Below are 54,925 nucleotides of genomic sequence, written 5' to 3' on the forward strand. Positions count from 1 at the left end.
ACGACACCAGCCTCGCCGGCTGACCCGCGAACCCGCGCCGCGCACCCGGAGTCCTACAGAAAGCACGAAGCGCGCCCGCCCTTCCACGGAGGAAGAGGGGACGCGCCCGTCTGGACCGTCGCGCGGCCGGGCACCAACCCCCCGGCGCCCCGGCCGCGCGACGCCCGGCTACCGGTAGTTCACGAACTGCAGGGCCACGTCCAGGTCCTTGCCCTTCAGCAGCGCGATGACCTCCTGCAGGTCGTCGCGCTTCTTGGACGACACCCGCAGCTCGTCGCCCTGGATCTGGGCCTTCACGCCCTTCGGGCCCTCCTCGCGGATGATCTTGCCGATCTTCTTGGCGTCCTCCTGGGAGATGCCCTCCTTCAGCGACACGGTCAGCTTGTAGACCTTGCCCGACAGGCGCGGCTCGCCCGGGTCGATCGCCTTCAGCGAGATCTGCCGCCGCACCAGCTTGTCCCTGAAGACCTCCAGCACCGCGTTCGCCCGCTCCTCGGTGTTCGCCTGGATCTCGATGGTCTCGCCCGACCACTTGATCCCCGCGTCCACGTTGCGGAAGTCGAACCGCGTGCCGACCTCCTTCACCGCCTGGTTCAGCGCGTTGTCGACCTCCTGGCGGTCGAGCTTGGAAACGATGTCGAAACTGCTGTCTGCCACCGGTACCCAGTCCTTCTGAAGCTGCTGTATGGGCGGCCGGACACGCACCAGACGGGGTCCGGAACGCCGCCACGTCGTCGGATCAGCGTAGCGAGCGCCACGACGCCACGCGTGACGCGCGTGTGCCCGCCCATATAAAGGGCATCGAAACCGCGCGTCACCACCCCTGACCCCACTACGGTCTTTTACCCCGAAGCCCGGAGGATTCATGAGACCCAGCGACGCCGAAGAACTCGCCCATCTCGGCCAGGTCGACGTGCACCCCGACGTCCACCGCGCCACCGAACCCGACGAAGACCAGATCCTGCACGAGCTGTACGGGACCGACGCGATCCAGGCCGCGGCGGCCGCCCCCGCCCTCCTGGTCGAGGCCCGCCGCAGCCTCGGCACCGCCGGCCGCCCGAACGCCATCACCCGCGACTACGCTTCCCGCCACGGCTCGGACTTCCTGCGCGCCTCCTGGTGCGACATGGCCGTCACCTACTGGGCGCGCCGCTCGGGCAACGCCGCCGCCGTCCTGCCCGCCGGCGACCGCGCCTACACCGTCTGGCACGCCCAGGACTTCCAGCGCATCGGCCGCTGGCACGCCGGCACCGCCGCCGGCGTCGACGCCTCCCGGCCGGGCGACATCGTCTTCTTCGACTGGGGCGCCACCAACTCCATCGGCGCGATCGACCACGTCGGCGTCATCGAGAAGGTCCTCGGCGGCGGCCGGGTCCAGACCATCGAGGGCAACACCTCCGACGCGGTCCGCCGCCGCGTCCGCTCGGCCTCGGTCATCGCCGGCTACGGCCGCCCCGCCTACACCCCGAACGAGAACGACTGGATGGAGACGATGATGAAGAAGCTGCCCATGCTCGGCAAGGGCGACAAGGGGGAGCACGTCGAGACCGTCCAGGGCCTCCTCCTGGCCCGCTCCCACCCCGAGGTCCGCATCACCGGCAAGTTCGACGACGCCACCGAGAAGGCCGTCCGCAAGGTCCAGTCCTGGGGCGGCGTGGAGTCCGACGGCGTCGTCGGCCCGAAGACCTGGCCGGTCCTGCTGCGCGTCAACGGCTGAACCCCGGATTTCACGTCCACTCCCGGCGTCCGCTATTCTCTGTACTGCCATCGCGCGAGCGATGCCACGGCGGGTTGCCCGAGTGGCCAATGGGAGCGGACTGTAAATCCGTCGGCTTAGCCTACGCAAGTTCGAACCTTGCACCCGCCACACCAGTGGGAACGGCCCCTGACCTGTGCAAACAGGTCAGGGGCCGTTCGCGTTCCGCTACCGGTGATCCACGGCTCCGGCCGGCTTTTTCCGGCTGTCTGTGGACGAGTAGTGGACCAGTTCGGGAGCTCGGTCGCTCCTCAGGTGATCTCGCCCCACCACCGGAAGAGCAGTGGGTTGGCGGGCAGGTGCCCTTGCGCGATCGCGTATTCGAGGAAGTTGAACAGTGCCGACCTCCGGCGGGATCGGACGTTGGGTGAGGCGGGTTCCCCGTCCAGCCGCCGGTTGAGGTGGTCAAGGATCTTGCCGAGCACCTCAGGATCGCGCAGGACGCCCGCGTCAGGGGAGTTGTCGGCCATCCAGCCGAGGACCTCCCCAAGGGCGTTCGGAGGGGCGCCGGCCCGGTCGCTGAGAGCCCACGTGGTGAGTGCCTGGCCGAGTTGGACGTGAGTGGGCCACGTCTTCCTACGATTCAAGGTCGCCACGACGATCTTCGTCAGGGTCTCGATCACGCCGCGCATGGTGTCCGGCTTGACCGTCTTGCGCTTGTCGTCGGCATAGGCGATCGCGAGCTCATAGATCGAGCACGGCGCCGGCTCAGGAGGGCGCGGCTCACCGAGCAGGATCTCGTCGAGCTCGCTCAGGTCCTCTTCGGTCTTCGCCTTGGAGCTCACCCAGCCCAGCTTCGCGAGCGCGGCCTGTTGCGAGTCGGTGAGGCAGTGAACGTAGACGCTCAGCAGCACCGCGATGCTGTTGCCGGCCCACTCCGAGACCTGCGCCGCGTCGATGCCCAGGTTCAGCCAGATCGACAGGCGGGCGTGTCGTAGGTCATACGGGCGCTCGGCCTGGACGGACTTGAGCTCGGCCGCGGTGAGTGCATCTTCTCGGGCGTGATCTCAGATGGTGTTGACCGTTGAGTCGGAGACCAGGCCGCCGTCCTCGGAGCGGAAGAGGCGTCCGTCCGGAGCGGTGCCGAAGATCTCCAAGTGCGCGCGGATGAGCCGGCAGAGCAGCGGGCTCATCGGCACGGGCCGGACGGCGTTGACCGCTCGGTGCTTGAGCTGCCTGATCTCCCGCTCGCCGCTGTCGGTCCAGGGGCCGCCGACCTCGGGCGAACTGGCGGTCAGATGCATCCAGCCGGGTTCATCATCGTTATCGGGGAGTTCGAGCTCATCGAGGGTCAAGGCGGCTGCCTCGCCCGGCCGCAGTCCCGCCAGGAACAGGCACCCGAAATATGCCCTGAGATGGAGCCCCATCGCGCCCCGACGGCTGACCGCGATGAGTAGGCGCCGCCCTTTGGCCTCGTTGACGACCCGCCGCCGGTCCACCGCGGTGTCGTTCTTCGTGGGCGTCCAGCTGATGTTTGGCAGCGGGTTGGCGTTCAGGTGCCCTTTCTCGACCATGTACTTCAGGAAGTTGTAGAACGTCGCCCGCTTCCTCGCGAAGGTCGACTCCGCGGCCGGCTTGCCGTCCAGCTTCTTCCCGAGCTGGCCGAGGACGGCACGGACGACGTCGCTATCCGCGAGAGCCGAGATCTTGAAAGAGGCATCCTCTACCAGACGGATCTGCTTCTGGATCTCCTCGGGAAGCCCGTTCCTGCGCGCTGTCACGCTGAACGCCCACGTCGCCAGGGCGGCGTGCAGATCTTCCCGCTCCCGGCGCGTCGGATGCCCCTTCTCCCAGCGCATCAGGGCGAGCATCATGCCGGCAAGTGCCTCGCCGATACCTCGACGATGGCCAGGGGAAGCCTGCGGCCACTTCACCTCGGAGTAGGCGAGGGCCATTTCATAACAGCTCGGAACGTCCGGCGCAGAAGTTGGCACCACGGGTGCTTTGGGCACCATCGACAGCGGAAGGCCGGTCTCGACGTCAAAGGGCTGGCCCTAATTGGCGGCGGTCTTGAGCTTCGACCTGAAGTTGTCCGCGAGAGCGTAGGTCTCAAAGATCTCCGAGCACGTGTGCTCCGCGACACGCCATCGGAGCTGCTGGCGGGGCTTGCCCGTCTTGCTCCTCTTGCCTACGGCGCGGGGGCGGATGCTCCAGATGCGGACATCGTAGGAGAGGCGCCGGGCGGCACCGCCCGGCGCTTGCGCGCCGTATCCACGACCCGCCTCATCGGACGACCACCTCGGCCGACCGGCCGTTGTCCCGCGCCAGTGCCTTCAGCACCAGCCCGAGGCTGGACGCATCCAGTCCACCGAGCGCTTCGCGGCGATCCACCGTGATCGCGGCGGCGATGCCCGCAGCGATCCGCAGCATCGCGGCCTCGCTCCCCATGTAGGCCAGCCGACCAGCTTTGACGGCGCCAGCCGCGACCCTCCACCGCACAAACGCGACGAGCCGGCCTCCTGCGTGGAACGAGTCGGTCTCGACCTCGACGTACCGACAGACGAAGTCTTCGCGCGCCAGCCAAGCTTCGTGGCCGATCAGCAAGTCCACGACGGTCTCAGTGGACAACAGCCCGGACGCAGGGCGGCGGAGCAGCTCAGCGAGCTCGGCACCGGTGTGAGGGGTCATGACGATTTCTCCGGTTGCTTCAGAGAGGACGGAACGGACACCGGAAGGAGAAGGACTCCCGACCGGTCTCTGTGACCGCAGGAGACCGGTTCTTCCGGACCGGTCCGCACAGTCACCGGCGCCCTGCTCTGCGGACGCATCATCCATTCGATCGTGTTACTTACTCATATAACACGTATACTTTCATAACCGTCAAGCTGGTGAGAGTGGATGGTTCCGTCCTCGCCCGGTCTAGCTCCGGCCTTCCGGACCGGGCAGCACCAGGCGCCGCCGGCCTGGCCGGGTCTCGATCAGCCCTTCGGCCTCCAGTGCCGCCAAGGCGCGCCTCACCGTGGTCCGGGACACGCCATGCTGCTCGGCAAGGTCGGCTTCCCCGGGAAGGCTGCCGCCGGCGGGGAACTCCCCGTCACTGATGGCCGCCCGGATGCGTCCCGCGACGGCATCCGTCCGGTTCGCCTCGCCTCCAAGATCTCCCACGAACCATCCCTGGCTCTGGACCGAGGTGATCAGCCCTTCGGTCTCCAGCGCCGCCAAGGCGCGGTTGGTCGTCCCGGTCGAGACGCCGAACCGGTCCGCCAGTTCGTCGACAGTGCCGAGCCGGTCACCGGGGGAACTGCCCTCCGCCGCCAGAAGCCGCCGAATCTCTTCGGTGACCCGCTCGTACTTCTTCTCCGTCCGAGCCACAGCGGGAGCGGTGCCGGCCCGAGCGAAACGTCCACGCCCCGGCACCACCTCGATGAGGCCCTCGTCCTGGAGCAGGGTTAGCGCCCGGCGAACCGTCGTCCGAGCGACCCCATGCTGCTCCATGAGCTCGGCTTCCGAGGGCAGTGCCCGCTCCGGACCGATCTCCCCCGCCTCGATGGACCTGCGCAGACCATCGGCGATATTCCGGAATCCGACCTTGGGCATGGTCCTTGAAGCTCCTGCCTAGCTGGGCGCCAAGGGCACATCGTACGCAGGTCCTACCTGCGGGAGTTCCCACGAAAGCGGTTGCGCTGTGCGGAGATGGATCGCACGCCCCTGTACTCACCCACGATGTGGCCAGTAGGCATGCGGTCCACCCTGAGCCTGTACCTGGCCTCTAGGGCGCGGTCACCGAGTAGGGGCGCCAGCAGCTCGCCGAACTGGGTGTCGACGCCGGGAGTCGAGGCTGAGGAGGAGAGTCAGCCCTGCCTGTGTGCCGGTCGCCCACGCCGTCGTCGACCTAGGTGACGATCGAGGAGGCAAGTGGACGGCCTGCCGCCAGGGCCTGTCTCGAAGTCGGGTGTGCGAGGGGGTGTCGTGATCTCTAAGAGTGTGTTCGACAGGTGGTCGCTGATGGCATTCGAGGGGTCTGGGGCGGGGTGGCCGCGGGTGATCCGGCGGGTCGTCTGGTCGACGGCGGCCCAGCCCGCCAGCCGGCAGCGGGTGAACAGGTACAGCCCCAGCAGCAGGTTGGTGGCACCGGCCCGAGCGTCGTGCATCGCGCCGGCCGTGCACGGGCCCCGGAACCGTGCACGGCCGGGCCAGGGTCAGGGCTGCTTGGTCCAGAGGGTCGCGCGCCGCACGGAGCCGGGGTAGGAGGACACACCGATGACGGCGCTCTTGTCGTTGATGTCGACGACCTGGGAGCTGGTCGCGCCCGCGGGAAGCGGGAGGGCCAGGGGGCCGGAGGTGGGGCTGGGCCAGACGACCGGTCCCGCCACCGTGTCGCTGCAGTGGTAGCTGCCGATGATCTCGCCGGCGGTGTTGATCGCCGTGGGCCGGACGAATCGGCCGCGGTTTTCGCCGGGCAGGGCGCGCATGCCGGTCGCGGCGTCCCAGACAAAGGCGTCTTCGAGGACGCCGGCGGCGTCTACCGCCGAGGTGCCGACCACGACGCCCTTCTCGTTGATGCCGACCGGAAGCGTCCACTTGCCGCCCAGGGTGCCGAGGTCGACGGTGGTGTTCTGGCCGATCCGCGCGTAGCCGCGCTCGGCCCGGTTGAACGCTCCGTCGTCGCCGGTGGTCGAGGAGGACAGGTTCGTGCTGCCGACCCAGTCGCCCTTCTCGTTCATGTCCACGATCTGCGAGCCGGCCCCACCGGACGGCAGGCCGTATGTGCCACCCGACCACAGGGCCGACAGGCGCTTGCGCAGGAGGTCGCCCTCGATCTTCTTGTCCTCGATGTAGCCGCCGACGACGCCGTTGCCGATGGTGTTGCCCTGCGAGTGGACACCCCACTGGCCGAGATCCTGCAGCCGGCCGTCGCGGTAGACGAAGGCGTGGCGCTCCCCGTCCAGGGCGGTGCCGTAGCCGGAGATCCGGCCCTGCTCGTCCACCCCGGTGGCGACGCTGTTCGGGCCGCGCAGGAAAGCGAACGGCAGGTAGCCGAGCTCCTTCAGCGTCCCGGCCTTCCACGACACCGCGACGTTCCGCTGCGGGACCTGGCCTGGATTGGCGACCTTGGATCCCACGACGAGACCCTGGTCGTTGATGCTCGTCGGCGTGAAATCGGTGCCGAGGTCGACCGCCTTCCACTGCGTGGCCGCCGGCTTGCAGAACACGGGCTCCGCGTGCGCGGGCGTCGTGACGGCCAGCCCCGCCAGAGGCAGGGCCGCGACGAGTATGGAACGTGCCAGTGAACGCATGTGCCGTCCTTCACCTTCGATGATCGAATTCGTGATCACCGTAGATCGCGGACGGCCTGACCAGGGCTTTTCAAACCTTACGGACCTCTTACCGCCACCTTGGGCTTCCCTCTGCTTGACGGCCGGACACGGTGAGCGGGCGCTGGACGATCTGCATGTCGATGCCCGACGTGGCGGCGTGTTCGACCAGGTGGGCGCGGTAGCCGCCGTCGACCCAGGTGGTGGTGACGGGGGGGATGCCCGGCCGCGACGCAGTCGATCAGCACCTGTCCGGCAGTGGCGTCCTGGACGCCGGTGGCGGTGACCAGGAGGACGGGCGCAGGCTGAGGGCATGGCCGGCAGGTCCGGTCGGGAAGGACCGGTGAAATGGTCGACGCCGTCTGGGGCGGCGGCTGGGCGGTGAGCGGCGTCGGCGGATCTGTCCGGGGGTGCGGTGAGCCGCTGTCGGCGCGGGCGCGCAGGGACGCGGTGTTACAACGAACGCCGCCCCGGCCCAGCGAATACCAGGATCACCCGTCAAACACGTTGTCCCGTAGAACAGGCCGTGGCGGATCGGTTCGGCCGCCTTGTCCAGGTGCAGCCGTCTGACAGCAGTGTGTCCGGCTCCGGAGAGGAGCGCATGAGTTGCCCTAGGATGCCCACCCAGTTGATCTTCGCTGAACGACGGAAAAGGGCTTCTCTGTGAACTCTGCACAGCTTCCTGAGGATCCGCGCTGGCATACCACCGGCGCCGCCTCAGCAGCTCAGAATCCACCCGAGCCGCCGCCCTGGACCACCGCGAAGCGCCCTGCTCGATGGTGGCAACGGCCGCCGATCCTGGCCGCGTGCAGCGTCGCCGCGGTGGTCGCGATCGGACTGGCGGTCGCGATCGGACTGGTGGTCGTACGAGCGACCGAGCCACCGGGTAAGAGCTCCACGCAGCCGGCGGGCCCTGACGCCTCGCTCGCCCCGAGCGCGAACCCGAGCGCGAGCGCGAGCGCGAGCGCGAGCGGTGCGCCGAAGTCGCATGGGGCTGGTCCGGTCCTGTCCATCACAGGCGATTTCCCCTACACCCTGCAAGGCATCGCGGCAGGAAAGGTCACGACGGCCGCAGGAACGCCGGCGCCCGCCGGCTACAAGTTCCTCTACCTGGCGATCGAGATCAGGGGCAAGCTCACCGATCGTTCGATGCCCGCCCCCACGCCGGGCCTGAGCGTGTCCTGGCCGCAGTGCGAGAACGCCAAGTCCACCCAGCGCCCCGTCGGATGCGCCGTCCAGAGCCCCATGAAGCGGCTGTGGAAATACATGCCCATAGAGATCTTCGACCGGGATCACCTGACGCCCCCCGAAAGCTCGGAGATGCTGCCGCCCGGCCCCTACTACTACACCTACATGTCGGCCCGGATCCCCGACAGCGTCGACCCCAAGCAGTCCAAGGTCTGCACCATCGTCCCGGTCGGCCAGACACCCCAGTGCATCCCGCTCGCCACCCTGCCGATCTCCTCGGACTGATGACGATTCGCGCCGCAAGGACCGACGGAGCGGTGGCGGGTGAACAGCGTCAACGGGCCGCTCGCCGAGCACCGCATCGTCATGCAGCGCGCGGCCGAGCGCATTCCCGGCGACGATGACGCGGGCCCGCTCACGCCGCCGGCTTGCCGGGCAGCCGCCTTCCAAGAGCCCACCCAAGAGGCGGACCCGGGTGGTCCGGGGGCTCCCACCTGCGCCTGCTGGCGGATGCCGTCGATGAGCGATGAGCTGCCGTTTCGTCCTTTTCGGGGGTCGGCCCGGACGTCTGGACACGGCAGCAGCGGTTCCAGCCGCGCCCCTTGCTCAACGGTCAGGTCGAACCGCCTCGTCACCGCCAGGGTGGCCACGAGGTCTCCGGTAGTTCAGGTTTTTCTTGGTCGATGAACCCTCTACCGGAGACCTCGCTGCGTCCGGCGCATGACACGCCGCCGCTCATCTCACTTCGAAACAAGCCCTAGTGCTGGGGCGAGCCTGTCTGTCGTTGGGGTAGGAGGAGGCGTCGAAGTTGGGATTGGCCCACGTGGCGGATGAACAGTTTCCGCGGCACCGTAGCGAACACCCGCTCACACTCGTGGCGGGTGATGTACCTCGGTCTGCCAGGAAGCAGTCGAGGTCGTGCACGCCCTCGTCGGTGACCAGACCAGAGCTCTCGTTCGTCGTACTCTCCCCTGCCGCTCGCCATCGCTGCTCGGAGTACTTCTTTCTTCCGGCAAGCTGCAGCTCTCGTCAGTCGACAGCACGTCCGTAACCCGCACCCTAAAGATCTCTAGACGGCAGTGATGTGGAGCGGCGGCGGTGTGGCATCGACAAAGAGGTGGAGTTCGCTCATTCTGTGAGTGCGTATAGTTTTGAGATCGAGAGGGGAAAGCATGTCAGAGTCTTCCGACGCCCTGTTCAAGGTCTGGGAGGAGCAGCAGTCCGAGATCCGTCATATGCAGACGCAGCGAGCTATGCTCACCAACGCAATCATTGTGGTCGCAGTAGCGGGGATCGGGTTTGTTGTTCAGCGAGGGCTAACGGCAAGCATGCTCGGGGTAACCCTGCCACTCGCAGGGCTTGGGCTCTATGGAGCACTTGCAAGCGCTAAATATTATGAGATGATCAGAAATTGCGAGAGGCGAGCAAAGATCTTGATTGATCGAATTGATGAGAGTATAGCAGGGCTCGATCTGGACAGTGTTTTCGTGGAGGCTAGCCGGCAAAGGCGGCTGGAAACGTCTCGCTTCATCTACTTCTCTCAAATGCACCGCTTGTGGATAGGCCTTCACCTGTCGGTGGCGCTGACCGGTGGCGTGCTCTCTGCAGTAGCAATCGCCTAGAAATCCTTAGCGGTTGAGGTTGCGAGGTGGACGGAATCACAACACATCGATTCCGCCTCCACGGTGATGCGCCCATGTGCGGGCTGCGTCGGTCATCGCGCCTAGCCAGGTCTCGTTTGGACGGCGGCTGACGGCTGCGGCATACAGACGTAGAGTCGCGATCACGAAGACATCTACAACACGCGGATCAGCGGACTGCCAGGCCGTACATCGTGATGCCCACGCTTCTGCAGCCTCGGGGGTATGGCCGGCGGCGATGAGCTGGTGGACCAGGCAGGCGGGGTCGATGAAGCCCGCGCCACGTGTCGGCCAGGCCCAGTCCACTGCCCAGGTCGTGTCGGGACCGATGAGGAAGTTGTCCGGCTGGATGTCGGTGTAGAGGAGAGCGTTGCCGCGCAGCAGCGCAGCATCTTCCTCAGACAGGTAGCGATCCCATCGCGTCTCCCACCAACCCTGCGCGACGCCGGGCAAGGCCAGAGCGGCGATGCGGTTCAGCGTCTCGGTCACGGCGCGCAGGTCGTTTGAGTTGGGGGTGAAGTCAGCAGTGTGGCCGGTCACCTGCTCGAATCCCAGTACCACCCACGACGGCCCTTCGGCCGTCCAGAGCAGCTTCGGCGAGATCGGAGTGATGTACGGGTTGATCGCGCCTTCCCGGACCAGTGAGTCGAGCCGACCCCCTGGCCGTTTCTTCATCCCTTTGACGAAGAACCGGCCGCTGGTTCCCTCGACCAGGGCAGTGACGTCGGAGCCATGACCGTGTGCTGTGCGTTCGGCGGTGAGCAACTCGCCGACGTGCGGACGAATCAGGGCCTCGAACTCGGGTCCGGGAAGAGCGTCCATGGCTCCTTCTATCAGTTCCGCGGGTTGCAGCCCGAGCCCGGCGAACCGGGGCTGCACTCGGCGTCAGGGTCGCAGGCGCCCGACCTGGGGGCGTTCTGGATGGCGGCGTTGGCGCGGGTCATCGCCTCGCTGTTGAGGAGGGTGGCGAGGTCCATGCTGCGCACGCTGCCCACCGTCAGCCAGTCGGCGAACACCCACGGGGTGACGGCGCCGTCCGGCCTGATGGCGGCCTTGCCGTCACCGCACTTGCCGCACAGGTTCGCCTCGGACGGGGCCTGCCCGGCGGCGGCGCGCCCGAAGGGGCGGCCGGAGTCGATCGTGATGCCGGTGACGCCGATCTCCTCCAGCTCGCGCCGGGCCTCCTGGACACGCTGCGCCTCGAAGAGGCGGACGATGCCGACCCGGAGCCGCACGCCCAGGTCGATGGCCTTGACGATGTTGGCGCGGGTCCGGACGTGGCTGGGCCGGCCGGTGATGGCGTTGCGCTCGTCGGGGTCGTCGGAGTAGTACGACGTGGCGAGCCGGACGGAGCCGTGCCGGAGCAGGTTCCACCAGGCGTCGCCGAGGGGGTGAGCGAGGTTGCTGAAGACCTCGGCGCGCAGGCCGGCGGCGAGGGCGTAGGCGACCAGCTCGGCGGCGTGGGGGTGCAAGGTGGGCTCTCCGCCGATGAACTGCACCTCGGGGACACCCAGGTCCGAGATCTGGTCGATGACGCGCAGCCAGTCGTTGCGGGCCATCTCGCCGTGCGAGCCGTGCGCGCCGGAGTCGTTGTAGCAGTGCCCGCAGTTGAGCTGGCACTTGCGGGTCAGGTCGAGCCACACCAGCCGGGGCACCTGGCGGGCGGAGGCGGGGGATTCAAGGGCGATGGTCATGGGCTCCTCCTGGGAACCTCCCTGCGCGGCTGATCCGCGCACTGGGAACCTCCAGACGAGGGGAGTCGTCACCTTCGCCGGAGGGACTGGCCCTCCGAGCAGGTCGCCGGCATCTCAGACCACACGGGAACGTGGCTGCCGGCCCCATCTCTGCTCGGAGGAGTCTCTACTCGCAGACGTGGCCCGCTGTTATTTCCTTTGCTGCGGGCCCCTGCCCGGCCACGAAAGTGTCGTGAAAGGCTCGCCGGCCGGGTGGCGGCGCACTTCGACCAGGGGGCGCCAGGCTCTTGTGGTCCCGCTGGTTCCCTTTCAGCCCTCGGGCCTCAACGGGTCCCTTGCCGGGCCACATGGGAACTTCAGTGGCTGGCCTCTCTACCACCCGGAGGAGTCTTCGCCGTGACTCGGTGATCGCGTCCTTGATGGCGGTTCCGCAGAGCTGCCAGAAGATGACGCCGGCAAGGAACCACACGGCGCCAGGGAGCACGATCAAGGTCAGAAGCTCGCGCGTGCCAGGGATCATGCGACCCACCGGCCTGCGGATTTGAACGTTTCGGCTTGGGGTGTGGATGCCTCCTGGCGTGCCGTCGTCGGCATCTGCGCGGCCCGCAAGTCCGGCAGCGGGCTGCGCGGCATACCTCTGGCACGCCAGGAGGCGGCCTGCACGGTCGCCATCCAGGCTTCGATCCGCTCCGGGCTCTGGGAGGCGATCATGGTTTCCAGGCCCTCCGGAAGGAGGGCGGATCCGACGTACATGGCGACGAACTGGTGGCTGCTCGCTCCAAAGCTCACCGCCCACTCCGGCCACCGCGCGTCAAGGCGCGCAGCGACCTCGGCCGGCGTCATCGTTCACCGTCGCTGATGAAGCGGGCCCGGATCGTCTTGCCACCCGAACTGGACCCCTGGGTCCACCAGGCGACGGCCAGAGCGTCGACGATGTTCAGCCCTCGTCCGCTCTCAGCGGTCTCCTCCGGCGTTCGCTGCTGCGGCTTACCGGGAGCGTCGTCCCAGACAGCGATCTCGATCATCTCGGCCGTGTGCCGCTCGATGAGGAGGTGAATCCCGGCGGCCCCATTGACCAGCGCGTTCGTTACGAATTCGGACGCGCACAATGCGACGTCTTCCGAAAGAGAGTCGAGGCCCCATTCGCCCAACGTCTCGGCGACCTTGCGGCGGGCCGCTTCAGGTGCGTGGGCGTCGACCGTGAGCTTGAAGCCGCGCAAGCACTGCGGATCATTGACCGAGGGGGAAGCGGAGAGCGTCACGATTGGCCCCAGGATTCAGCGAGTGGCAGTTCCCTATTTGAAGGCGAACCTTGTGTCACCCGACACTGACGCGGAGGCAGGGACAGCGGCTAGGGCCTTGCACGACCTTGCACGAAATCCCTCGCCGCCTCGATCTCGCGTTGTGCGGCGTCCCCATACACGGCGTGGCGCCGCAGCCTGTCGAAGGCCTTCCCGAAGTAGGTCAAATCGGCGGGCTGTGATGACTGGAGAGCGCCGGACCAGAACTCTTGCCATACCTTGCGGTCGTCGAACAGGTAGAAACCCTCGCCCGGGAACAGTTCCCGAGTCGTGCCAAGAGGGATGATGCCGACCGCCACGTGTGGTCTGCGTGGGCCCGCTGCGACCAAGCTGTGGAGAAAGTCGAACTGCTCGGCCATGACGCCGGCTCCGCCGATCACGTTGTACAGCGCGGTCGCCTCAAAGACGAACGAGAAAGCAGGGCCGCCGCCTTCGGTGACGAGGGGCTGCATGGTCAGCCGGTTGCGGGCTGCGGTGTCCACGTTATGGACCGGCAGACCGTGCAAGCGAGCCCAGATCAGCCGCTGGGTGCGGGCGTACTCGAACGTCTGGAGGATGCCGGGGACGTGAAGCGACTCGTAGATGCGCGCCAGCTTCACGCCGTCGAACTCAGAGCGCCGCTGCGCCTGGATCGCCGCCTGCCCGAGCTTGAGCCGCCGCCGGTACTCCAGCCACATCGAATCGACTTCGCGGCTCGCGGCGATCAGTTCGGGGAGTTGCCCCTCGGCGCCGCAGGCGAGCGCCCACTTGCGGATATCGGCCTCTGACAGGCGCGTCTTGCCGCTCTCACTGCGGGAGACCTTCGATACCGAAAAGCCGGTCTGGGCGGCCAGGGCCGTCGCGGACAGGCCGGCGTCCAGACGTAGATCTCGAAGCCGGACGCCGAGGGCCTGCTTGGCCGCCTCGGATGGTTGCTGATCTGACACTAAGAGCTCAAGCGGGGATCGTCCGGGCGCGGTACTCGTGGTGTGCGACCGCAAGATGCCACGCTCGCTCGAAGGCGTCCTGGCAGAACTTCACTACGTCGGGTTCAGTGGAGTACTGCGCTTCCACCAGCACGCTCGCGTCCGCGTTCAGAACGTTGAAGACCACTGCGCTGCCATCGAGGATCAGGCAGTCGTTGCCGGGCATGGCCTCTGCGGACACCAGCCGGCGAGGCAGCCACCGCAGCCCCTCACCGGCGTCCACAGTGATCCCGCTGTGGGTGACGGCCATGCGCTGGTAGTCCGACAGGGGCTCGGAGACGACTCTTACCCGCTTGAAGGATCGGCCGGCCTCTACGTACGCGGTCGTGAAGTACTCCAACCAGCGGCGGTAGTGGGTGGTCACGGCGTCCAGGTTGCCGGACCGCCAGTTGTCGAACAGCGCAGCATCGGTGCCGTAGTAGTCCCGTAGTTCGATCTTGAGCACGTCACGGGCATCATCGATCAGATTCGACCATCGCTCTGTCGAGATCGACTCCATAGCGCTCCTTCACGTACTTCCGGACGAAATGGTCGACGGTCCGGGTGGACAGCTCGCAGAACGTCTCGTCGTTGCCGAGCGCGACAAGCTGTGCCGCGACCTTCGCGCCGCGCTGCTTCCCCTGGACGACCCAGGAGTCCCGATCTGTGGCGTAGAAGGTCTCGCAGGCTGGAACAATCGGTGCGCTGACCTGGGACAAGGCATCGGATCATGATGACAACCGAACTGGCCTGCACACTGGCGACAGACGTAGGAATGCACGCCCTCTGGCGGCCTGATGCCTTCACCCGGATCCACGACTACGACCTAGGAAGCAGAACTCGGCGAGGACCCCGGCATTGAACGGCACATCCTCGATGCCGACCTCGTCCCGATCAACATCGGATCCGACGGCGCATTCGCCTTCCTGATCCGAACCGCCCAAGTCTCCGGCCAGGCCCACCTCACCGCCCGGGAGGCCCGGCATCTCCTTGCCGGCTCCGAGCCCTACCTGCTCAACTCGGACGGCCATGCGCGCCTCAGCGGTTCCCCGGACGACAGCACCGCCGGCATCCCGTTGCCACCAGGTCCGCACCACGTGACGATCCACCTCATCGATTGGGCCGCTGAACCCGGTGCCGCCAATCCCGACGGCAGCCACACGGCCACGGCACTACCCGACTTCGTTGTCTTGATCGCCCCGGCCGGCCCCACTGGCGGCACCCGCGCCAACCTCATGACCTTCGACATGCCCGAGGCCGCCGAGGGCTGAACGAATACGACAGGGCACCGGTACTCACTTTGAATGTCGCTCGGAGATGAACAGGGCACTCGTGGCATAAGGGCACGGGCCTGGGGATTTGGGGCGCGGCGCGTACGCTGACGCGCATGTTCGACGAAGGATGGGAGCCTCGCCTCGGCTGGACCCACGGGCTGATTTCCGCAGTTCCGGCCGAACGGGAGACCGCCCTGCAACACCATGTGGCCACCCGGGCCGCCGTGTTCGCGGCAACGCAGCGGATGAACGGGCACTGGCACCGCACCGGTCCCGACTACAGCGATCCGGTGTTCCGTCAGTCCATCGCCGAACATCAGGCCGCGATGCGTTACGCCTTCCCCTACGGTCTCTGGCAGCAGTCCTCCGCAGAAGACGTGCCGCACCGGCCCGAACTGCCGTACGTCCTCAATTTCCTTGAGTGGGAGGCCCGGCACCCGGACGTGTGGACCGAGCACGCGAAGCATTGGGGAGCCAAGGAGAGCTGGCTGCGGACCCTCGCCGTCCCCGGGCACGGGGACATCGCCCGCGAACGGCTCACCGCCATGCTCGAACTCGTCGTAAGCCGGGCCTACCGCTGCAAGGACCGCCACTACGTCGGCATCGCGCGCGCCATCGACAGCCACGAACTCCGCAACCGGCTGACCGCGGTAGCCGAGCACCCCAGCCCGTGGGCCAGGCTGCACGCCACCTACGTGCTGGACATGCTGCAGCACCCCGACCGCCCCAACACCCGGGCCGTATGGGAAAGGTACGTGGCCGGAGTACCGCGGACCGTGTAGGTGGACCGCACCCGCACTGATTCATCGAGCCGGGCGGCCACTCGGCCGGGGTCCGCGGCCCGGCTCGCCATCGCGAAATCGGCGCGTTCGGCTCCTGTCATGCGATGGGCGCGGGGACGACGATGTCCGGGCGGCATCTGGCACTCACAGCCCCCACGGCCGGCGCGGACGGGGACCGTGGTGCCGGCAGAGCGCCCCGTGGTCTCTTATAGGTACTCGATAACCCTAAGAGAGTTAGGTTTGACGTGGAAGAACGCACTTCCACGTAACGGAGGAACTCAACGGTGGCCAAGTCCTACGCAGGCTCTCCCGACGCGGCGGACCTGTCCCGCGCTGATTCCCTGGCGCGGGAGGTCTTCTCCGACATCGCCAACAAATGGGCTCTATTGATCATCGAGACGATCGGTGAGGACACCCTGCGCTTCAGCGCCCTGCGGGACGGGGTCGAGGGCATCAGCCACAAGATGCTCACCCAGAACCTGCGCATGCTGGAACGCAACGGCCTGATCGTGCGCACTGTCCACCCTGTCGTGCCCCCGCGCGTCGAGTACACCCTCACCGAGGCGGGACGGGCCTTGCGCGTGACCATCGACGGCATGTGCACCTGGACCCGCCAGTATCTCGCCCACATCGAGTCGGCCCGCCGCCGCTTCGACTCCTGACCGGCGAGCACACCTGCGCCGTCCCGCGAATCCCTTGGTAACCATCAGGTTCCCGGGGCACTGAAAAGTGCGTTCTTCCACGTCAGGGCTCACTCTCCTACAGTTTCCAAGTAACCACGAGAGACTGAACGTGCGGAGCTTCGGGGGCGCCGGACCCGCACCTGGACAAGGAGACAGCCACCATGGCCATCACCCTGATCGACCCCGCCGGACTGCCGAAGGCCGACGCCTACCGCCAGGTGTCGATCGCCACCGGCACCAAGCTGGTCTCCGTCGCCGGGCAGGTCGCCGTGGACGCCGACGGCGCCACGGTCGGCGCCGGCGACCTGGCCGCCCAGATCGAACAGTCCTACCTCAACGTCGCCACCGCCCTGGCCGGTGCCGGCGCCTCCTTCGACGACGTGGTGAAGCTGACCGTCTACGTCGTCGACTGGACCCCCGACAAGATGTCCCTGTTCGTGAAGGGGGTCTCCCGGGCCGCCGGCAAGCTGGGAGGCACCCCGGTTCCGCCGGGCACGCTGATCGGCGTTGCGGCACTGGCCGCACCCGACTACCTGGTCGAAGTCGAAGCCACCGCCGTCCTCGACTGAGACCGGCGCTCCTGCGGGCCGGCTCCGGTCACCGCACGCCCCTGGACGGCCTCCGGCGGCGGGGGAGGACAGGCTTCCGAGGTCGCTTGGCGCCTGTCGTGGCGGCGGGCGGCGATGGCCTCGGCGATCCGCAGGACGTCGATTCCGCCGAACCCGTCGTACCCGACCGCCTTGCTCCTCCGCCGGTGTGCCTGTCACCAGGGCACCGTTCCGGCGTCGTCGAAGAATCCGCCGGTCGGCCCGTCGCCGGGCAGGGTCGCGAGGTGAATCGCGATCGCCGCGCCCTGTTGCGGTGTGCGGACGCCTTGGAAGCCGTTGAGGTCGGTAGCGGTGAAACCGGGGCAGCCGGAGTTGACCAGGATGCCGGTGCCGCTCAGTTCTTTGGCGTACTGGACGGTGACGGCGTTGAGGAAGGTCTTCGACGCCAAGTACGCCATGGGAAGCGGTCCCATGTCGGTGGTGGTCTGCAGGGCGAGCGAGCCCACGCTGCTGGACATGTTGACGATTCGTGGTGACGCCGAGCCGCGCAGCATGGGCAGCATCGCGTTGGTGACCCGGATGACGCCGATCACGTTGGTCTCCACGACGGCCCGTACGGTCGCGGGGTCGATCGTGGTGGGCGTCTGCGGCATACCGCCGACGATCGCGGCGTTGTTGACCAGGACGTCGAGCCCTCCGGCATGGTCGGCGATCAGTTCGGCTGCGGCGGCGGCACTCGCGTCGTCGTTCACGTCGAGCGGCACGCCGAACGCATCGGCCCCGGCCGCACGCAACTTCTCCACCGCGGTGTCGCGGCGCTGCCGGTCCCTCGCGCCCACACCGATCCGCCAGCCGAGGGCACCCAGGCCTGCCGCGATCTCGTATCCGATGCCTTTGTTCGCGCCGGTCACCAGCGCGACCATCTGTTCGCTCATGCCGCCGATCTTGCGGCGGGCCCGGCCGGGGCGTCCAAGACCGATGCGGTGGGCGGTGATACCGCACGGGTATCGGCCGTGGTCAGCGCCGGGATACGCTGACATGGTGGAGACGCGGGAGCTGCGGTACTTCGTTGCCGTCGCCGAGGAGTTGCACTTCGGGCGGGCGGCGCAACGGCTCGGGATGGCGCAGCCGCCGCTGTCGCGGGCGATCCAGCAGCTCGAACGGCGGCTCGGAGCCGTTTTGCTGCACCGCTCTGCTCGCGCGGTCGCTTTGACCGAGGCCGGCTCGGTACTGCTGCGGGAGGCCCGGCTCGTCCTCGAAGCGGTCGAGGCCGCCGAGCGCCGCACCCGCCGCGCCGCCGTCGACCGGCCCGCCGTGGTGCTGGCCACCAAGGCCGGGGCGTCCAGCGAACTGTTGTCGAAGCTGCTGGACGCCTACGCCGCCGAACCGGGTGCTGTCGCGGTCGAGGTGGTGCTGGGCGGGCCCGGCGAACCGGAAAGGCGGCTGCGCAACGGGAGCGCCGACGTCGCCCTGCTCCTCCGGCCTTACGACACGACGGCCGGATTCGAGACCGAGGACCTGTACACCGAACAGCAGGTCGTGGTCCTGCCCGCAGGGCACCCCCTCGCCGGCCGGCCCCACATGTCGATGTCCGAGGTCCACGCCCTGACGGAACTGCCCCTGCCGCGCTGGCCCCGGCCGGATGGGAGCTATCCGGAAGGCCCCGGCCCGCAGGTTCGCGACCATACCCAGCTGATCCAGTTGATCGCGCTCGGACGGGCCTGCGCGGTCATGCCCGAGTCGCTGCGCGCCCAGCTGCGCGACGACCACGCCATCGTGCCGGTGCCGGACGCACCGGCCGTCACGACCGTCATCGCCTGGCCACCGCACAGCAGATCCCAAGCCGTCGCCGACCTCGTCCGCACCGCGACACGCCTCTAGCCGGGCCTGGGCTCCCTGTCACGCCGGGAGTACGTGGAATCAAGATCCTTTAGTGTGCTTGTGGCGCTGGACGTGCGGCGGGCCGTCAGGCGAGACTTGCGCGGGTTCGGCGTGCGAGCGAGGAGGATCATGGAGCAGGGCGCGGTACCCCCGCAGGGCCGGCGGTCGACGGATGAGGTCCCGCCCGGGCCGGCGCTGGCGGAGCGGATGCGCATGGTCCCGGCGGGCGAGCGGTGCGCCGTCCTGGTCGAGCACTTCAGGGAGAGCGCCTCGTCCCCGTCGCTCGACTGGATCGCCGGGCTCGCCGCCTGCTCTGAGGAGTTCGGCCTCACCGTCCCTGAGATCCGGCGGGTGGCGTCCGATCTCGGCTGGGTGGCGCGGCTGGCGGAGCGGCGTTATCCCGGCGAGCTCGAGTGGGGGCTGGCGCGGGGCGTCGCCGGGTCTCGCCGGCATCGGCTCGTCCTGACCTATGTCCACGGGCAGCGCCTGCGCTACGACTTCCGGTTCCGGGAGCTGCTGGAGCGGTCGAACGCCTGGCTCGCCGAGTTCCATGACGATGCGCTGGTGCTGGGCTTCGCGGCGTTCGGCGCGCTCGGCAGCCGGGCGCTGAACGGCCTCGACCTGTACAACAGGGCCGTCGCGGCTCCCGACGCCGACGACAAGAGCCGTCAGCTGTGCCTGAACGCGATCTGGTTCGCCGACCACGTGCCCGGTTCGCCGGAGCTGCTCATCGACCTGTCCGAGGAGCTGATGGCGCGGGGCGAGATCAACGAGAACGTGCACTACCGGCGGGCCTCGGCGTTCCGCCGGCTCGGCCGGTTCGACGAGGCGCTGACCGAGATCGACCTCGCGATCGACCGGTTCGGCGTCGGCAACATCCTCGTGCACGAGCAGTACGCGCAGGAGCGCCGGACGATCCTCAACGCCCGGGACGTGCGGCGGCAGGCGGAGGAGATCACCGGCGAGCTGGGCGAGCGCATCTCCGCGCGGGTGGACGAGCGCGTCGGCGAGGCGGCCGAGGCCCTGCAGGCCCGTATCGACGAGGCGGCCGCGCAGATGGCGCAGAAGATGGCCGTCGCCCAGCAGATGGTCTCCGACGGGCTGCTCAAGATGGTCGAGGTCCTCGGGCTGTTCGTCACGCTCCTCGGCTTCCTCATCGGGTCGGGGACCGTGGTCGTCAAGGCCAAGACCTTCGACGAGCGCGCGACCGCCATGGGCCTGGTCACCGCCGGCGCGCTGGTCTTCTTCCTGCTGCTGCGGCTGACGATCGGCCTGCGGCGCAAGCACCGCGCCGCGGGGTGAGGCACCCGGCCGGCCCGGCACGCCGGGGATATGCTGACGTGGTCCGCACGGGCGATAACGCAGGGTAGGTCGTTTTGACGGAAGACGCGTCCAGCAGGATCTTCTCCCCGGAGATCATCAGCCCGAAGCGGGTCATCGGGCACCGGACCTTTGACTTCTCGCGTCAGGTGGCGGTGATGGCCATCATCAACCGCACGCCGGACTCCTTTCACGACCGCGGCCGCACCTTCGCGCTGGACAAGGCCGTCGAGGCCGTGGAGAAGGCGATCGCGGACGAGGCCGACTGGCTGGACATCGGCGGTGTGCCGTTCGCGCCCGGTCCGGCGGTCTCCGAGGAGGAGGAGATCGACCGCGTCCTCCCGGTGGTGCGGGCGGCCCGGGAGCGCACCGATGCGGTGATCTCGGTCGAGACCTACAACCCCGCGGTGGCGCGTGCGGTCCTGGCGGGCGGCGCCGATGTGATCAACAACGTCACCGGCCTGCACGACCCGGGGCTGGCCGACGCGGTCGCCGAGGCCGGCGCGGGGCTCATCATCACCCACAGCCTGGCCGCGCCCCGCACGCCGCACCCCCGGCCGGTGTACGAGGACGTCGCCGGGGAGGTGGCCGCGTTCCTGCGCGAGCGCGCCGAGCTGGCGCTCTCCCGGGGCGTCCCGGCCGAGCGGATCATCCTGGATCCCGGCCACGACCTCAACAAGAACACCTTCCATTCGCTGGAGCTGACCCGGCGCCTGTCGGAGATCGCGGAGATCGGCTATCCGCTGCTCGCCGCCGTCTCCAACAAGGACTTCATCGGCGAGTCGATCGACCGGGAGCAGCAGGAGCGCGTCGAGGGCACGATCGCGACGGTGGCCGTCTGCATTCTTCAGGGCGCCCGTATCGTCCGGGTGCACGACGTGCGGGAAGTGGTGCCGGCGGTCCGGATGGTGGAGGCCATCCTCGGCTGGCGCCCCCCGGCCTGGACCCGGCACAACATCGTCTGATCCGCCGCGTGCGGGGTAGTGCTGTGGCATGACCGACTCGGAACAGCCGGACGACCTCACCATCGAAGCCGTGGGCGGGGTGAGCGAGGCACTGGAGACCATCGAGCGTGCGCGCGGGCATCTGTACGCGTTCCACCAGCTCACCGGGAAGGCCGACTTCGCCCTCGGGGACGCCGTGGAGCTGCTGGCCAGGGCGGGGCACGAGGAACTCGCCAAGGAGCTGGACGCCGAGCTCGTCGGCCGCAACGTCCTGCACGGCCGCTGGACCTTCCAGGTCATCGAGGAGTACGAGGACACCTATTACGAGCCGTTCCGCCGGCTTGAGCACAAGGTGCGGGAGGCGCTGGTGGGCGGGCGCCGCCACCTGCACGAGGCGCGCCTGAAGGAGCAGCGCCGCACGCCCGGGCGGCCCGGCCATGCGGCCACGCCGGACGAGTGAGCACGCTCAGCCCGCCGCGCCCTCGTCCTTGAGGTAGCGCAGGAACAGGTAGTCCCCGTCGGGGATCGCGTGCTGGAACCGCATCCGCTGCAGGTCGATGACGGGGCCGTCCAGGATGCGGGCGGCGTCGCCCGCGGTGATCACCGGGCTGAGCGTGAGGCACAGCTCGTGCAGCCAGCCGGCGGCGGCGACCTCGGCGAGCAGCGTCGGGCCGCCCTCGCAGAGCAGGCGCTGGTGGCCGCGCGCGGTGAGCTCGGACAGCGCGCGGCCGATGTCCGCCGACGCCGAACCGCAGATCAGCACGTCGGCCCGGTCCTCGGCCAGCCGCAGCCGGTCCGGCGGGGCGGCCTCGCAGGTGATGACGATCGGCCGCCGGTGCGCCTTGTCGAAGATCGGCCCGTCGAAGTCCAGGTCGAGGCTGCGCGACACGATGGCGAGCGGCGGCGCGTCCGCCGGGAACGCGTCGTACTCGCGGACCGTGGTCGCGCCCATGACGACCACGTCGGCGAGCATCCGCAGCCGCTGCATAAGCTCCCAGTCGGCGGGGTAGCCGATCGCGCTGGTGTTGCCCTTGTACTGGATGCCGCCGTCCAACGTCATGATCATGTTGGCGCGGAGCCACGGCGTGCGGTCGGGGTAGGCGTAGGCCTCGATCATCGCGTCCATGTCCATCCGTGCACTGTAGGGGACCGGCAGAAGGAGAGACATGCCGCTGATCTCGATCATCACCGCCGTGCGCGAGCCGGTGCCCGGCTATCTCGGGCAGGCCGCCGCGAGCGTCGCCGCGCAGCGCCTGCCGCCGGGCTGGGAGCTGGAATGGCTCGTGCAGGAGGACGGCGACGCGCCCTCGGCGCGTGAGCTGTGCCCGGGCGCCCGGTACGAGGCGAACGGCGCGCAGCTCGGGACCGGCACGACCCGCAACTTCGCCCTGAGCCGGGCCCGCGGCGAGCTGGTCGCCGTCCTGGACTACGACGACGTCCTGCTGCCGGACGGCCTGGCCGCCCTCATCCCGGCCTTCGACGAGCACCCCGGCATCGGCTGGGCCATCGGCCAGGCGGACGACCTGATCGACGGCGAGCGGGCGCCCTACCCGCTGATGTACCCCTGCGGCCTGGTCCCCGCCGGGACGATCGGCGCCCTGTACGAGGAGACGGGCCTCTGCCAGGCGGCGTGCGCCGGCCTGGTCGCCCCCACCGGCCTGGTACGCGCGTTCGGCGGCTGGGGGGCGCTGCCCCGCGCCCAGGACGTCCTGCTGTTCATCGCCCTCAGCGAGGTCTTCGACGGCTACCAGGAGCCCGCGGTGACCTGGCTCTACCGCAAGCACCCCGGCCAGAGCACGCACCCGGACAAGACCGACACCTGGCAGCGGCACCAGGACGCCCTGATCCGCCAGCGCCTGGACGCCGTCCGGGCGGGCTTCCTGACCTCGGCGAACGGCGACCGCCGCCGCCCGCTGGCTGCGGACGGCGGCGGTCGGTAGAGCCGGTCGCCTAGTGGCGGGCGGTCAGGCGGAGCTTGACCTTCTTGGGCGCCTTCGGCAGGGCGTGCTTCTTCTTGGCCGCGGGGGCCAGCAGCCTCTGCAGCGCCGGGGACAGCGTCGTGCCCGGCTTGGCCTGCATCGACTTGACGTTGGACGGGTTGGTGCCGCCGGCCAGCGACAGCACCCCGTCCAGGGTCAGCGAGTTCTTCGCCGAGCCCGACGGCAGGCCCATCAGCTGGTCGACGACGCCGTTGAGGATGCCGCCCGGGCCGCAGCCCTTGGCGGCCGGCACGGCGACCGGGGCCTTGATCGACACCGCGGCGGTGGTCCAGCCGAGCACCTGGTCGTTGGCGAACGCGCCCGACACCGGGTCCGGTTCGAGCGCGGCGTTCACCGGGCCGATGACGCAGCTGGGACCGAGCAGGGTGTTGTTCAGCTTCAGGTTCAGCGACAGCCGCGCGCCGAGGCCGCCGCTGCTGTTGAAGTAGGCGGTCGGCGGAGCCGCGAGCGACTGCGTCACGGTGAGCCGGTTGACCGCCCACATCGCCGCGGGCGACTTGCCGAGGATCGGGCCGACCAGCGGCAGCCGGCCGACGAGGCCGCCGGGGACCTCCAGCTCCTTGGCCTCCAGCTGGGCGCCGACGACCGGCTTCACCAGCGGGATGTTCTCGATGTCGGTCAGGTCGTTGATCCCGCCGGTGACCCGGATCGCGCCGCGCGGCAGCTTCTGCACGAAGTCGCCGATCCGCATCTCGCCGCCGGTCACGATCTGCGTCTGGCAGATCATGCCGACCGTGCAGCGGGCCGAGTAGGCCGGGGCCGCCTGCGGGAAGGTGCCCGTGGTCAGCGGCGGGGTCGCGGCGTGGTACGGGCCGCTCGGCGGGGAGGCGGGGTCGAAGGACCCGATCCGGCCGCGGCCGGGCGCCGAGTACCAGATCTTGCCGCCGGGGCCGAACGCCAGCGCGCGCGGCGCGGACAGCGTCGCCGGCAGCGGGTACTCGGTGATGGTGCCGGAGGCGTCGATCACGCCGATGTTGCTGGCGGCGGACTCGGCGAACCAGATCCGCCCGTCCGGGCCGGCCAGCAGCCCGGTCGGCCTGGAGTCGGCGACCGACGGCGTGTAATCGGTCATCGCGCCGGTGGCCGGGTCGATCGAGGTGATCCGGTTGATGCCGGGCTTGGTGAACCAGATCCTGCCGTCGGCGCCGGTGACGATGTCGGCCGAGATCGGGGAGCCCGCCACCGCGTCCGGCGCCGGGAACCTCCTGACCTCGCCGGTGGCCGGGTCGAGCCGGCCGGCGCCGCCGGTCTGCTCGGCGTACCAGACCGCGCCGTCCTTGCCGAGCGTCACCGCGCTGGGGGAGCCGCCCGCCGCGTACAGGGTGACGTTGCCGGAGGCGTCGATCTTCCCGAGCACACCGGAGTCCAGGCCGGAGAACCACATCGTGCCGTTCGCGCCGGGCGCGATCGAGTTGACCATGCTGAAGGGGAAGCTCAGCGGGCCGGAGGTCGGCAGCTCGAACAGCGTGGAGGCGCCGGTGGCCGGGTCCACGCGCCCGAGGCGGGGGGCGGTCGTGGAGGTGTCGGTGTACCAGATGGAGCCGTCGGTCCCGTTGGCCATCGCGGCGGGGACGCCCTTGAGGTTCCGCGAGTTGCGGGGGACCTGGTACTCCTTCACCTTCCCCGAGGCGGTGATCTGGCCGATGCCTCCCGAGGTCTCGGTGAACCAGACGCTCCCGCCGGGCCCGCCGGCCAGGCCGGTCGGCGCGACGTCGGCGATCGGGAGGGAGTACTCGGTCGCGGTCCCGGCGTGTGCGGCGCCGGCCGTGACGGCCAGGAACGAGGTGGTGCCCAGGACCGCGGTCAGTGCCACGGCCCCCGCGCGCGTCCTTCGACGCATGCTTCGCCTCCTTGGTCGGACCCCGGTCGAACACGCGGAAGGAAAGCGGGCGGGGGCGGGGTCCGGGCGTAAAACGAATTTGTGAGGGTCATAAAAACTCGTCAGTAACCACTGATACAACAAGATCGTTTATCTGTGGCCGGATCCGGCCACCCTGCCAACCACCCCGCTGAGCTGCACGTCTGCGCGCGAGTGATCGAGGACACAGCGAAACGGCCCCGCGTCCGGTGGGACACGGGGCCGTGCGGCACGGTGAGGGGCGGTTCCTGCGGCTCAGCTCTTGCGGGTCAGCTTGTCCACGGTGCCGCCCGCCCAGGTGACCGTGAGCGCGGAACCGCGGACGACGGCCTTGCCCGAGGTCCGCGCGGTGGAGTTGTCGGCGCACGTCAGCGTGATCGCGTTGTGCGCGTCGACCGTGCCGGTGCAGAAGTTCGGCGTGCTGAGCGCCGCCGCGCCGCGGTAGAAGGACAGCTTGACCGTGCCGGACGTCCACATGCCGTCCAGCTTGGACGGCGCGGCGCGGCCGGGCGTGACGCCGTTCGTCGTGACGGGCGCGGTCGGGACGCCCGCACTCGCGGCCGGGGCGGGGGCGCCGCTCTTGCCGCCGCTGCCACCGCCGTCGTCGTTCCCGCCGCCGCAGCCGGTGGCCAGGACCAGGATCAGTGCCGTCGCGGCGATCGGTCGGAGCATGGGCGGCCTCCTCGGCAGGGGGATGGGGAGCGCACAGACTAGCGGCGCCGTTGCGGCGGCGCTCCGGGAGGGACGCGCCTCTCCCGGGCGTCAGGCCGTCCAGACGCGCAGGGCTCCGAGGGGCCGGCAGCCGGCCTGCTCGGCGGCTGCGAGGTCGGTGCCGCTCTCGTAGCCGACGATCGGCCGGCCCGGCGCGAGGCGGCCGGCCGCGTGAAGGGCGCCGGCCCACAGGCTCTCGGCCGGCAGTCCGGTGCCGAAGAGGTTGGAGATCCCGACGACGCCGTCGGCGCTGTAGGCGATGACGCCCGCGACGAGCCGGCCGTCCCTGTGACCGGCCAGGACGGCGCACCGGGCGTCGGCGAGCAGTTCGGGCCGGAACAGCGGGCCGCGGCCGCGGCCGCCCGGGGCCCACGCGCTCTCCCAGCGGTCCAGCCCGCCGGCGTCGGTCACGCGATCCCACCGCAGATCAGAGGACAGGGGAGGGAGCGCCGGGGTGGTGTGGGCGATCCACTCGGCTTCGAAGAGGACGCTCAGGCCGTACGGACCCAGGTCGAGCCGGGCGAAGCTGTCCTTGACGGCCGCCGGCCGGTGTCCCGCTGCCACCTCCGATGCCGAAACGTCCGGGGTCAGGGTGATGGCCTGGGGATACAGCTCCAGATCATGATGCGGGTTCCACCACAGCCGGGCGGTGAGAACGCCCGGGAAGCCGTGTGAACGGCAGACCGCCGCGCACCATGAGGCATTGTTCCGAATGGCCGCGCCGAGCAGATCGTGGTGGTTCACATCATGATCAAAGCGCATCGGCCGCCGGGCCGTCAGCGTGGCGCCCGCCCTGGCCGGCGGCCGGTGATCGGTTCGCTGCGCCAGGGGAATGCGACTGTTTTCGTCGGTTCGCACTCGGCCGCGATGCCCATCCGGTAAGGATGGCCGTCCGGGTGACGGCCGCCTGCACGCGCGGCGGCCCGCTGGACCCTCGGCAGCTGGTCCAGCGGGCCTCTCCACCCCGGAGCCTGTGGGTGTGAGCCACAGATGTGCGATCTTTACGGAAGAGGTCAATCTGGTCAATCTCGCAGTGGAGTTCCGGCCACATGCGGACTTCGTTCAGGAGGCGTCGAGCGGCTTTTCAGGCGCGCGGCGGGCGCGGGTCTGGCCGGCGACCAGGGCGCCGAGGGCGACGGCGAGGCCGAGCGACTGCCAGCCGGTGAGGACCTGGCCGAGGAAGACCAGCCCGCCGACGGTGGCGACCAGCGGGTTGACCAGGCCGAGCAGGGAGACCGAGGTCGGCGCGAGGCGCTGGATGCCGCGGAACCACAGGGCGTAGGTGACGGCCGTGCCGACGACGCCGAGGTAGAGGAAGCCGAGCAGGTTGCGGCCGGTCAGCGTGGCGGGCAGGCCCTCGGTGGCGAGGGTGAGCGGCGCGATCATCAGGCCGCCGAGGGTGAGCTGCCAGCCGGTGACGGCGAGCAGCGGGACGCCCTCGGGCCGGCCCCACTTCTTGGTGAGCACGACCGCCAGGCCCATCAGCGAGGTCGCGGTGAGCATGGCGGCGATGCCGAGCGGGTCCAGGCGGGCCTGCGCCGTCAGCGTCAGCAGGGCGACGCCGCCGGTGCCGACGAGCGCGGCGGCGAGCAGCCGGGCGGTGGGCTTCAGCCGCAGGATCAGCAGCGAGAACAGGGCGACGACCAGGGGCTGGACGGAGCCGATCGTGGCCGCGACGCCGCCCGGCAGCCGGTAGGCCGCGAAGAACAGCAGCGGGAAGAACGCGCCGAAGTTCAGCAGGCCGAGCACCGCCGACCGCCACCACCAGGCGCCGGCGGGCAGGCGGCGGGTGGCCGCGAGCAGGATCAGACCGGCCGGCAGGGCGCGCAGGGTGGCGGCGAGCAGGGGGCGGTCGGGCGGCAGCAGGGTGGCCGTGACGACGTAGGTGGTGCCCCAGGCGGCGGGGGCCAGGGCGGTGAGGGCCAGGTCGGGGGCGGTGCGCAGGGCGGGGACGCGGGGGGCGGCGATGACGGCCATGTCGATCTCTCTTCATTGATAATCTCAACGTTGAGATAACACCACGCCGGAAGCTTCAACGTCAAGTAGTTTAACGTTGAGACTTCCAACGTCGAGAGGAAACCGATGGCCGACGCGGTGGACCTGATCATCGAGCAGTGGCGGCGCGAGCGCCCCGGGACCGACAGCTGGCCGATGGGCGTCGTCGGGCGGATCAACCGCCTGTCCCGCCTGCTGGACCGGGAGCTGAAGGACTTCTTCGCCCGCTACGGGCTGGAGTTCTGGGAGGCCGACGTGCTCTACACGCTGCGCCGCTCCGGCCCCCCCTACGCGCTGACGGCGGGCGCCCTGAACCGGTCGTCGATGGTGACCTCCGGCGCCATCACCAACCGGATCGACCGGCTCGCCGCCAAGGGCCTGGTCGAGCGCGTCGCCGACGACAAGGACCGGCGGACGGTCCTGGTCCGGCTCACCGAGCAGGGCCACGCCAAGGTCGAGGAGACGATCGACGCGCACGTGGCGAACGAGGCGCGCATCCTCGGGGCGCTGGGCCCCGGGGCCCGGGACGAGCTGACGGGCGCGCTGCGCGTCCTGCTGGAGGCGCTCGACGACACCTCGCTCAGCTGAGCCGGGGGTACCGCCCCGGTCCGCCGCCCGGTAGACACGACGGCGTGCAGGTGACTTTCGCGAGCGAGGCGACGCCCGGGCGGGCGAACGAGGACCACGTGGTGGCCGGCCCCGGCTGGGTCGTGGTGCTGGACGGCGCGACCGCGCGGCCCGGCGTGGCGACCGGCTGCGCGCACGACCCCGGCTGGCTGGTGCGCCGCCTCGGCGGCGCCCTCGCCGCGCGCCTCGCCCTCGGCGGCGGCGAGCCCCTCGCCGACCTGCTCGCCGGCGCCATCGAGGCCGTCCGCGGGGCGCACGGCGGCGCCTGCGACCTGGGCAACCCCGACGGCCCCTCGGCGGCCGTGGCGATGCTGCGCCACGACGGCGGCACCGCCGACTGGCTCGTGCTGGCCGACTCCCCGGTGCTGATCGACACCGGCGAGCTGCGGGTGATCAAGGACGACCGCGTCGACCGCCTGCCGAGCTACACCGACGAGGCGGTGCGCGCCGCGCGCAACAGCCCCGGCGGGTTCTGGGTCGCCGCGGCCCGGCCCGAGGCCGCCCACCAGGCGCTCACCGGCCGGGCCGCCGGGGTGCGGCGCGCGGCGGTGCTGACCGACGGCGCGTCCCGCCTCGTCGACCGCTTCGGCCTCGCGGACTGGAACGGCCTGCTGGACCTGCTGGACGGCGCGGGCCCGCGCGAGCTCATCCGGCGCACCCGCTTGGCCGAGGCCGCCGACGACGGCGCCGGCCGGCGCGGCAAACGGTACGACGACGCCACCGCCGTCATGATCCGCTTCTAGCCGCGGGCCCTGACCACGGGCCCTAACCACGGGCCGGGGCGATGTGCGGCCACCAGCCCGACAGGTCCTCGGGCAGGTGCAGGCCGTCGACCGTGAGGGTGCCGGTCATCATCGGATGGTGCCGGCCCGCCGGGAAGCTGTGCGTGTAGGGCGGCGGGTCCAGGACGACGACGCGGGTGCCGTTCACCGCCGGGATGTCGGCGGGCACGCCCTCGTTGAAGATCTGCCCGCCGTGCGCGTCGGTCAGCCGCCACGGGCTCTGCGTCACCGGCGGCGGCTCGGGCACGTCGGTGTCGGTGAAATACGCCACGATGTCGGCCGGGACCGGCTCGCCCGGCATCCCGCCCGGCCGCCCGATCAGCGCGCCGCCGAGCAGCATGTGCAGCTGGAAGTTGTCGCCGATGCCGCCGATGGTGACCGTCCAGCCCTGCCCGGACTTGCGGTCCAGCACCAGCAGCCGCTCGCCGTCCAGGACGTTCAGCAGCTTGGCCACCCCCACCCAGCGGTCGGTGTGCTCGGCGAGGGAGCCGGCCAGCCGGATCTTGTCCGCCCGGTCGGCGACCGACGCCCGCAGCTCCGGCGACCTGCACAGCATCGTGTGCGCGGCGAGCGCGTACTTCTCCATCCCGAACCACGCCATCATCGCCTCGACCGGGTCGGCGACCCGGCCCGCGACGGTGTCGACGATCCGCTGGGACGGCCCGTCGCGCTCGGGGTCCGGCGGCGCCCCGCCGGTCGCGCCCCGCCAGGCCGCCGCGAAGCCGGCCGCGATCGCGGCCACCTCGAAGGTGCGGGCCAGCACCGGCCCGTCCACCCCGAAGGTCGTCGCGCCCTGCTCCACCCAGGCGCCCGCGATGACCGCCAGGAACGAGCCGAGGTTCGGCGGGGCGGCGGCGATCCCCTCGCCCATCTTCGTCATCGCCATGTTCAGCACCGGCACCGGCACGCTCTGCGACCACTGCATGAGCCGCGGCATCAGCTCGCCGAACGCCTGATCCTCGGTGACGGCGGCGTGGACCGTCGCGTCGACGTGCTGGAGGAAACCCTGATCCATGATGATCAGCCTGGCACAACGGGCGTCCCGGACGCCGTCGCGCCGGCTCCGGCCCGGCACCGGATTCGATTTCGTATCCGGTGCCCGGGCCGTGTATGGTTACACCCGTCGCCGCGAACGAAAGAACGCAAGCGACAGGCCCCTTTAGCTCAGTCGGCAGAGCGTCTCCATGGTAAGGAGAAGGTCTACGGTTCGATTCCGTAAAGGGGCTCCGCAGGTCAGAGGCCGGTTCCGATCTTCATCGGGACCGGCCTCTCGCCGTTCCGGGAGCCGAATGGAAGATGATCTCGCCGGCGCCGACCCGCTCGCGCCCGGCCTGATTTCGTGGCTTACCGGGCGCCGTGATACCGTCTCTCCGGTCCCAGCGGGACGATTCGCAGGTCACCGGCACAGGCGGTAACCTGGGAACCGGTCCGCGAGGCGGCCTCCGGAAACCGGGTCCCCGGCCCCAAGCAGTTCGGGTTCTCGTGATTCCGAGGTCCAGTGGATATCCGGTATCCTTGCAAGCCGGTCCACCGTGGCCATCTCGGCGGGGTAGCTCAGTCAGGCAGAGCAAGCGGCTCATAATCGCTGTGTCGCCGGTTCAAGTCCGGCCCTCGCTACTACCCGAGCCTCTCGCCCCCCTCACGGGGGCGAGAAGGCTGGGTTGATCCACTCGGTCTCCCTCCCCGGGGGATCGAAGCTCGTCCTTATCCCTAGCTCAGAAAGGCACTCCATCGTGGCTGCCACCGACGTACGGCCGAAGATCACGCTGGCCTGCCAGGAGTGCAAGCACCGCAACTACATCACGCGGAAGAACCGGCGCAACGACCCGGACCGCCTGGAGATCAAGAAGTACTGCCCCAACTGCCGCACCCACCGCGCGCACCGCGAAACCCGCTAGCTCGGGTTAGGGCAGAAGAAGTACTGCCCGCTGCGCTCCTGCACGGGGCCGGCACCCACCGTGCGCACCGCGAAACCCGCTAGCTCGGGTTAGGGCAGAAGTACTGCCCGCTGCGCTCCTGCACGGGGCCGGCACCCACCGCGCGCACCGCGAAACCCGCTAGTCAGAGTCAAGCGGAAGTACCGCTCTCTATTCAGGGCCGGCACTCACCGCACGACTCGACTCCCGGGCTCAAGCGGAGGCAGTCCCCGCCGTGGCACCTGGCCCCGCCCGGCGGACTTCTCCAGCACAGCTTGCCCTGACGTACTCAGCCCGTCCTCGCAGCCACACCCGCGAGGGCGGGCTGAACGTCGTTCTGTTACGGTCCGTCGGGTAGGTAAGCGGATGCTTGGGGCGCGGTGTCCGCAGGCCGCAGGGCCAGTTCGACCTGGAGGGACGGATTGCATGGCACTCAACCGTGATTTCATCGGGCGGGCCTTCCCGCCCAGCGAGCCGTACGAGGTCAGCCGGGTGAAGATCCGGGAGTTCGCGGACGCCATCGGCGACCGCAACCCGATCTACCGGGACCCCGAGGCCGCCAAGGCCGCCGGGCACCCCGACGTGATCGCCCCGCCGACCTTCCCCATCGTGGTCTCGCTCGGCAGCTCGGCGCTGGCCGACCCCGGGCTCGGCCTGAACTACGCGATGGTGGTGCACGGCGAGCAGCGGTTCGAGCACGTCCGGCCGATGCGCCCCGGCGACGTGGTGACCTGCACCTCGACGATCACCGAGATCAAGTCGATCGGCAACAACGAGAAGCTGGTCGTGGAGACCGACATCAAAACGGTCGACGGCGAGCTGGTGTGCAAGTCCTACAACACGATCGTGGAGCGGGGGGCCTGATGACCGCGCAGGTGAAGTACGACGACGTCGAGGTCGGCACCGAGATCCCCGCCCAGACCTACCAGATCGACCGGATGAACCTGGTGATGTACGCCGGCGCCTCCGGCGACTTCAACCCGATCCACTGGCGCGAGAACTTCGCCAGGAAGGTCGGCCTGCCCGACGTCATCGCGCACGGCATGTACACCATGGCGCAGGGCGGCCGGTTCGTCACCGACTGGGTGGGCGACCCCGGCGCCGTGCTCGACTACGGCGTGCGGTTCTCCGCGCCGGTCGTGGTGCCCGACGAGGGCGGCGCGGCGCTGGAGATCAGCGGGAAGGTCGAGCAGAAGCTGGACGACAACCGCGTCGTCGTGGCGCTCACCGCCCGCTCCAGCGAGCAGAAGGTGCTCACCCGGGCCAAGGCCGTCGTCCGTCTCGCCTGAGACCCGCCCGGCGTCCGGCGGCGCACTTGTGCCCCTCGGTGCGCACAAGCGCGCGCCGAGGGGCATAGCATCGCCCCCGGTGTTGTGTGCATGCACGCACAGGAACTGTGCGTGCATGCACACAACACCGTTCCTGGGAGGGGGAGTGACGACGTGGCGGTGTTCGCCGAAGAAGTGAACCTGGCCGGGTACACCACGCTGCGGCTCGGCGGTCCCGCCCGCCGCTTCGTGGAGGCCACCACCGAGGCCGAGCTGGTCGCCGCGGTCCGCCGCGCCGACGAGGCGGGCGAGCCGGTGCTGGTCCTCGGCGGCGGCAGCAACCTGGTCGTCTCCGACGACGGCTTCCCCGGCACGGTGATCCATGTCGGCACCCGCGGCACCGAGCGGCTGCCCGGCGAGAACGGCCGCGCCCTGCTGCGCGTCCAGGCCGGCGAGGAGTGGGACCCGTTCGTGGCGCGCTGCGTGCAGGACGGCCTGGCGGGCGTGGAGTGCCTGTCGGGCATCCCCGGCCGGGTCGGCGCGACCCCGATCCAGAACGTCGGCGCCTACGGCCAGGACGTCGGCGAGACGATCGTGGAGGTCCGCGCCTACGACCGGCAGGCCAGGGCGTGCGTCACCCTCGACCACGCCGCCTGCCGCTTCACCTACCGGCACAGCGTCTTCAAGGGCTCGGACCGGTACGTGGTGCTGGAGGTCGTGTACGCGCTGGTCGAGGCCGACGAGTCGCAGCCGATCGCCTACCCCGAGCTGGCCCGCAGGCTGGGCGTGACGCCCGGCGCGCGCGTCCCGCTGAAGGAGGCCCGCGACGCGGTGCTGGAGCTGCGCCGCGGCAAGGGCATGGTGCTGGACCCCGCCGACCCCGACACCCGCAGCGCCGGCTCGTTCTTCACCAACCCGATCCTGGACGCGGCGCAGGTCGCCGAGCTGGAGCGCCGCGTCGCCGCGCGGCTCGGCCCGGACGCGACGTTCCCGCGCTACCCCGAGGCGTCCGCGCTGGACGGCTCGCCGCGCACCAAGACCTCGGCGGCCTGGCTGATCGACCGCGCCGGGTTCGCCAAGGGCCACGCCCGCGGCCCGGTGCGCATCTCCGGCAAGCACACGCTGGCGCTCACCAACCCGTCCGGCGCCAGCACCGCCGACCTGCTGGAGCTGGCCCGCGAGGTCCGCGACGGGGTGCGCGAGGCGTTCGGCGTCGAGCTGGTCAACGAGCCGGTGTTCGTCGGCGTCCAGCTCTGACCAGGGTTGATAGAGTGATCCCCGTCGAAGGGGAGTAGTCCCGAATCGCGTGGTCGACACACTGGCGCCCGAGGGCGCCCGGTCACGCGGGCCTCACGTGAGGCGGACGAGACCTTCGGCCCGGCAGTCCTACCCCGCCGGGCCGAGGTCGCGCGCCCGCCGGCCCTCGCCCGGCGCCCGAGCGAGAGGGACACGTGTCCGCACTCATCATCAGCCTGGTCGTGATCTTCGTGGCCGAGCTGGGCGACAAGAGCCAGCTCATGGCCATGACGTTCGCCACCCGCTTCAAGACCCTTCCGGTGCTGGCCGGCATCACGGCCGCGACCGCGCTGGTGCACCTGGCCAGCGTCGCGGTCGGCGCCGCGTTCGGCGCGGTGCTGCCGACCGGCCCGATCTCCCTGCTGGCCGGCCTGGCGTTCCTCGGCTTCGCGGCGTGGACGCTGCGCGGCGACGAGCTGGACGACGAGGAGGAGGCCCGCGCGGGCAGGGCCACCGGCTCGGCGATCCTGGCGGTCGGCACCGCGTTCTTCCTGGCCGAGCTGGGCGACAAGACGATGCTGGCGACCGTCACCCTGGCCGCCGACCACCCGGGCCTGTGGGGGCTGACCGGGGTGTGGATCGGCTCCACCGTCGGCATGGTCGCCGCCGACGCGCTCGCCATCGTGGTCGGGCGGCAGCTGGGCAAGCGGCTGCCGGAGCGGTTCATCAAGTACGGCGCGGCGGCCGGGTTCGCGATCTTCGGCGTGCTGCTGATCGTCGAGGGCGTCCGCGCCTGGTGAGGCCCGCGCGGGGTGGCGTGGGAAACCTACGGGACCGTGTGCCCTGCGCGGTCAATCGTTTTGGAGTGCCCGCTGAGTTCCGCCCGGGCGTCCGGGCGCGCATGATGAGGACAGGGCCCTTCGCCCCCGCGGCGCCCCCCGTCGCGGGAGGGCCCTGGTGGGGCGGGCGAACGACGTGGTGATGGCACGACCCGGCCGCGGCCTCGGGCTGCGCCCGCAGCTGAGCGACGAGGTGGCCGCGCGGATCCGGGAGCTGATCATGACGGGCCGGGTCCGGCCGGGGGAGTTCCTGCGGCTGGAGCGGCTGGCGCTGGACTTCGGCATCAGCGTGACGCCGGTGCGCGAGGCGCTGCAGTCGCTGCGCAGCGAGGGCTTCGTGCTGCTGGAGCCGCGGCGCGGCTTCGTGGTCGCGCCGCTCGGCCGCCAGGACGTGCAGGACCTGTTCTGGGCGCAGGCCGCGATCGCGGCCGAGCTGGCCGCGCGCGCCGCCGCCCGGATCGCCGAGCCGGCGCTGCGCGGGCTGGCGGGCCACCAGCGGGCGCTGGAGGACGCGCTCGCGGCGGGCCGGCCGGGCGCCGCCGAGGAGCACAACCACGGCTTCCACCGGGAGGTGAACCTGGCCGCCGGGTCGCCCAAACTCGCCTGGACGCTCGGGTCGCTGGCCCGGTACGTGCCGCGCGGCCGGTACGGGCGGCTGCCGGACTGGCCCGCGCTGGCCGTCCGGGACCACCGGCTGATCATGGCGTCGCTGCGGGCCGCCGACGCCGGGGAGGCGGGCGAGCGGATGCGCGCGCACATCGTGCGGGCGGGGGAGCTGATGGTCGCCGGGATGGAGCGGCAGGGATGGTGGCGGGAGGCTTGACGAAGTTAGTTATCAAGCACTAACTTCGGGCCATGGCCACCCGGATGAGCGCCGCCGCGCGCCGCGAGCAGACGATCAAGGCCGCGCTGGCCGAGTTCGGCCGCCGCGGCTACGAGGGCACCTCCACCGCGGCCATCGCCGAGCGGGTCGGGGTCTCCCAGCCCTACCTGTTCCGGCTGTTCCCCTCCAAGCACGCGCTGTTCCTCGCCGCCGCCGAGCACTGCTTCGACGTCCTGGCCGAGGAGATGCGCGACGCGGCCGGCGGCCTGCACGGCAAGGACGCCACCCGGGCCATGGGCCGCCGCTACCTGGAGCTGCTGCGCAGCGACCACGCGCTGCTGCAGTTCCAGCTCCAGCTCTACGCCTCCGCCCTCGACGACGAGGCCGTCCGCGAGCTCAGCCGCGCCAAGTGGGCCGGGCTGTGGCGGCTGATCACCTCGCTGGCGGGCGGCGACGCCGAGGAGGCGGTGCGGTTCGTGTCGGTCGGCATGCTGCTCAACGTGCTGACCACGTTCGACATCCCCTTCGAGCCCGGCGACCGGCTGCCCGCGTCGCTGCACGCGTGGTCGCAGGAGGAGACCCGGTGATCTTTTTTTCGGCCCGTAAGTTAGTGACTGATAACTAATCAGAAGGAGAACGGCCATGCGCGACCATCCCCCCGGCGGACCCCTGCGCACGTTCATCATCACCGGCGTCGCCCTGTTCATGGTGACCCTGGACAACCTCATCGTCACCAACGCCCTGCCCGCCATCCGCGCCGACCTCGGCACCGGCCTGGAAGGGCTGGAGTGGACGGTCAACGCCTACACCATCGCCTCCGCGGTCCTGCTGCTGCCCGCCGCCTCCATCGCCGACCGGCACGGCCGCCGCCGCCTGTTCCTCGGCGGCCTCGCGCTGTTCACCCTCGCCTCCGCCGCCGCCGCGCTCGCCCCGAACGTCGGCGTGCTCATCGCGGCCCGCGCCGTGCAGGGCGCCGGCGGCGCGATCGTCGCGCCGCTCACCCTCACCCTGCTCGCCGCCGCCGTCCCGGCCGCCCGGCGCGGCGCCGCCCTCGCCGCCTGGAGCGTGATGAGCGGCCTCGGCGTCGCGCTCGGCCCCGTCGTCGGCGGCGCCGTCACCGAGTACGCCTCCTGGGAGTGGATCTTCTGGATCAACGTCCCGGTCGGCGCCGTGCTGCTCGTGCTCGCCCCCGGCTTCCTGGCCGAGAGCCACGGCCCGGCCAAGCGCCTGGACCCGCTCGGCACCCTGCTGGTCACCGGCGGCGTCCTCGGCGTCGTCCTCGGCCTGGTCCGCGGCAACGAGCACGGCTGGACCAGCGCCCAGGTCCTCGGCGCCCTCATCGGCGGCGCGGTGCTGCTCGCCGCCTTCGTCGCGCACGAGCTGCGCACCGCCCACCCGATGCTGCCGATGGGCCTGTTCCGCGACCGCGGCTTCAGCACGGTGAACCTCGTCGGCATCGCGATGGCGTTCGCCATGTTCGGCAGCACGTTCCTGCTCAGCCAGTTCATGCAGGGCGTCATGGGCTACAGCCCGCTGGAGGCCGGCGTGCGCAGCCTGCCCTGGACCGGCATGCCGATCCTGGTCGCGCCGCTCACCGCCCCGCTGATCGCCCGCTTCGGCGGCCGCGCCGTGCTCGCCGCCGGGCTGGTCCTCCAGGCCGCCGGCCTCGGCTGGATCGCCGCCGTGCTCACCCCCGGCCTCGGCTACGGCGAGGCCGTCCCCGGGTTCGTGCTCGCCGGCGCCGGCATGGGCCTGTTCTTCCCGCCCGTCGCCCGCCTGGTCCTCGGCTTCGCCCCGCCCGCCCTCAGCGGCGTCGCCTCCGGCGTCAGCAACGTCGTCCGCCAGCTCGGCACGGTCCTCGGCGTCGCGGTGCTCGGCACCGTCTTCGCCGCGAACGGCGACATGACCACCCCGCGCGCCTTCGCCGACGGCCTGGACGTCGCGCTGTGGGCCGGCACCGGCGTGCTCGCCGCCGGCGCCCTGATCAGCCTGCTGATCCCGGCGCGGACCCCCGACGGATCCGAGCCCGAGCCCGCACCGGTCGCCGGGCCCGTCGCCGAACCCGTCACCGGCTGACCCGCGGCGCGCCTCGGCACTCCGCCTCCATGGGGGACACCCCCAATGCCGAGGCGCGTCGCAAGCTCCGGGCGCCTCGGCCCCCCGCCTCCATGGGGGGCACCCCCAATGCCGAGGCGCGTCGCAAGCTCCGGGCGCCTCGGCCCCCCGCTGCCCGCCGCCGTCAGGACGCCAGCCAGGCGTCCACGGCGGCGAGCAGCCGGCCCCGCACCGAGTCCGGCGCCGCCGACCCCTCGATCGACTGCCGCGCCAGCTCCGCCAGCTCGGCGTCGGAGAAGCCGTGCCCGTCCCGCACCAGCGCGTACTGCCGGGCCAGCCGCGACCCGAACAGCAGCGGGTCGTCGGCGCCGAGCGCGATCCGCGCCCCCGCCTCGTACAGCGCCCGCACCGGCACCTCCGCCGCCGACCGCGCCACCCCGAGGCTCACGTTCGACGCCGGGCACACCTCCAGCGTCACGCCCCGGTCCACGATCCGCGCCAGCAGCCGCGGGTCCTCCACCGCCCGCACCCCGTGCCCGATCCGGTCGGCCTCCAGCATCTCCAGGCACTCGCGGACGCTCCCGGGCCCGAGCAGCTCACCGCCGTGCGGCGTCGACAGCAGCCCGCCGCGCTTGGCGATCCGGAACGCCCCCTCGAAGTCGTAGGCCCGGCCCCGCCGCTCGTCGTTGGACAGCCCGAACCCCACCACGCCCTGATCGGCGTAGCGGACCGCCAGCCGCGCCAGGGTCTTGGCGTCCAGCGGATGCCGGGTCCGGTTCGCCGCGATCACCACCCCGATGCCGACGCCGGTCGCCGCCGACGCCTCGCGGACCGCGTCCAGCACCAGCTCCACCGTCGGCGTCAGCCCGCCGAACCGGGACGCGTACCCGCTCGGGTCGACCTGGATCTCCAGCCACCCCGACCCCTCGGCCGCCTCGTCCTCGGCCGTCTCGCGCACCAGCCGGCGCAGGTCGTCCGGTGTCTGCAGCACCGACCGCGCGATGTCGTACAGCCGCTGGAACCGGAACCAGCCGCGCTCGTCGGTCGCCCGCAGCCGCGGCGGCCAGTCCTGCACCAGCGCCTCCGGCAGCTGCACGCCGCGCTCGGCGGCCAGCTCCACCAGCGTCGAGTGCCGCATCGAACCGGTGAAGTGCAGATGCAGATGGGCCTTGGGGAGCGTGGCGACATCACGGGACAGATCGGGACGACGGCCCTCGGCGGGGCGGGCGACAGCGGTAGGGGCCTCCATGGGCCAATGTTGCCGGATCCGGCCCGCGGCCGAACCCCCGGCGCCCCACTACCGCCCGTCCGGACTACCCCGGATGGCACGCCGTGGCCATGCCGGGACCCTGCGCACACCAAAAAGGATCATGGCCCCGGGGACGCCCCGGGGCCATGATCCTTTTACCGCGTGACGCGTCAGCGCGCCTCGGACAGCAGCTTGGCCACCCGCGACACGCCCTCGACCAGGTCGTCGTCGCCGAGCGCGTACGACAGCCGGAAGTAGCCCGGCGTGCCGAACGCCTCACCCGGCACCAGCGCCACCTCGGCCTCCTCCAGGATCAGCGCCGCCAGCTCCACCGAGCTCTGCGGCCGCTTGCCCCGGATCTCCTTGCCCAGCAGCTCCTTGACCGACGGGTAGGCGTAGAACGCGCCCTCGGGCACCGGGCAGAACACGCCCGGGATGTCGTTGAGCATCCGCACCATCGTCTGCCGCCGCCGGTCGAACGCGGTGCGCATCTCCGCCACCGCCGACAGGTCGCCGGTCACCGCCGCCAGCGCCGCCGCCTGCGAGACGTTCGCCACGTTCGACGTCGCGTGCGACTGCAGGTTCGCCGCCGCCTTCACCACGTCCTGCGGGCCGACCAGCCAGCCCACCCGCCAGCCCGTCATCGCGTAGGTCTTGGCGACGCCGTTCAGCACCAGCGTCCGGTCGGCCAGCTCGGGGACCACCACCGGCATCGAGTGGAACTCGGCGTCCCCGTACACCAGGTGCTCGTAGATCTCGTCGGTGACCACCCACAGGCCGTGCTCGTCCGCCCAGCGGCCGATCGCCTCGATCTCGTCGCGCGAGTACACCGCGCCCGTCGGGTTCGACGGCGACACGAACAGCAGCACCTTGGTGCGGTCGGTGCGCGCCGCCTCCAGCTGCGCCACGCTCACCCGGTAGCCGGTGGTCTCGTCGGCCACCACGTCCACCGGCACCCCGCCCGCCAGCTTGATCGACTCGGGGTAGGTGGTCCAGTACGGCGTCGGCACCAGCACCTCGTCGCCCGGGTCCAGCAGCGCCGCGAACGCCTCGTACACCGCCTGCTTGCCGCCGTTGGTGATCAGGACCTGGGACGCCTCCACCCGGTAACCGGAGTCGCGCTCGGTCTTCTCGGCCACCGCGGCGCGCAGCTCGGGCAGCCCGCCCGCCGGCGTGTACTTGTGGAACCGCGGCACCCGGGCAGCGGTCACCGCGGCCTCCACGATGTAGCCGGGCGTCGGGAAGTCGGGCTCGCCCGCGCCGAAGCCGATGACCGGACGGCCCGCCGCCTTCAGCGCCTTGGCCTTGGCGTCCACGGCCAGCGTGGCGGACTCGGAGATCGCGGCGATGCGCCGGGAGATGCGAGGACGGTCGATGCTCATGTCCCTATCGTTACAGACCCGGGCCGATGGTTCAGCGGGATACGCCAGGCCGCGTCACGAACCGCTCCCGCCCTGGTGGAGCGGGCCTGCGGACGGGTCGCCGGCGGCCCGTCCGGGGTTCCGGTTCGACGCGGGGGCGTCGGCGACGTAGACTCACCCACCTAGTGACGCGTCATCGTCATACGAGCATGTCCGTACAAGCCGTATGCTGTGAGCGGCACGACCGGTCTCCGGACCGGGTCGCCTCTTCGCGGGGGCGGCGGTGTTGTCCCCTTACAGGGATGTAGGGCAGTGGCTCAATTGGTAGAGCTCCGGTCTCCAAAACCGGCGGTTGGGGGTTCGAGTCCCTCCTGCCCTGCGAGGTGCGGTGCGCGCACCTGTACCGGCCACGTTCCGGCCCGCCCTCCGGCGGGTCGTGGTGCGGGAATGCGCGGCAACCACGATGTGGTTGGACACGACCTACGAGGTGAACGGCGGCACAATGGCGACTGAGACGCGCGGCGAGGCCGCGGCCAAGGACGAAGGCAAGGCGAAGCCCGCGGCCAAGCGGACCTCCCCCGCCCTGTTCGTGCGTCAGGTGATCGCCGAGCTGCGCAAGGTCATCTGGCCGACCCGCCGTGAGCTCATCACCTACACCACGGTCTCCCTGGTGTTCGTGCTGATCATGGTCGCGCTCGTGTCGGGCGTGGACTGGGTCCTGCAGAAGGGCATCTTCAGCCTCTTCAGCTGAGCCGTGACCCGGGCCCGGACGCATGTCCGCCGGGCCCCTCCGGCCGGGCCGGTCCCGGTCCCGCACCGCGCGAAACTCCAGCCCGTCGAGAGAAAGAGTCTGCCACCGTGTCCGAGTCCTCACAGCCCCACGACGAGGCCAGCGAAGAGGCCCGGTCTGCTGCGGCTGCTGCGGCCGAACCGGCGGACGAGAGCGCCCCGATCGCCGACGAGCGGTCGGCCGAGGCCCTCGAGGGGGCCGAGGAGTACGCCACCAACGACGTCGACGCGGACGAGGGCGACGAGCGGCTCGCCGAGGTCGAGACCGAGGGCGTCGAGGCGGCGGACGCCGGCGCCGACGAGGCCGTCGACGCCGAGGCCGAAGAGGCCGAGGAGGAGCCCAAGCTCGACCCCTACGCCGCCTTCAAGATGGAGCTGCGCCTCCAGCCGGGCGACTGGTACGTCGTGCACTCCTACGCGGGGTATGAGAACCGGGTCAAGACCAACATCGAGACCCGTACCCAGACCCTGAACATGGAGGACTACATCTTCCAGATCGAGGTGCCCCAGCACGAGGTCACCGAGTTCAAGGGCGGGAAGAAGCAGAAGGTCAACGAGAAGGTCCTGCCGGGCTACATCCTGGTCCGCATGGAGCTCACCGACGAGTCGTGGGCCGCGGTCCGCAACACGCCGGGCGTGACCGGCTTCGTGGGGCTGCTGAACAAGCCGTCCCCGCTCAGCCTGGACGAGGTCGCCAACCTGCTGGCCCCCGAGCCGGAGGAGCAGGTCAAGACCAAGGAGCAGCAGGCCAAGGCCACCCCGCACGTGGACTTCGAGGTCGGCGAGTCGGTCACCGTCATGGACGGCCCGTTCGCCACGCTGCCCGCCACGGTCAACGAGATCAACGCCGAGCAGCAGAAGCTCAAGGTGCTGGTGTCGATCTTCGGCCGGGAGACCCCGGTCGAGCTGTCGTTCAACCAGGTCTCCAAGATCTGACGCCGCCGGGCCGGTCCGCCCGGCACGGTGCGTATCCTGGAACGGCCGCCCACGGCGTGGGCGGCTTTTTCGGGTCATGAGTTTCCCCGCGCGAGCGGGGCCAGGATCCCAACACCTGAGCGCTACGTTCCGGCCGTCGGTGTTGCCCGCCCAGGCGGGAGTCGGGATCACAGTGAAACGGAACGCTAGGGGTGAGGCATGCCTCCCAAGAAGAAGAAGATCACCGCCGTCGTCAAGGTGCAGCTGAACGCGGGCGCCGCGACCCCGGCCCCGCCGGTCGGTACCGCCCTCGGTCCGCACGGCGTCAACATCATGGACTTCTGCAAGCAGTACAACGCCGCCACCGAGTCCCAGCGCGGCAACGTCATCCCCGTAGAGATCACCATCTACGAGGACCGCTCGTTCACCTTCGTCACCAAGACCCCGCCGGCCGCGCAGCTCATCCTGAAGGCCGCGGGCGTGGAGAAGGGCTCCGGCGAGCCGCACAAGACCAAGGTCGGCTCGGTGACCCGCGACCAGATCCGCGAGATCGCCACCACCAAGATGCCCGACCTGAACGCCAACGACCTGGACGCCGCCGAGAAGATCGTCGCCGGCACCGCCCGCTCGATGGGCATCGAGGTCAAGTAAGTCCTCGCGCGCGGGAGGTCCGCGCGCGGTTCGACGTGGGAGGGCCGGTGCGGCCCGCACCACAAAGGAGCAGAGCATGAAGCGCAGCAAGGGTTACCGCGCCGCGGTCGAGAAGATCGACAAGGACGCGCTGTACAGCCCGCTGGAGGCCGTCCGGCTGGCCAAGGAGACCTCGGTCACCAAGTTCGACGCCACGGTCGAGGTCGCGATGCGCCTCGGCGTGGACCCGCGCAAGGCGGACCAGATGGTGCGCGGCACCGTCAACCTGCCGAACGGCACCGGCAAGACGGCCCGCGTGCTGGTCTTCGCCGGCGGCGCGAAGGCGGACGAGGCCCGTGAGGCCGGCGCCGACCTGGTGGGCTCGGACGACATGATCGAGCGGATCCAGGGCGGTTTCCTGGACTTCGACGCGGTCGTGGCGACGCCGGACCAGATGGGCAAGGTCGGCCGCCTCGGCCGGGTGCTCGGCCCGCGCGGCCTGATGCCGAACCCCAAGACCGGCACGGTGACCATGGACGTGGCCAAGGCCGTGACCGACATCAAGGGCGGCAAGATCGAGTTCCGGGTGGACCGGCACGCGAACCTGCACTTCATCATCGGCAAGGCGTCCTTCTCCGACCGCCAGCTGCTGGAGAACTACGCGGCGGCGGTGGACGAGGTGCAGCGGCTCAAGCCGTCGGCGGCCAAGGGCCGTTACGTGAAGAAGGCGGTGCTCACCACCTCGATGGGGCCGAGCATCCCGGTCGACCCGAACGCGGTGCGCAACCTGGTCGCCGAGCTCGACGAGGCCTGATCCTCCGGCCTGGCAAGGGCGCTCCCCGTTTCGGGGGGCGCCCTTTCTCGTCTTCGCCACCTACGCCGCTGGTCGTACGGGTCTGTCCCCCTTTCGTACCCGTGGGGGATGATTCGGGGGGCGTCGTGCGGTGAGACTGGAACCCATACAGCAGGGCGACAAGAGAGGCTCATCCTGATGAAGCGCCGATACACCGTGGTCGCGGGGAGCGCCGCCGTCGGTGCCGCCCTCCTCCTGTCCGGATGCAACGCCGACGGGTCGAGCGGTACGACCGGCACCATGAAGCTCAGCGCCAACGAGGCGCTGCTGAAGTCCTCCCAGAAGGTGGGCAAGGCCGACGCGTTCAAGGCCGACCTGACGGTGAGCGACACCGCCGAGGGCGGGCGGGTGCACGCGACGGGGCAGTTCCGGCTGCGTCCGGACCTGGCCTTCAGCGTGAAGCTGGACGAGTTCAGTCGCGGCGGCGGCCAGTCGGTGTCGCTCGGCGGCGCGCAGGCGATCTTCACGGGGAACACGCTGTACGCCAAGGTGCCGCAGCAGCTCACCCAGTTCGTGGCGGGCGGCAAGCCGTGGCTGAAGATCGACGTGAACCAGATGTCGCAGCGCACGGGCTTCGACGTCAAGGGCCTGATCGACCAGGTGCAGAAGGTCGACCCGGCCGAGCAGACCAAGATGTTCACCGGTTCCAAGGACGCCCGCCGGGTCGGCGAGGAGACGGTGGACGGCGTGAAGACCGTGCACTACACCGGCACGGTCACCGTCCAGGACGCGCTGGCGAAGCTGGACGCGCAGGCGCGGGAGAAGGTCAAGCGCTGGTTCCCGCAGGGCGGCGGCAACGACAAGATCAACTTCGATCTGTGGACGGACGGCGACAACCTGCCGCGCAAGCTGGTGTCCAAGGGCGCCGGCGCCGACGCCAAGGCCGGCACGGTCACCGTGCTGTACAGCGACTACGGCAAGTCGTTCGGGGTGAACCCGCCGCCCGCCGAGCAGACGGGCCAGCTGTCGCTGGACGGCCTGCTGCGCGGTACCCCGCACAACTGAGCCCTGTGGTGAACGACGGGGTGCTCGCCCGGTCCGGGCGGACGCCCCGTCGAGCGCTGCTCGGGGTGTTCGGGGCGAGCGCGGGGCGATAGGGTCACGGCTCCGTCTGATCTTGGTTTCCGGCCGTGGCGCCGGGCATCGCCGCGCGAGGAGCCCTCCCGCATGTTCCGTCGTATCGCTGTGGGGGCGGCCGTGGCCGCGGTCCTGCCCCTGTCGCTCACCGGGTGCGCCGGCGAGAAGGCCGCCGGGGGCGCCGAACCGGCCGCCGTGCGGCTGCTGGCCGAGACGGCCCGCAGGGCCGGGCAGGTCGAGACCTACATCGCCGACATGACCGTGGAGTCCAGCGGGCCGCGGGTGACCACGACCGTTCGGAGCCGGCTCCGCCCCAGGGTCGCGATGAGCGCGGTGGTGAGCGGAGGCAAGACCGGGTGTACCGAAACGCGTCTCATCGACAGGATGGCCTACTGCAAGCTGGACGAGCCTGCCTGGCGCCCGGGCAAACCGTGGGCGAGCGCCTCCGTGGACGGGTCTTCTCCCGGTGCGGGGTTGATGGCCGACGAGGTGGCGCGGGTCCGCCGGGACGATCCGGCCGAGCAGGTCAAGGCGCTCGCCGCGTCCACCGATGTCCGCGAGAGCAGTGAAAGAGGACGGAACCGGCATCTGACCGGCACGCTCACCTTCGAACAGGCATTGGCCCGGTTCGATCCGAAGATCCGCCCTGAGCGTGAGCGCACGTACCGCACCCTGGGGGTCGGCACGACGCGGTTCGATCTGTGGCTCGACCCGGCCGGGCTTCCGAGCAAAGCGGTCATGGTCGTGTCCACCTCGACGGGGGACTTGACCACCACGGCCGTCTACCACGACTACGGCCGGCCGGTGGACGTGCGGCCGCCGCCCGCCGCGCAGGTCGCCGGGTTCTGAGGCCGGCGGCCGAAGTGGGTGGAATGCCCCGATAGGGTGCTCCGTCTGCGCCTGATCATGTGATGCGGGCGCCCCCCAGCAGAGGAGCCCCTTCAGCATGTTCCGCCGTATCGCCGCCGGCACGGTCGCCGCCGCCTCCCTTTCCCTGTCGCTCACCGGCTGTCTCGGGGGCGCGGAGAAGAAGGCCGTCGACAACATCAAGCTCACCGCCGCGCAGGTGCTGGGCAAGTCGGCGCAGAAGTCGGCGACGGTGGACACCTTCACGATGGACCTCACCATGGACGGTCCGACGAAGATGAACATGAAGGTCGAGTCGCGGCTGCGCCCCTCGCTGGCGGCGCGGATGATCGTCTCCAATGGTGGCGCCCAGGTCATGGAGATGCGCATCGTCGACAAGGCGATGTACATGAAGTCGGCCTTCATGAAGCCCAAGAACGGCAAGGCGTGGGGCCGGATCTCGGCGGACGCCATGAGCGCCGCGTCCGGCCGGAACATGAACCAGATGTTCGACCAGGCCCAGCAGCAGGGCCCGGCCGAGCAGACCAAGATGTTCACCGCCTCCAAGAACGTGCGCGAGGTCGGTCCCGAGACCGTCGAGGGTGTGCCGACCCGGCACTTCACCGGGACGCTCACCGCCGAGGAGATGCTCTCCAAGTTCACCGACCCGCAGGCCCGCGCGGCCAAGGAGAAGCAGCTCGCCGCGGCCGGCATCACCTCGGCGAACTTCGACCTGTGGGTCGGCGCCGACGAACTGCCGCGCAAGATCACCTTGGTGCAGGGCACCAAGCAGGGCCAGATGACCATGTCGGGGTTCTACCGGGACTACAACAAGCCGGTGGACGTGCAGGCCCCGCCGGCGTCCGAGGTCGGCGATGTCGAGCTGCCCCGGATCCCCACCGGCGCCTGAGCCGTGCGGCGGCCGCGGGGCGCCCGCCCCGCGGCCGATTTGGCATAGCGGTTCCAGTGCCCGTACCATCGAGACTGCCGAAGACCGCCGGTCGCCATCCGTTTCGGATGGCCGAAGGACCCGAAGAAATTCGGGCGGCCCGCGTAGGTGAGACGAGAGCTTCCCGCATGACCTCCGCGTCGTGCCTGACGCCCCGTGCGCCTACGCCGGGGCGTTCGCTGTTTTTCCAGGCTTTTCGCCCCGGCGGCTTCCACACCAGGTAGCGGTCCCGTCCGTTCGGACGCGGGTCGCGACCACCCAGGTAATCGGAAGGAGGCCCCATGGCCAAGGCCGAAAAGGCCACGGCGATCGCCGAGCTCAAGAACGACTTCGAGAGCTCGAACGGCGCCGTGCTGACCGAGTACCGCGGGCTCACGGTGGCGCAGCTCAAGGAGCTGCGCACCAACCTCGGCGAGAACGCGAAGTTCGCCGTCGTGAAGAACACGCTGACCAACATCGCCGCGACCGACGCCGGCGTCGACGAGCAGTTCCGCAACCTGCTCGAAGGCCCCTCGGCGATCGCGTTCGTCAACGGCGATGTGGTCGAGGCCGCCAAGGGCCTGCGTGACTTCGCGAAGGCCAACCCGCTGCTGGTCATCAAGGGCGGCTTCATCGACGGCAAGTCGATGTCCGCCGCTGAGATCGGCAAGCTCGCGGACCTGGAGTCGCGCGAGGTGCTCCTCGCGAAGCTCGCCGGTGCGATGAAGGGCTCGATGGCCAACGCCGCCGCGCTGTTCAACGCCCTGCCGACGCAGGCCGCCCAGCTGGCCGAGGCCCTGCGCGCCAAGCGCGAGGCCGCCGGCGAGACGGCCGAGGCTCCGGTCGCCGACGAGGCGTCCGCCGAGTGAGTCCCGGCCGTCCAGGCCGGGATCCCGCGGTTCAGTAACACCCCATACGTTCCAAGCCATAGCGGAGGAAACATCATGGCGAAGCTCAGCACCGACGAGCTGCTCGACACCTTCAAGGAGATGACCCTCCTCGAGCTGTCCGAGTTCGTGAAGCAGTTCGAAGAGGTCTTCGACGTCAAGGCCGCCGCGCCGGTCGCCGTCGCCGCCGCCCCCGCCGCCGGCGGTGCCGCCGGTGGTGGCGAGGCCGCCGCCGAGCAGGACGAGTTCGACGTCGTCCTCGAGGCCGCCGGCGACAAGAAGATCCAGGTCATCAAGGAGGTGCGCGGCCTCACCTCCCTCGGCCTCAAGGAGGCCAAGGACCTGGTCGACGGCGCCCCCAAGACCCTCCTGGAGAAGGTCAACAAGGAGACGGCCGAGAAGGCCAAGGAGGCCCTGGAGAAGGCCGGCGCGACGGTCTCCGTCAAGTAAGTACGGCTTCTCCGAGCTTCGACGCTCTCCGGACGCCGGTGCCGTTCGCGGCCCCCGGTGCCCGCGCAGGAGGCGGTCATCCCTTCGGGGGTGGCCGCCTTCTGGCGTTCGCGGGGATGTCCGCAGGTGAGCGGGTGCCGGGGAAACTATCGAACAGTGACAAAACGGCGGCGCGGAGCTGTCCGCGAGCGGGTTGTCACAGGTCACATCGGCGGCGTAACGTCCCTTGCGGCACCAACGTGGTGTACTGCACGCCCGGCCCCGGCCGTGGCCGAACCCCCGGCTTGAGGTGCGGGTTCGCGGACGAGTAGTGTCCCACGTGACGTAAGTAACGATTGTCTTACAACGTCGCATTTTGCCGCTGATCTGCCCCCGAACCCCTTCCATTTCCGGAAGCGGCCGCTACGGTAGTGGCACCCGCCACAGCTACCGGGTGGTAGCAACGACGCGGACACACGGTGTGACGGACAAAGTACAGCTGAGTTTGCACTCGCTCATTGGTTCCGGAAACCCCCGGCCTGGACGAAAGGTGACGAGTGGGCGTCGAAATCAGAGTCGAGGGGCTGACCAAGTCCTTCGGCCGCCAGACCATCTGGCAGGACGTGTCGCTGACGCTTCCCGCAGGAGAGATCTCCGTTCTCCTCGGCCCTTCGGGCACGGGCAAGTCGGTCTTCCTGAAGTCCCTGGTCGGTCTGCTGAAGCCGGACCGCGGGCACATCTGGATCGGTGACAAGGACCTGCCCTACCTGCCCGAGCACCAGCTCTACGAGACCCGCAAGCTGTTCGGCGTGCTGTTCCAGGACGGGGCCCTGTTCGGCTCCATGAACCTGTTCGACAACATCGCCTTCCCGCTGCGCGAGCACACCAAGAAGTCCGAGTCCGAAGTCAAGCGCATCGTCATGGAGAAGATGGAGCTGGTCGGCCTCATCGGCGCCGAGCACAAGCTCCCGGGCGAGATCTCCGGCGGTATGAAGAAGCGCGCCGGCCTCGCCCGCGCGCTGGTGCTGGACCCGGCGATCCTGCTGGTGGACGAGCCGGACTCGGGTCTGGACCCGGTCCGCACCGCCTACCTGAACCAGCTGATCGTGGACCTGAACGCGCAGATCGACGCGACGTTCCTGATCGTGACCCACGACATCAACACCGCGCGGACCGTGCCGGACAACATCGGCCTGCTGTTCCGCCGTGAGCTGGTGATGTTCGGGCCGCGCGAGATGCTGCTGTCCAGCGAGGAGCCGGTCGTCCGGCAGTTCCTGAACGCCCGCCGGCAGGGCCCCATCGGCATGTCGGAGGAGAAGGACGTCTCCGAGCTGGAGGCCGAGGCCCGGATGGGCCTGGAGGTCGGCAAGCTGCCGCCGATCGCGCCGCAGCTGATGCCGAGCGACGGCCGCGTCCGCCGGGCGCAGCAGCCGCCCGGCGCCTGGTGCGCGGCGCACGGCATCACCCCGCCCCCCGGTTCGTTCGTCGACGACCTCGGCCGCAACTGGGCCGAGGAATGGCCGCGGTACGTGGCCGCGATGGGTCCCGTGGCGTCCGGGCACGGCCAGGGCGGCCCGCAGCCCGCTGGAGGCATGCACTAATGTCCACTCCTGGTATCGGCGCGAACCAGCGAGAGGGCAGGAAGAGCGGTGGCGGTGGCTCCGCCACGCTCCGCAAGATCTCCGATGGTGCCACCAATGTCGCGATCAAGGAGCCGGGGCGGTTCTTCGCCCTGGTCCTTGACACCTTCCGGGCGATGTTCAAGCGCCCGGTGCAGTGGCGTGAGTTCATCGAGCAGGCCTGGTTCATCGTCAGCGTGACCGTGGTGCCGACCATGCTGGTCGCCATCCCCTTCGGCGGCGTGCTGTCGCTGCAGGTGGGCGGCCTCATCCGGCAGCTCGGCGCACAGTCCTACACGGGCGCCACCGCGGTGGTCGCGATCGTGCGCGAGGCCAGCCCGCTGGTCACCTCGCTGCTGGTCGCGGGCGCCGCGGGCTCGGCCATGTGCGCCGACATCGGCTCGCGGAAGATCCGCGAGGAGATCGACGCCATGGAGGTGCTCGGCATCAACCCGCTGCACCGCCTGGTGGTGCCGCGGATGCTGGCGTGCGCGTTCATCGCGCTGTTCCTGAACGGCCTGGTCTCGGTCGTCGGCCTGATCGGCGGCTACGTCTTCAACGTGGTGCTGCAGGACGGCACACCGGGCGCCTACCTGGCGTCGTTCAACGCGATCGCGCAGCTGCCCGACCTGCTGCAGGCCGAGTTCAAGGCGTTCGTGTTCGGCATCACCGCCGGCCTCGTCGCCGCCTACAAGGGGTTGAACGCCAAGGGCGGCCCGAAGGGCGTGGGCGACGCGGTGAACCAGACCGTCGTCATCACCTTCATGCTGCTGTTCCTGGAGAACTTCATCATCTCCACGCTGTACTTCCAGTTCGTTCCGTCGAAGGGCATGTGATGGCAGCCCCAAGCAAGACGGGGAAGGCCGTCAACCGCGTGGTGAACGCGCCGCTGGCGCGGCTGGAGGACTTCGGTCACCAGCTGTCGTTCTACGCGCGCGCCTTCGCCTGGGTGTTCCGTGTCCTGCGCCGCTACCGCACCGAGGTGCTGCGGCTGCTGGCCGAGGTGAGCCTCGGCACCGGCGGCCTGGCGGTGATCGGCGGCTCGGTGGTGATCGTCGGCTTCATGACGTTCTTCACCGGCAGCCAGGTCGGCCTGCAGGGTTACAACTCGCTGAACCAGATCGGCACGGCCGCGTTCACCGGCTTCGTCGCCTCCTACTTCAACACGCGTGAGATCGCCCCCCTGGTGTCGGCGCTCGCCCTGTCGGCCACGGTCGGCTGCGGCTTCACCGCCCAGCTCGGCGCGATGCGCATCTCCGACGAGATCGACGCGCTGGAGGTCATGGCGGTTCCCTCCATGCCCTTCCTGGTGACGACCCGGATGCTGGCCGGGATGATCGCGGTGGTCCCGCTGTACATCGTCGGCCTGCTGGCCTCCTACGGTGCGACGCGGTTGATCGTCACGGTGTTCTACGGGCAGTCCACCGGCACCTACGACCACTACTTCGACCTGTTCCTGCCACCGAACGACATCATGTGGTCGTTCGGCAAGGTGATCATTTTCTCGGTGCTCGTCATGCTGATCCACTGCTACTACGGCTACCACGCCAGCGGCGGCCCCGCGGGCGTCGGCATCGCGGTGGGCCGCGCGGTGCGCACCAGCATCGTCGTGATCAACGTGGCCGACCTGCTGCTCGGCATGGCGATCTGGGGAGCCACCACGACCGTACGGATTGCGGGGTGACGGCGCGATGACCCATTCCGCGAACCCGAGGGGCGGCGGCATCCCGCTGCGGGTGCAGTACCGCCTGCTGGGCCTGTCCATGGTGCTGGTGGTCGCGCTGCTGCTGGCGCTGACCGTGGCACTGTTCAACAAGACCTTCACCCCGGTCACCAAGGTCAAGGTGACCGGCGACCGGGCCGGCCTGCAGCTGCTGCCGCACTCGGACGTCAAGGTGCGCGGCCTGATCGTGGGCGAGGTGCGCGGCACCCGCGTCACCGCCAACGGCGCCGAGCTGGACCTGGCGCTGGACCCCGACAAGGCCAAGCTGATCCCGAACAACGTGCAGGCGCGGTTGCTGCCGAAGACGCTGTTCGGTGAGAAGTACGTGGACCTGGAGATCCCGCAGCAGCCCGGCGCGCTCGGTCTGCGCAAGAACCAGGTGATCGAGCAGGACCGTTCCCAGGCCGCCGTCGAGATCGACAAGGTGCTGAACAACCTGCTGCCGCTGCTGCAGGCGGTGAAGCCGGAGAAGCTGAACACCACCCTGAACGCGATCGCGACGGCGCTGCAGGGGCGGGGCGACCAGCTCGGCCGCAACCTGGAGCAGACCGACGCGCTGCTGAAGAAGATCAACCCCGAGCTCGGCACGCTGGTCTACGACCTGAAGGCGCTGTCGGACGTGTCCGACATCTACGCCGACGCGGCGCCGGACCTGCTGCAGACGCTGCGCAACATCAACGTCACCAGCAAGACCATCACCGACAAGCGGGTGCAGATCGAGGGCATCATCCCGCAGATCACCGGGTTCGCCGGGAACGGCAACCGGTTCATGCAGGAGAACGCGCCCAAGATCGTCGGCTTCAACATCGCCAACCGCGACGCGCTGGCGGTGCTGGCCCGGTACGCGCCCTCGACGCCGTGCGTCATGCGCGGCCTGGTGAACCTGCAGCCCGAGGCCGAGCGGGTGGCCGGCGGCCGCAACTCCTCGTTCAATCTGACCATCGAGATCGTCAAGCCGCGCCCGGCCTACAAGGCGCCGCTGGACCTGCCCGAGGCCAAGGACCAGCGCGGGCCGCGCTGCTACAACCTGCCGAACCCCAAGGTGCCCTTCCCCGACTACCTCGCCCTCGACGGTACCGAGGACGACCTGTGGTGGAAGAACCCGCACGGCAAGGACGACCCGATCCCGCACCCGACCAGCAAGACCAGCAAGACCGCCAAGACCGCGAACACCGGCCTGCCGAACACGGGCCTGCCGAACACGGGCCAGACCGGCACCGGCCGCGGCCGCGCGCTGTCGAACGTCTTCGTCGACCCCGGTAGCGACATGAGCGAGAAGGACAAGATCAAGACCTTGGTGGGCCCGCTCACCCGCACCCAGTCCGACCAGGTGTCGGACGTGGCGGTGCTGCTGTTCGGCCCGGTGCTGCAGGGATCGGTGGTGACGGTCAAGTGAAGACCACGAGCGCGGCCATCAAGCTGGTGATCTTCGTTGCGCTGACCTCGCTGGCCACCGGCGTGCTGGCGATGACCATCACCAACATGCGGTTCGCCGAGTCCCGCAGCTACAAGGCGATCATCAGCGACGTGGCCGGCCTGCTGGACAAGGACGACGTCCGGGTGGCCGGCGTGCGGGTCGGCCAGGTCGACAAGATCGAGCTGACCAAGGACCACCAGGCCAAGGTCACCTTCTCCCTGAACAAGGACGGCGTGTTCCGGGCGGGGCTGCCGGCCAGCACCAACGTGCAGGTCCGCTACCGCAACCTGATGGGCCAGCGCTACCTGGCGCTGACCGAGGGCCCCGGCGCGCCCAACCAGTACCTGCCGCGCAACGGCGTCATCCCGGTGACGCAGACCAAGCCGGCGCTGGACCTCACCGTGCTGTTCAACGGCTTCCGGCCGCTGTTCCGCGCGCTGGAGCCCGACGACGTCAACAAGCTGTCCTTCCAGATCGTGCAGGTCCTGCAGGGCGAGGGCGGCACCGTCAACAGCCTGCTGTCGCACGTGGCGTCGCTGACCAGCACCCTGGCCAACCGCGACCAGGTCATCGGCCAGGTCATCGGCAACCTCAACAACGTGCTCGGCACCATCGACGCCCGGCACAGCGAGGTGAACCAGCTGGTCACCGACCTGCGCGGGTTCGTGTCGGGGGTCGCCGACGACCGCAAGGCCATCTTCGACTCGGTCGCCGCGATCAACGACCTGTCCGGCACCACCGCGGACCTGCTGCGCGACGGCCGGCCCGCGATCAACAACGACATCCGCGGCCTGAACACCCTGGCCAAGACCCTGAACGCCAACAGCGGCGAGCTGGACCGGGGCCTGAAGCGGACCCCGGGCCTGCTGGAGGGGCTGACCAACATCTCCTCCTACGGCTCCTGGTTCAACATGTACATCTGCGGACTCGACGCGCGGGTGCGGCTGCCGGGCGGGCCGGTCTACCAGACGCCGGCGATCGTGAACGAGAACGCGAGGTGCAAGTAGATGAGGATCCCCTTCCGGGAGCGCAACCCGGTCCCCATCGGCCTCGCCGCCTTCGCGATCATCATCGTGCTGCTGGTGCTGGCGCTGAACCTGCAGAACATCCCGTTCATCGACCGCGGCAAGGTGCACGAGGCGGCGTTCGCCGAGGCGGCCGGCCTGAAGACCGGCGAGGAGGTGCGCGTCGCGGGCGTCAAGGTCGGCAAGGTCACCGGCCTGGACCTGGACGGCGACCACGTCAAGGTCACCTTCAAGGTGAACGACGACGTCAAGCTGGGCTCGCTGACCCGCGCCGAGATCAAGATCAAGACGGTGCTGGGCTCGCACTTTTTGTCCCTGGACCCGCGGGGCGGCGGCACCCTCGGCCGCAGGATCCCGCAGGACCGCACCACCACCCCCTTCGAGGTGGTGCCGGCGATCAGCGAGCTGAGCCAGCGGGTCAGCAAGATCGACTACCAGCAGATGGCGAAGTCGTTCGACGTGCTGTCGGACACCTTCAAGAACTCCCCCGAGGAGATCAGGGCGTCGCTGCAGGGCCTGCGCCGGCTGTCCAACACCATCGCCTCCCGCGACGACGAGCTGCACGAGCTGGCCGGCCGCGCCAAGGACGTCTCCCAGCTGCTGGCCGACCGCAACCAGGACTTCAGCAAGCTGGTCGCCGACGGCGACAAGGTGCTGCAGGCCGTGCAGGCCCGCCGCGCGGTGATCCACCAGCTGCTGATCAACACGGTGGTGCTGTCGCAGCAGGTGAACGCGCTGATCAAGGAGAACGAGGCGGAGCTGCGGCCGATGCTGGACAACCTGCAGAAGGTCAACCGGCTGCTGCTGAAGAACCAGGACAACCTGGACCGCACCCTCCAGCTGTTCGCGCCGTTCGCCCGGCAGTTCTCCGACGTCACCGGCACCGGCCGCTGGTTCGACAACTACATCCAGAACCTGCTGCCGATCCCCGCCTCCATCAAGGACCCGGCCAAGCAGCCGGGCGCCCCGGGCGGCCGCGGCCCGAACCAGAGCGGCGGCCAGAACGGCCAGAACAAGAACAACCCGTTGCCTTTCCTCCCGTAAGCAGGCAGGTCACTCGTGCGTAACTCAGCAACCATCCTCCGCATCGGCGGTGCGCTCCTCGCGCTCGCCGTGCTGGCGGCCGCGCTGGTGCTGCTGCTCCGGGAACCCAAGCAGCGGCACCTGACGGCCTACTTCACCCGCACCGTCGGCCTGTACGCCGGCGCCGACGTGCGCATCCTCGGCATCCCGGTCGGCCGGGTCACCAAGGTCACCCCCGTCGGCAACGCGGTCAAGGTCGAGCTCAAGTACGACGCCAAGTACAAGGTCCCGGCCAGCGCCCAGGCCATCGTGGTCAACCAGACCCTGGTCGCCGACCGGTACATCCAGCTGACCCCCGTCTACAAGCCCGGCGCCGAGGTCATGCCGGACAAGGCGACGCTGACCGTCAACCGCACCGCGGTGCCGATCGAGGTCGACGAGATCGGCGGCAGCCTGAACGACCTCAACAAGGCCCTCGGCCCCGACGGCGCCAACAAGAACGGCTCGCTGTCCAAGCTGCTGGAGGTCGGCGCGCAGACCCTGGACGGCCAGGGCGGCGACATCCGGCAGACCATCCACGACACCTCCCAGATGCTGAGCACGCTCAGCGCCGACCGGGGCGACGTGGCCAAGACCATCGAGAACCTGCGCGTCATCACCGGCGCGATGAAGGCCAACGACGAGCAGATCAAGTCCTTCACCGGGCACCTCAACGGGGTGTCGGGGCAGCTGGCGGGGGAGAAGGAGGAGCTCAGCGCCGCGCTGCAGACCCTCGGCCCGACACTGCGCAACGTCCAGCGCTTCATCAAGGGCAACCGCAGCGCGCTGTCGGCC

62 protein-coding genes and 4 tRNA genes (2 of these 66 cut by a window edge) are annotated in these 54,925 nt (G+C 70.0%); 43 read left to right on the forward strand and 23 right to left on the reverse strand.

The window, feature by feature from the left end; genetic code table 11:
- Positions 1-23, forward strand: the end of a protein-coding gene (locus tag ACRB68_RS20920) for a helix-turn-helix domain-containing protein (protein WP_153534544.1). 244 nt of this gene lie to the left of the window's left edge; 23 of the gene's 267 nt are visible here — the last part of the coding sequence; its start codon lies off the left edge, out of view; the stop codon is at positions 21-23.
- Positions 24-168: 145 nt separating this feature from the next.
- Here ACRB68_RS20920 and ACRB68_RS20925 read toward each other — a convergent pair whose 3' ends face one another.
- Positions 169-657, reverse strand: a complete 489-nt coding sequence (locus tag ACRB68_RS20925; protein WP_328594506.1) for a YajQ family cyclic di-GMP-binding protein — start codon at positions 655-657, stop codon at positions 169-171.
- A 208-nt stretch (positions 658-865) separates the two neighbouring features.
- Between ACRB68_RS20925 and ACRB68_RS20930 the strand changes: the two genes are divergently transcribed.
- Positions 866-1,717, forward strand: coding sequence for a peptidoglycan-binding protein (locus ACRB68_RS20930; protein WP_153534546.1), 852 nt, complete (start codon positions 866-868; stop codon positions 1,715-1,717).
- 68 nt (positions 1,718-1,785) lie between these two features.
- Positions 1,786-1,867 (forward strand) — tRNA-Tyr (locus ACRB68_RS20935).
- Positions 1,868-2,007: 140 nt separating this feature from the next.
- Here the strand turns inward: ACRB68_RS20935 and ACRB68_RS20940 are convergent.
- The 5 genes from ACRB68_RS20940 to ACRB68_RS20960 all read right to left on the reverse strand — a co-directional run bounded on the left by ACRB68_RS20940 (position 2,008) and on the right by ACRB68_RS20960 (position 6,993).
- The gene (locus ACRB68_RS20940) at positions 2,008-2,610 is read right to left on the reverse strand and encodes a hypothetical protein (RefSeq protein WP_153534548.1); all 603 of its coding nucleotides are present in this window, start codon (positions 2,608-2,610) and stop codon (positions 2,008-2,010) included.
- 153 nt (positions 2,611-2,763) lie between these two features.
- Positions 2,764-3,651: a tyrosine-type recombinase/integrase gene (locus ACRB68_RS20945; protein ID WP_153534550.1), complete on the reverse strand. Its 888-nt coding sequence runs from the start codon at positions 3,649-3,651 to the stop codon at positions 2,764-2,766.
- 328 nt (positions 3,652-3,979) lie between these two features.
- On the reverse strand, positions 3,980-4,306 hold the full coding sequence (locus ACRB68_RS20950; protein WP_153534552.1) for a hypothetical protein: 327 nt from the start codon (positions 4,304-4,306) through the stop codon (positions 3,980-3,982).
- 309 nt (positions 4,307-4,615) lie between these two features.
- Positions 4,616-5,293 (reverse strand): GntR family transcriptional regulator, encoded by a 678-nt coding sequence (locus tag ACRB68_RS20955; protein ID WP_153534554.1) that lies wholly within the window; start codon positions 5,291-5,293, stop codon positions 4,616-4,618.
- A 602-nt stretch (positions 5,294-5,895) separates the two neighbouring features.
- Positions 5,896-6,993, reverse strand: a complete 1,098-nt coding sequence (locus tag ACRB68_RS20960; RefSeq protein ID WP_153534556.1) for a hypothetical protein — start codon at positions 6,991-6,993, stop codon at positions 5,896-5,898.
- A 681-nt stretch (positions 6,994-7,674) separates the two neighbouring features.
- Here ACRB68_RS20960 and ACRB68_RS20965 point away from each other — a divergent pair.
- Both ACRB68_RS20965 and ACRB68_RS20970 read left to right on the forward strand, forming a co-directional pair.
- Positions 7,675-8,484, forward strand: a complete 810-nt coding sequence (locus tag ACRB68_RS20965) for a hypothetical protein (protein ID WP_153534557.1) — start codon at positions 7,675-7,677, stop codon at positions 8,482-8,484.
- 887 nt (positions 8,485-9,371) lie between these two features.
- The gene (locus ACRB68_RS20970; RefSeq protein WP_153534559.1) at positions 9,372-9,821 is read left to right on the forward strand and encodes a hypothetical protein; all 450 of its coding nucleotides are present in this window, start codon (positions 9,372-9,374) and stop codon (positions 9,819-9,821) included.
- A gap of 36 nt (positions 9,822-9,857) precedes the next feature.
- Here ACRB68_RS20970 and ACRB68_RS20975 read toward each other — a convergent pair whose 3' ends face one another.
- The 8 genes from ACRB68_RS20975 to ACRB68_RS40240 all read right to left on the reverse strand — a co-directional run bounded on the left by ACRB68_RS20975 (position 9,858) and on the right by ACRB68_RS40240 (position 14,875).
- Entirely contained in the window at positions 9,858-10,661 is an 804-nt protein-coding gene (locus tag ACRB68_RS20975; protein ID WP_153534561.1) for a hypothetical protein, read from the reverse strand.
- 11 nt (positions 10,662-10,672) lie between these two features.
- Entirely contained in the window at positions 10,673-11,533 is an 861-nt protein-coding gene (locus tag ACRB68_RS20980) for a radical SAM protein (protein ID WP_153534563.1), read from the reverse strand.
- A gap of 516 nt (positions 11,534-12,049) precedes the next feature.
- Positions 12,050-12,376, reverse strand: coding sequence for a hypothetical protein (locus tag ACRB68_RS20985; RefSeq protein WP_153534565.1), 327 nt, complete (start codon positions 12,374-12,376; stop codon positions 12,050-12,052).
- A complete protein-coding gene (locus ACRB68_RS20990) occupies positions 12,373-12,795 on the reverse strand; it encodes an ATP-binding protein (RefSeq protein ID WP_194293383.1) in 423 nt (140 codons plus the stop codon). Before ACRB68_RS20990 ends, ACRB68_RS20985 begins: the two co-directional genes overlap by 4 nt.
- Positions 12,796-12,884: 89 nt before the next feature.
- Entirely contained in the window at positions 12,885-13,760 is an 876-nt protein-coding gene (locus ACRB68_RS20995; RefSeq protein WP_194293384.1) for a helix-turn-helix domain-containing protein, read from the reverse strand.
- Positions 13,761-13,767: 7 nt separating this feature from the next.
- Positions 13,768-14,298 carry a DUF6879 family protein gene (locus tag ACRB68_RS21000; protein WP_153534571.1) on the reverse strand — a complete coding sequence of 177 codons (531 nt, stop codon included), beginning with the start codon at positions 14,296-14,298 and terminating at the stop codon, positions 13,768-13,770.
- Positions 14,255-14,497 (reverse strand): hypothetical protein, encoded by a 243-nt coding sequence (locus ACRB68_RS21005; protein ID WP_153534573.1) that lies wholly within the window; start codon positions 14,495-14,497, stop codon positions 14,255-14,257. Before ACRB68_RS21005 ends, ACRB68_RS21000 begins: the two co-directional genes overlap by 44 nt.
- A gap of 84 nt (positions 14,498-14,581) precedes the next feature.
- A complete protein-coding gene (locus ACRB68_RS40240) occupies positions 14,582-14,875 on the reverse strand; it encodes a hypothetical protein (protein ID WP_194293385.1) in 294 nt (97 codons plus the stop codon).
- Between ACRB68_RS40240 and ACRB68_RS21010 the strand changes: the two genes are divergently transcribed.
- The 4 genes from ACRB68_RS21010 (at position 14,876) to ACRB68_RS21025 (ending at position 17,086) form a co-directional block, all read left to right on the forward strand.
- Entirely contained in the window at positions 14,876-15,049 is a 174-nt protein-coding gene (locus ACRB68_RS21010; RefSeq protein WP_153534575.1) for a hypothetical protein, read from the forward strand.
- Between the two features lie 116 nt (positions 15,050-15,165).
- Positions 15,166-15,834 (forward strand): hypothetical protein, encoded by a 669-nt coding sequence (locus ACRB68_RS21015; protein WP_153534577.1) that lies wholly within the window; start codon positions 15,166-15,168, stop codon positions 15,832-15,834.
- 284 nt (positions 15,835-16,118) lie between these two features.
- Positions 16,119-16,496: a winged helix-turn-helix transcriptional regulator gene (locus ACRB68_RS21020; protein WP_328594508.1), complete on the forward strand. Its 378-nt coding sequence runs from the start codon at positions 16,119-16,121 to the stop codon at positions 16,494-16,496.
- A 182-nt stretch (positions 16,497-16,678) separates the two neighbouring features.
- Complete coding sequence (locus tag ACRB68_RS21025) at positions 16,679-17,086, forward strand: RidA family protein (RefSeq protein WP_153534579.1); 408 nt, start codon at positions 16,679-16,681, stop codon at positions 17,084-17,086.
- 194 nt (positions 17,087-17,280) lie between these two features.
- Here ACRB68_RS21025 and ACRB68_RS21030 read toward each other — a convergent pair whose 3' ends face one another.
- Complete coding sequence (locus tag ACRB68_RS21030; RefSeq protein WP_153534581.1) at positions 17,281-18,000, reverse strand: SDR family NAD(P)-dependent oxidoreductase; 720 nt, start codon at positions 17,998-18,000, stop codon at positions 17,281-17,283.
- Positions 18,001-18,103: 103 nt separating this feature from the next.
- Between ACRB68_RS21030 and ACRB68_RS21035 the strand changes: the two genes are divergently transcribed.
- From ACRB68_RS21035 to ACRB68_RS21050, 4 genes are all read left to right on the forward strand, one after another.
- Positions 18,104-18,946, forward strand: coding sequence for a LysR family transcriptional regulator (locus tag ACRB68_RS21035; RefSeq protein WP_153534583.1), 843 nt, complete (start codon positions 18,104-18,106; stop codon positions 18,944-18,946).
- Between the two features lie 129 nt (positions 18,947-19,075).
- Positions 19,076-20,248 (forward strand): hypothetical protein, encoded by a 1,173-nt coding sequence (locus ACRB68_RS21040; RefSeq protein WP_153534585.1) that lies wholly within the window; start codon positions 19,076-19,078, stop codon positions 20,246-20,248.
- Positions 20,249-20,424: 176 nt separating this feature from the next.
- Positions 20,425-21,231 carry a dihydropteroate synthase gene (gene folP / locus ACRB68_RS21045; RefSeq protein ID WP_153534587.1) on the forward strand — a complete coding sequence of 269 codons (807 nt, stop codon included), beginning with the start codon at positions 20,425-20,427 and terminating at the stop codon, positions 21,229-21,231.
- Positions 21,232-21,259: 28 nt separating this feature from the next.
- Positions 21,260-21,670: a hypothetical protein gene (locus ACRB68_RS21050; RefSeq protein ID WP_153534589.1), complete on the forward strand. Its 411-nt coding sequence runs from the start codon at positions 21,260-21,262 to the stop codon at positions 21,668-21,670.
- A 6-nt stretch (positions 21,671-21,676) separates the two neighbouring features.
- Here the strand turns inward: ACRB68_RS21050 and ACRB68_RS21055 are convergent, their stop codons facing one another.
- Positions 21,677-22,342, reverse strand: a complete 666-nt coding sequence (locus ACRB68_RS21055) for a dihydrofolate reductase family protein (RefSeq protein ID WP_194293386.1) — start codon at positions 22,340-22,342, stop codon at positions 21,677-21,679.
- A 34-nt stretch (positions 22,343-22,376) separates the two neighbouring features.
- Here ACRB68_RS21055 and ACRB68_RS21060 point away from each other — a divergent pair, with 34 nt between their 5' ends.
- Positions 22,377-23,150, forward strand: a complete 774-nt coding sequence (locus ACRB68_RS21060) for a glycosyltransferase (RefSeq protein WP_153534593.1) — start codon at positions 22,377-22,379, stop codon at positions 23,148-23,150.
- 10 nt (positions 23,151-23,160) lie between these two features.
- On the opposite strand, the gene ACRB68_RS21065 is transcribed toward ACRB68_RS21060, so the two are convergent.
- From ACRB68_RS21065 to ACRB68_RS21080, 4 genes are all read right to left on the reverse strand, one after another.
- Positions 23,161-25,050 carry a Vgb family protein gene (locus ACRB68_RS21065; protein WP_153534595.1) on the reverse strand — a complete coding sequence of 630 codons (1,890 nt, stop codon included), beginning with the start codon at positions 25,048-25,050 and terminating at the stop codon, positions 23,161-23,163.
- A gap of 273 nt (positions 25,051-25,323) precedes the next feature.
- Entirely contained in the window at positions 25,324-25,740 is a 417-nt protein-coding gene (locus ACRB68_RS21070) for a hypothetical protein (RefSeq protein WP_153534597.1), read from the reverse strand.
- Between the two features lie 90 nt (positions 25,741-25,830).
- Positions 25,831-26,637, reverse strand: a complete 807-nt coding sequence (locus tag ACRB68_RS21075; RefSeq protein ID WP_207709753.1) for a hypothetical protein — start codon at positions 26,635-26,637, stop codon at positions 25,831-25,833.
- 204 nt (positions 26,638-26,841) lie between these two features.
- Positions 26,842-27,756, reverse strand: a complete 915-nt coding sequence (locus ACRB68_RS21080) for an EamA family transporter (protein WP_153534599.1) — start codon at positions 27,754-27,756, stop codon at positions 26,842-26,844.
- 105 nt (positions 27,757-27,861) lie between these two features.
- Between ACRB68_RS21080 and ACRB68_RS21085 the strand changes: the two genes are divergently transcribed.
- Both ACRB68_RS21085 and ACRB68_RS21090 read left to right on the forward strand, forming a co-directional pair.
- A complete protein-coding gene (locus ACRB68_RS21085) occupies positions 27,862-28,362 on the forward strand; it encodes a MarR family winged helix-turn-helix transcriptional regulator (protein ID WP_153534601.1) in 501 nt (166 codons plus the stop codon).
- A 44-nt stretch (positions 28,363-28,406) separates the two neighbouring features.
- Entirely contained in the window at positions 28,407-29,144 is a 738-nt protein-coding gene (locus tag ACRB68_RS21090) for a hypothetical protein (RefSeq protein ID WP_328594509.1), read from the forward strand.
- A gap of 22 nt (positions 29,145-29,166) precedes the next feature.
- Here the strand turns inward: ACRB68_RS21090 and ACRB68_RS21095 are convergent, their stop codons facing one another.
- Positions 29,167-30,198 carry a hypothetical protein gene (locus tag ACRB68_RS21095; protein ID WP_153534603.1) on the reverse strand — a complete coding sequence of 344 codons (1,032 nt, stop codon included), beginning with the start codon at positions 30,196-30,198 and terminating at the stop codon, positions 29,167-29,169.
- Between the two features lie 138 nt (positions 30,199-30,336).
- Between ACRB68_RS21095 and ACRB68_RS21100 the strand changes: the two genes are divergently transcribed.
- The 10 genes from ACRB68_RS21100 (at position 30,337) to ACRB68_RS21145 (ending at position 37,341) form a co-directional block, all read left to right on the forward strand.
- Positions 30,337-30,409 (forward strand) — tRNA-Thr (locus tag ACRB68_RS21100).
- A gap of 317 nt (positions 30,410-30,726) precedes the next feature.
- Positions 30,727-30,800, forward strand: a tRNA-Met gene (locus tag ACRB68_RS21105).
- A 116-nt stretch (positions 30,801-30,916) separates the two neighbouring features.
- The gene (gene rpmG, locus ACRB68_RS21110) at positions 30,917-31,081 is read left to right on the forward strand and encodes a 50S ribosomal protein L33 (protein ID WP_067812252.1); all 165 of its coding nucleotides are present in this window, start codon (positions 30,917-30,919) and stop codon (positions 31,079-31,081) included.
- 444 nt (positions 31,082-31,525) lie between these two features.
- The gene (locus tag ACRB68_RS21115) at positions 31,526-31,963 is read left to right on the forward strand and encodes a MaoC family dehydratase N-terminal domain-containing protein (RefSeq protein ID WP_153534605.1); all 438 of its coding nucleotides are present in this window, start codon (positions 31,526-31,528) and stop codon (positions 31,961-31,963) included.
- Positions 31,963-32,388 (forward strand): MaoC family dehydratase, encoded by a 426-nt coding sequence (locus ACRB68_RS21120; protein ID WP_153534607.1) that lies wholly within the window; start codon positions 31,963-31,965, stop codon positions 32,386-32,388. The genes ACRB68_RS21115 and ACRB68_RS21120 overlap by 1 nt, the downstream gene beginning before the upstream one ends.
- Before the next feature lie 153 nt (positions 32,389-32,541).
- A complete protein-coding gene (locus ACRB68_RS21125) occupies positions 32,542-33,624 on the forward strand; it encodes a UDP-N-acetylmuramate dehydrogenase (protein WP_328594512.1) in 1,083 nt (360 codons plus the stop codon).
- 194 nt (positions 33,625-33,818) lie between these two features.
- Positions 33,819-34,403 carry a TMEM165/GDT1 family protein gene (locus ACRB68_RS21130; protein ID WP_328594513.1) on the forward strand — a complete coding sequence of 195 codons (585 nt, stop codon included), beginning with the start codon at positions 33,819-33,821 and terminating at the stop codon, positions 34,401-34,403.
- 181 nt (positions 34,404-34,584) lie between these two features.
- A complete protein-coding gene (locus tag ACRB68_RS21135; protein WP_153534611.1) occupies positions 34,585-35,265 on the forward strand; it encodes a GntR family transcriptional regulator in 681 nt (226 codons plus the stop codon).
- A gap of 32 nt (positions 35,266-35,297) precedes the next feature.
- On the forward strand, positions 35,298-35,852 hold the full coding sequence (locus ACRB68_RS40245; RefSeq protein WP_207709754.1) for a TetR/AcrR family transcriptional regulator: 555 nt from the start codon (positions 35,298-35,300) through the stop codon (positions 35,850-35,852).
- Positions 35,853-35,907: 55 nt separating this feature from the next.
- Positions 35,908-37,341 (forward strand): MFS transporter, encoded by a 1,434-nt coding sequence (locus tag ACRB68_RS21145; RefSeq protein ID WP_153534613.1) that lies wholly within the window; start codon positions 35,908-35,910, stop codon positions 37,339-37,341.
- 163 nt (positions 37,342-37,504) lie between these two features.
- Here the strand turns inward: ACRB68_RS21145 and ACRB68_RS21150 are convergent, their stop codons facing one another.
- Both ACRB68_RS21150 and ACRB68_RS21155 read right to left on the reverse strand, forming a co-directional pair.
- Positions 37,505-38,569 (reverse strand): adenosine deaminase, encoded by a 1,065-nt coding sequence (locus ACRB68_RS21150; protein WP_153534615.1) that lies wholly within the window; start codon positions 38,567-38,569, stop codon positions 37,505-37,507.
- Between the two features lie 170 nt (positions 38,570-38,739).
- Positions 38,740-39,951 (reverse strand): pyridoxal phosphate-dependent aminotransferase, encoded by a 1,212-nt coding sequence (locus tag ACRB68_RS21155; protein ID WP_153534617.1) that lies wholly within the window; start codon positions 39,949-39,951, stop codon positions 38,740-38,742.
- Positions 39,952-40,236: 285 nt separating this feature from the next.
- On the opposite strand from ACRB68_RS21155, the gene ACRB68_RS21160 reads away from it, so the two are divergent.
- The 17 genes from ACRB68_RS21160 to ACRB68_RS21240 all read left to right on the forward strand — a co-directional run.
- Positions 40,237-40,309, forward strand: a tRNA-Trp gene (locus tag ACRB68_RS21160).
- 123 nt (positions 40,310-40,432) lie between these two features.
- Positions 40,433-40,681 carry a preprotein translocase subunit SecE gene (secE, locus tag ACRB68_RS21165; protein ID WP_153534619.1) on the forward strand — a complete coding sequence of 83 codons (249 nt, stop codon included), beginning with the start codon at positions 40,433-40,435 and terminating at the stop codon, positions 40,679-40,681.
- Between the two features lie 107 nt (positions 40,682-40,788).
- Entirely contained in the window at positions 40,789-41,655 is an 867-nt protein-coding gene (gene nusG, locus ACRB68_RS21170; protein WP_328594514.1) for a transcription termination/antitermination protein NusG, read from the forward strand.
- 198 nt (positions 41,656-41,853) lie between these two features.
- Entirely contained in the window at positions 41,854-42,285 is a 432-nt protein-coding gene (gene rplK / locus ACRB68_RS21175; protein WP_153534623.1) for a 50S ribosomal protein L11, read from the forward strand.
- Between the two features lie 76 nt (positions 42,286-42,361).
- Complete coding sequence (gene rplA, locus ACRB68_RS21180) at positions 42,362-43,078, forward strand: 50S ribosomal protein L1 (RefSeq protein ID WP_153534625.1); 717 nt, start codon at positions 42,362-42,364, stop codon at positions 43,076-43,078.
- A gap of 177 nt (positions 43,079-43,255) precedes the next feature.
- Positions 43,256-44,122, forward strand: a complete 867-nt coding sequence (locus ACRB68_RS21185) for a LolA-like protein (RefSeq protein ID WP_153534627.1) — start codon at positions 43,256-43,258, stop codon at positions 44,120-44,122.
- Between the two features lie 162 nt (positions 44,123-44,284).
- The gene (locus ACRB68_RS21190; RefSeq protein WP_153534629.1) at positions 44,285-45,043 is read left to right on the forward strand and encodes a hypothetical protein; all 759 of its coding nucleotides are present in this window, start codon (positions 44,285-44,287) and stop codon (positions 45,041-45,043) included.
- Positions 45,044-45,140: 97 nt separating this feature from the next.
- Complete coding sequence (locus ACRB68_RS21195) at positions 45,141-45,950, forward strand: LolA-like protein (protein ID WP_153534631.1); 810 nt, start codon at positions 45,141-45,143, stop codon at positions 45,948-45,950.
- A 320-nt stretch (positions 45,951-46,270) separates the two neighbouring features.
- Complete coding sequence (rplJ, locus tag ACRB68_RS21200; protein WP_153534632.1) at positions 46,271-46,837, forward strand: 50S ribosomal protein L10; 567 nt, start codon at positions 46,271-46,273, stop codon at positions 46,835-46,837.
- A gap of 75 nt (positions 46,838-46,912) precedes the next feature.
- On the forward strand, positions 46,913-47,305 hold the full coding sequence (gene rplL / locus ACRB68_RS21205; RefSeq protein WP_153534634.1) for a 50S ribosomal protein L7/L12: 393 nt from the start codon (positions 46,913-46,915) through the stop codon (positions 47,303-47,305).
- Between the two features lie 536 nt (positions 47,306-47,841).
- A complete protein-coding gene (locus ACRB68_RS21210; RefSeq protein ID WP_328594515.1) occupies positions 47,842-48,885 on the forward strand; it encodes an ABC transporter ATP-binding protein in 1,044 nt (347 codons plus the stop codon).
- Complete coding sequence (locus ACRB68_RS21215; RefSeq protein ID WP_153534636.1) at positions 48,885-49,739, forward strand: ABC transporter permease; 855 nt, start codon at positions 48,885-48,887, stop codon at positions 49,737-49,739. Before ACRB68_RS21210 ends, ACRB68_RS21215 begins: the two co-directional genes overlap by 1 nt.
- Entirely contained in the window at positions 49,739-50,587 is an 849-nt protein-coding gene (locus tag ACRB68_RS21220) for an MlaE family ABC transporter permease (RefSeq protein WP_153534638.1), read from the forward strand. Before ACRB68_RS21215 ends, ACRB68_RS21220 begins: the two co-directional genes overlap by 1 nt.
- A gap of 7 nt (positions 50,588-50,594) precedes the next feature.
- Positions 50,595-52,022, forward strand: a complete 1,428-nt coding sequence (locus ACRB68_RS21225; RefSeq protein WP_153534640.1) for an MCE family protein — start codon at positions 50,595-50,597, stop codon at positions 52,020-52,022.
- The gene (locus ACRB68_RS21230; protein WP_328594516.1) at positions 52,019-53,050 is read left to right on the forward strand and encodes an MCE family protein; all 1,032 of its coding nucleotides are present in this window, start codon (positions 52,019-52,021) and stop codon (positions 53,048-53,050) included. Before ACRB68_RS21225 ends, ACRB68_RS21230 begins: the two co-directional genes overlap by 4 nt.
- Positions 53,051-54,112 (forward strand): MCE family protein, encoded by a 1,062-nt coding sequence (locus tag ACRB68_RS21235; protein WP_153534642.1) that lies wholly within the window; start codon positions 53,051-53,053, stop codon positions 54,110-54,112.
- Positions 54,113-54,127: 15 nt separating this feature from the next.
- Positions 54,128-54,925: the 5' portion of an MCE family protein gene (locus ACRB68_RS21240; protein ID WP_328594517.1), read on the forward strand. 459 nt of this gene lie beyond the right edge of the window; only the first 798 of its 1,257 coding nucleotides appear in the window; its start codon is at positions 54,128-54,130; its stop codon lies off the right edge, out of view.

The sequence above is a fragment of the Actinomadura macrotermitis genome (assembly GCF_009604375.1).
In the GTDB taxonomy this organism is placed as follows: Bacteria; Actinomycetota; Actinomycetes; order Streptosporangiales; family Streptosporangiaceae; genus Spirillospora; species Spirillospora macrotermitis.

Bases quoted from the DNA above. Each gene is read 5' to 3' on its own strand.
- ACRB68_RS20930 (WP_153534546.1), top strand. From the start codon at position 866: ATGAGACCCAGCGACGCCGAAGAACTCGCCCATCTCGGCCAGGTCGAC.
- ACRB68_RS20945 (WP_153534550.1), bottom strand. From the start codon at position 3,651: ATGGCCCTCGCCTACTCCGAGGTGAAGTGGCCGCAGGCTTCCCCTGGC.
- ACRB68_RS20955 (WP_153534554.1), bottom strand. From the start codon at position 5,293: ATGCCCAAGGTCGGATTCCGGAATATCGCCGATGGTCTGCGCAGGTCC.
- ACRB68_RS20960 (WP_153534556.1), bottom strand. From the start codon at position 6,993: ATGCGTTCACTGGCACGTTCCATACTCGTCGCGGCCCTGCCTCTGGCG.
- ACRB68_RS20970 (WP_153534559.1), top strand. From the start codon at position 9,372: ATGTCAGAGTCTTCCGACGCCCTGTTCAAGGTCTGGGAGGAGCAGCAG.
- ACRB68_RS20975 (WP_153534561.1), bottom strand. From the start codon at position 10,661: ATGGACGCTCTTCCCGGACCCGAGTTCGAGGCCCTGATTCGTCCGCAC.
- ACRB68_RS20980 (WP_153534563.1), bottom strand. From the start codon at position 11,533: ATGACCATCGCCCTTGAATCCCCCGCCTCCGCCCGCCAGGTGCCCCGG.
- ACRB68_RS20985 (WP_153534565.1), bottom strand. From the start codon at position 12,376: ATGACGCCGGCCGAGGTCGCTGCGCGCCTTGACGCGCGGTGGCCGGAG.
- ACRB68_RS21000 (WP_153534571.1), bottom strand. From the start codon at position 14,298: ATGGAGTCGATCTCGACAGAGCGATGGTCGAATCTGATCGATGATGCC.
- ACRB68_RS21015 (WP_153534577.1), top strand. From the start codon at position 15,166: ATGTTCGACGAAGGATGGGAGCCTCGCCTCGGCTGGACCCACGGGCTG.
- ACRB68_RS21025 (WP_153534579.1), top strand. From the start codon at position 16,679: ATGGCCATCACCCTGATCGACCCCGCCGGACTGCCGAAGGCCGACGCC.
- ACRB68_RS21030 (WP_153534581.1), bottom strand. From the start codon at position 18,000: ATGAGCGAACAGATGGTCGCGCTGGTGACCGGCGCGAACAAAGGCATC.
- ACRB68_RS21035 (WP_153534583.1), top strand. From the start codon at position 18,104: ATGGTGGAGACGCGGGAGCTGCGGTACTTCGTTGCCGTCGCCGAGGAG.
- ACRB68_RS21040 (WP_153534585.1), top strand. From the start codon at position 19,076: ATGGAGCAGGGCGCGGTACCCCCGCAGGGCCGGCGGTCGACGGATGAG.
- folP (WP_153534587.1), top strand. From the start codon at position 20,425: ATGGCCATCATCAACCGCACGCCGGACTCCTTTCACGACCGCGGCCGC.
- ACRB68_RS21050 (WP_153534589.1), top strand. From the start codon at position 21,260: ATGACCGACTCGGAACAGCCGGACGACCTCACCATCGAAGCCGTGGGC.
- ACRB68_RS21055 (WP_194293386.1), bottom strand. From the start codon at position 22,342: ATGGACATGGACGCGATGATCGAGGCCTACGCCTACCCCGACCGCACG.
- ACRB68_RS21060 (WP_153534593.1), top strand. From the start codon at position 22,377: ATGCCGCTGATCTCGATCATCACCGCCGTGCGCGAGCCGGTGCCCGGC.
- ACRB68_RS21065 (WP_153534595.1), bottom strand. From the start codon at position 25,050: ATGCGTCGAAGGACGCGCGCGGGGGCCGTGGCACTGACCGCGGTCCTG.
- ACRB68_RS21070 (WP_153534597.1), bottom strand. From the start codon at position 25,740: ATGCTCCGACCGATCGCCGCGACGGCACTGATCCTGGTCCTGGCCACC.
- ACRB68_RS21080 (WP_153534599.1), bottom strand. From the start codon at position 27,756: ATGGCCGTCATCGCCGCCCCCCGCGTCCCCGCCCTGCGCACCGCCCCC.
- ACRB68_RS21085 (WP_153534601.1), top strand. From the start codon at position 27,862: ATGGCCGACGCGGTGGACCTGATCATCGAGCAGTGGCGGCGCGAGCGC.
- ACRB68_RS21095 (WP_153534603.1), bottom strand. From the start codon at position 30,198: ATGGATCAGGGTTTCCTCCAGCACGTCGACGCGACGGTCCACGCCGCC.
- ACRB68_RS21115 (WP_153534605.1), top strand. From the start codon at position 31,526: ATGGCACTCAACCGTGATTTCATCGGGCGGGCCTTCCCGCCCAGCGAG.
- ACRB68_RS21120 (WP_153534607.1), top strand. From the start codon at position 31,963: ATGACCGCGCAGGTGAAGTACGACGACGTCGAGGTCGGCACCGAGATC.
- ACRB68_RS21135 (WP_153534611.1), top strand. From the start codon at position 34,585: ATGGCACGACCCGGCCGCGGCCTCGGGCTGCGCCCGCAGCTGAGCGAC.
- ACRB68_RS40245 (WP_207709754.1), top strand. From the start codon at position 35,298: ATGGCCACCCGGATGAGCGCCGCCGCGCGCCGCGAGCAGACGATCAAG.
- ACRB68_RS21145 (WP_153534613.1), top strand. From the start codon at position 35,908: ATGCGCGACCATCCCCCCGGCGGACCCCTGCGCACGTTCATCATCACC.
- ACRB68_RS21150 (WP_153534615.1), bottom strand. From the start codon at position 38,569: ATGGAGGCCCCTACCGCTGTCGCCCGCCCCGCCGAGGGCCGTCGTCCC.
- ACRB68_RS21155 (WP_153534617.1), bottom strand. From the start codon at position 39,951: ATGAGCATCGACCGTCCTCGCATCTCCCGGCGCATCGCCGCGATCTCC.
- secE (WP_153534619.1), top strand. From the start codon at position 40,433: ATGGCGACTGAGACGCGCGGCGAGGCCGCGGCCAAGGACGAAGGCAAG.
- rplK (WP_153534623.1), top strand. From the start codon at position 41,854: ATGCCTCCCAAGAAGAAGAAGATCACCGCCGTCGTCAAGGTGCAGCTG.
- rplA (WP_153534625.1), top strand. From the start codon at position 42,362: ATGAAGCGCAGCAAGGGTTACCGCGCCGCGGTCGAGAAGATCGACAAG.
- ACRB68_RS21185 (WP_153534627.1), top strand. From the start codon at position 43,256: ATGAAGCGCCGATACACCGTGGTCGCGGGGAGCGCCGCCGTCGGTGCC.
- ACRB68_RS21190 (WP_153534629.1), top strand. From the start codon at position 44,285: ATGTTCCGTCGTATCGCTGTGGGGGCGGCCGTGGCCGCGGTCCTGCCC.
- ACRB68_RS21195 (WP_153534631.1), top strand. From the start codon at position 45,141: ATGTTCCGCCGTATCGCCGCCGGCACGGTCGCCGCCGCCTCCCTTTCC.
- rplJ (WP_153534632.1), top strand. From the start codon at position 46,271: ATGGCCAAGGCCGAAAAGGCCACGGCGATCGCCGAGCTCAAGAACGAC.
- rplL (WP_153534634.1), top strand. From the start codon at position 46,913: ATGGCGAAGCTCAGCACCGACGAGCTGCTCGACACCTTCAAGGAGATG.
- ACRB68_RS21215 (WP_153534636.1), top strand. From the start codon at position 48,885: ATGTCCACTCCTGGTATCGGCGCGAACCAGCGAGAGGGCAGGAAGAGC.
- ACRB68_RS21220 (WP_153534638.1), top strand. From the start codon at position 49,739: ATGGCAGCCCCAAGCAAGACGGGGAAGGCCGTCAACCGCGTGGTGAAC.
- ACRB68_RS21225 (WP_153534640.1), top strand. From the start codon at position 50,595: ATGACCCATTCCGCGAACCCGAGGGGCGGCGGCATCCCGCTGCGGGTG.
- ACRB68_RS21235 (WP_153534642.1), top strand. From the start codon at position 53,051: ATGAGGATCCCCTTCCGGGAGCGCAACCCGGTCCCCATCGGCCTCGCC.